At 68.9% G+C, this 56390-nt stretch carries 52 protein-coding genes and 1 rRNA gene (1 of these 53 running past the window's edge); 27 read left to right on the top strand and 26 right to left on the bottom strand.

What is annotated here, in order from left to right:
- Positions 1 to 90, top strand: a 5S ribosomal RNA gene (rrf, locus tag E3T22_RS18650); the annotation flags it as partial.
- Positions 91 to 296: 206 nt separating this feature from the next.
- On the opposite strand, the gene E3T22_RS18655 is transcribed toward rrf, so the two are convergent.
- Positions 297 to 1151, bottom strand: coding sequence for an RDD family protein (locus E3T22_RS18655; RefSeq protein WP_134480889.1), 855 nt, complete (start codon positions 1149 to 1151; stop codon positions 297 to 299).
- A 17-nt stretch (positions 1152 to 1168) separates the two neighbouring features.
- Between E3T22_RS18655 and E3T22_RS18660 the strand changes: the two genes are divergently transcribed.
- Entirely contained in the window at positions 1169 to 2164 is a 996-nt protein-coding gene (locus E3T22_RS18660) for a stage II sporulation protein M (protein ID WP_088455311.1), read from the top strand.
- A gap of 10 nt (positions 2165 to 2174) precedes the next feature.
- Here E3T22_RS18660 and E3T22_RS18665 read toward each other — a convergent pair whose 3' ends face one another.
- From E3T22_RS18665 to E3T22_RS18685, 5 genes are read right to left on the bottom strand one after another with little or no spacing between them, the layout of a single operon-like run.
- Entirely contained in the window at positions 2175 to 3482 is a 1308-nt protein-coding gene (locus E3T22_RS18665; RefSeq protein WP_134480888.1) for a DUF58 domain-containing protein, read from the bottom strand.
- A gap of 17 nt (positions 3483 to 3499) precedes the next feature.
- Positions 3500 to 4501 (bottom strand): MoxR family ATPase, encoded by a 1002-nt coding sequence (locus E3T22_RS18670; protein WP_088455313.1) that lies wholly within the window; start codon positions 4499 to 4501, stop codon positions 3500 to 3502.
- Complete coding sequence (locus E3T22_RS18675; RefSeq protein ID WP_134408138.1) at positions 4498 to 5745, bottom strand: DUF4350 domain-containing protein; 1248 nt, start codon at positions 5743 to 5745, stop codon at positions 4498 to 4500. The genes E3T22_RS18670 and E3T22_RS18675 overlap by 4 nt, the downstream gene beginning before the upstream one ends.
- Positions 5742 to 6359 carry a DUF4129 domain-containing protein gene (locus E3T22_RS18680; protein WP_166789335.1) on the bottom strand — a complete coding sequence of 206 codons (618 nt, stop codon included), beginning with the start codon at positions 6357 to 6359 and terminating at the stop codon, positions 5742 to 5744. The genes E3T22_RS18675 and E3T22_RS18680 overlap by 4 nt, the downstream gene beginning before the upstream one ends.
- Positions 6360 to 6400: 41 nt before the next feature.
- Positions 6401 to 7594, bottom strand: coding sequence for a hypothetical protein (locus tag E3T22_RS18685; RefSeq protein WP_134480887.1), 1194 nt, complete (start codon positions 7592 to 7594; stop codon positions 6401 to 6403).
- A 133-nt stretch (positions 7595 to 7727) separates the two neighbouring features.
- Here E3T22_RS18685 and mtrA point away from each other — a divergent pair, with 133 nt between their 5' ends.
- From mtrA to secA, 6 genes are all read left to right on the top strand, one after another.
- On the top strand, positions 7728 to 8408 hold the full coding sequence (gene mtrA, locus E3T22_RS18690) for an MtrAB system response regulator MtrA (protein ID WP_088455317.1): 681 nt from the start codon (positions 7728 to 7730) through the stop codon (positions 8406 to 8408).
- A 7-nt stretch (positions 8409 to 8415) separates the two neighbouring features.
- The gene (mtrB, locus tag E3T22_RS18695; RefSeq protein ID WP_241983743.1) at positions 8416 to 10077 is read left to right on the top strand and encodes an MtrAB system histidine kinase MtrB; all 1662 of its coding nucleotides are present in this window, start codon (positions 8416 to 8418) and stop codon (positions 10075 to 10077) included.
- Positions 10070 to 11752, top strand: coding sequence for an LpqB family beta-propeller domain-containing protein (locus tag E3T22_RS18700; RefSeq protein WP_165787988.1), 1683 nt, complete (start codon positions 10070 to 10072; stop codon positions 11750 to 11752). Before mtrB ends, E3T22_RS18700 begins: the two co-directional genes overlap by 8 nt.
- A gap of 93 nt (positions 11753 to 11845) precedes the next feature.
- Positions 11846 to 12559 carry a ComF family protein gene (locus E3T22_RS18705; RefSeq protein WP_134480886.1) on the top strand — a complete coding sequence of 238 codons (714 nt, stop codon included), beginning with the start codon at positions 11846 to 11848 and terminating at the stop codon, positions 12557 to 12559.
- Between the two features lie 99 nt (positions 12560 to 12658).
- On the top strand, positions 12659 to 13363 hold the full coding sequence (gene hpf / locus E3T22_RS18710; protein WP_088455321.1) for a ribosome hibernation-promoting factor, HPF/YfiA family: 705 nt from the start codon (positions 12659 to 12661) through the stop codon (positions 13361 to 13363).
- 100 nt (positions 13364 to 13463) lie between these two features.
- Positions 13464 to 16277: a preprotein translocase subunit SecA gene (gene secA, locus E3T22_RS18715; protein WP_088455322.1), complete on the top strand. Its 2814-nt coding sequence runs from the start codon at positions 13464 to 13466 to the stop codon at positions 16275 to 16277.
- A gap of 109 nt (positions 16278 to 16386) precedes the next feature.
- Here the strand turns inward: secA and E3T22_RS18720 are convergent, their stop codons facing one another.
- Positions 16387 to 16893 carry an Rv3235 family protein gene (locus E3T22_RS18720; protein ID WP_174776453.1) on the bottom strand — a complete coding sequence of 169 codons (507 nt, stop codon included), beginning with the start codon at positions 16891 to 16893 and terminating at the stop codon, positions 16387 to 16389.
- A gap of 205 nt (positions 16894 to 17098) precedes the next feature.
- On the opposite strand from E3T22_RS18720, the gene E3T22_RS18725 reads away from it, so the two are divergent.
- Positions 17099 to 17692 (top strand): hypothetical protein, encoded by a 594-nt coding sequence (locus E3T22_RS18725; protein WP_088455323.1) that lies wholly within the window; start codon positions 17099 to 17101, stop codon positions 17690 to 17692.
- A gap of 5 nt (positions 17693 to 17697) precedes the next feature.
- Here the strand turns inward: E3T22_RS18725 and E3T22_RS18730 are convergent, their stop codons facing one another.
- On the bottom strand, positions 17698 to 18021 hold the full coding sequence (locus tag E3T22_RS18730; RefSeq protein ID WP_134480885.1) for a helix-turn-helix domain-containing protein: 324 nt from the start codon (positions 18019 to 18021) through the stop codon (positions 17698 to 17700).
- A gap of 164 nt (positions 18022 to 18185) precedes the next feature.
- On the opposite strand from E3T22_RS18730, the gene E3T22_RS18735 reads away from it, so the two are divergent.
- On the top strand, positions 18186 to 18842 hold the full coding sequence (locus E3T22_RS18735) for an SAF domain-containing protein (RefSeq protein ID WP_088455325.1): 657 nt from the start codon (positions 18186 to 18188) through the stop codon (positions 18840 to 18842).
- Positions 18843 to 18844: 2 nt separating this feature from the next.
- A complete protein-coding gene (locus tag E3T22_RS18740; protein ID WP_134480884.1) occupies positions 18845 to 20323 on the top strand; it encodes a septum formation inhibitor-activating ATPase in 1479 nt (492 codons plus the stop codon).
- Here the strand turns inward: E3T22_RS18740 and E3T22_RS18745 are convergent.
- Together E3T22_RS18745 and E3T22_RS18750 are read right to left on the bottom strand one after the other, a co-directional pair.
- Positions 20311 to 21993 carry a DUF5671 domain-containing protein gene (locus E3T22_RS18745; protein ID WP_166789336.1) on the bottom strand — a complete coding sequence of 561 codons (1683 nt, stop codon included), beginning with the start codon at positions 21991 to 21993 and terminating at the stop codon, positions 20311 to 20313. The genes E3T22_RS18740 and E3T22_RS18745 overlap by 13 nt on opposite strands.
- A 5-nt stretch (positions 21994 to 21998) precedes the next feature.
- Positions 21999 to 22502, bottom strand: a complete 504-nt coding sequence (locus tag E3T22_RS18750) for a hypothetical protein (RefSeq protein ID WP_134480882.1) — start codon at positions 22500 to 22502, stop codon at positions 21999 to 22001.
- A gap of 49 nt (positions 22503 to 22551) precedes the next feature.
- Between E3T22_RS18750 and E3T22_RS18755 the strand changes: the two genes are divergently transcribed.
- A complete protein-coding gene (locus E3T22_RS18755) occupies positions 22552 to 24045 on the top strand; it encodes a sensor histidine kinase (RefSeq protein WP_088455328.1) in 1494 nt (497 codons plus the stop codon).
- 89 nt (positions 24046 to 24134) lie between these two features.
- On the opposite strand, the gene E3T22_RS18760 is transcribed toward E3T22_RS18755, so the two are convergent.
- Complete coding sequence (locus tag E3T22_RS18760) at positions 24135 to 24383, bottom strand: WhiB family transcriptional regulator (RefSeq protein WP_035837005.1); 249 nt, start codon at positions 24381 to 24383, stop codon at positions 24135 to 24137.
- Between the two features lie 182 nt (positions 24384 to 24565).
- Here E3T22_RS18760 and E3T22_RS18765 point away from each other — a divergent pair, with 182 nt between their 5' ends.
- Positions 24566 to 25003 (top strand): hypothetical protein, encoded by a 438-nt coding sequence (locus E3T22_RS18765; RefSeq protein ID WP_240632377.1) that lies wholly within the window; start codon positions 24566 to 24568, stop codon positions 25001 to 25003.
- Here the strand turns inward: E3T22_RS18765 and bcp are convergent, their stop codons facing one another.
- Genes bcp through aroA form a run of 3 tightly spaced genes read right to left on the bottom strand, consistent with a single transcriptional unit; the run spans position 25004 to position 27931 of the window.
- A complete protein-coding gene (gene bcp, locus E3T22_RS18770; RefSeq protein WP_134407779.1) occupies positions 25004 to 25477 on the bottom strand; it encodes a thioredoxin-dependent thiol peroxidase in 474 nt (157 codons plus the stop codon). It lies immediately after the preceding gene.
- A gap of 17 nt (positions 25478 to 25494) precedes the next feature.
- Entirely contained in the window at positions 25495 to 26559 is a 1065-nt protein-coding gene (rsgA, locus tag E3T22_RS18775; protein ID WP_134480881.1) for a ribosome small subunit-dependent GTPase A, read from the bottom strand.
- A 10-nt stretch (positions 26560 to 26569) separates the two neighbouring features.
- Positions 26570 to 27931 (bottom strand): 3-phosphoshikimate 1-carboxyvinyltransferase, encoded by a 1362-nt coding sequence (gene aroA / locus E3T22_RS18780; protein ID WP_134480880.1) that lies wholly within the window; start codon positions 27929 to 27931, stop codon positions 26570 to 26572.
- A gap of 125 nt (positions 27932 to 28056) precedes the next feature.
- Here aroA and E3T22_RS18785 point away from each other — a divergent pair, with 125 nt between their 5' ends.
- Positions 28057 to 28671, top strand: a complete 615-nt coding sequence (locus E3T22_RS18785) for a sigma-70 family RNA polymerase sigma factor (RefSeq protein WP_240632378.1) — start codon at positions 28057 to 28059, stop codon at positions 28669 to 28671.
- A complete protein-coding gene (locus tag E3T22_RS18790; RefSeq protein WP_088455333.1) occupies positions 28668 to 28910 on the top strand; it encodes a zf-HC2 domain-containing protein in 243 nt (80 codons plus the stop codon). The genes E3T22_RS18785 and E3T22_RS18790 overlap by 4 nt, the downstream gene beginning before the upstream one ends.
- A gap of 11 nt (positions 28911 to 28921) precedes the next feature.
- Here the strand turns inward: E3T22_RS18790 and E3T22_RS18795 are convergent, their stop codons facing one another.
- A complete protein-coding gene (locus tag E3T22_RS18795; protein ID WP_088455334.1) occupies positions 28922 to 29251 on the bottom strand; it encodes a hypothetical protein in 330 nt (109 codons plus the stop codon).
- 160 nt (positions 29252 to 29411) lie between these two features.
- Between E3T22_RS18795 and E3T22_RS18800 the strand changes: the two genes are divergently transcribed.
- From E3T22_RS18800 to E3T22_RS18810, 3 genes are all read left to right on the top strand, one after another.
- On the top strand, positions 29412 to 29867 hold the full coding sequence (locus tag E3T22_RS18800) for an Asp23/Gls24 family envelope stress response protein (RefSeq protein WP_134480879.1): 456 nt from the start codon (positions 29412 to 29414) through the stop codon (positions 29865 to 29867).
- A gap of 103 nt (positions 29868 to 29970) precedes the next feature.
- On the top strand, positions 29971 to 30234 hold the full coding sequence (locus E3T22_RS18805; protein WP_088455336.1) for a GlsB/YeaQ/YmgE family stress response membrane protein: 264 nt from the start codon (positions 29971 to 29973) through the stop codon (positions 30232 to 30234).
- Positions 30235 to 30376: 142 nt separating this feature from the next.
- Positions 30377 to 32581 (top strand): MMPL family transporter, encoded by a 2205-nt coding sequence (locus E3T22_RS18810; protein WP_103430716.1) that lies wholly within the window; start codon positions 30377 to 30379, stop codon positions 32579 to 32581.
- Positions 32582 to 32643: 62 nt separating this feature from the next.
- Here E3T22_RS18810 and E3T22_RS18815 read toward each other — a convergent pair whose 3' ends face one another.
- Positions 32644 to 36447 carry a multifunctional oxoglutarate decarboxylase/oxoglutarate dehydrogenase thiamine pyrophosphate-binding subunit/dihydrolipoyllysine-residue succinyltransferase subunit gene (locus E3T22_RS18815; protein ID WP_088455338.1) on the bottom strand — a complete coding sequence of 1268 codons (3804 nt, stop codon included), beginning with the start codon at positions 36445 to 36447 and terminating at the stop codon, positions 32644 to 32646.
- A 134-nt stretch (positions 36448 to 36581) separates the two neighbouring features.
- Between E3T22_RS18815 and E3T22_RS18820 the strand changes: the two genes are divergently transcribed.
- The 3 genes from E3T22_RS18820 to E3T22_RS18830 all read left to right on the top strand — a co-directional run bounded on the left by E3T22_RS18820 (position 36582) and on the right by E3T22_RS18830 (position 40588).
- Entirely contained in the window at positions 36582 to 38021 is a 1440-nt protein-coding gene (locus tag E3T22_RS18820) for a GuaB1 family IMP dehydrogenase-related protein (RefSeq protein ID WP_088455339.1), read from the top strand.
- A gap of 132 nt (positions 38022 to 38153) precedes the next feature.
- Positions 38154 to 39524: a hemolysin family protein gene (locus tag E3T22_RS18825; protein WP_134480891.1), complete on the top strand. Its 1371-nt coding sequence runs from the start codon at positions 38154 to 38156 to the stop codon at positions 39522 to 39524.
- Positions 39521 to 40588 (top strand): hemolysin family protein, encoded by a 1068-nt coding sequence (locus E3T22_RS18830; RefSeq protein WP_103430718.1) that lies wholly within the window; start codon positions 39521 to 39523, stop codon positions 40586 to 40588. The genes E3T22_RS18825 and E3T22_RS18830 overlap by 4 nt, the downstream gene beginning before the upstream one ends.
- A 1-nt stretch (position 40589) precedes the next feature.
- Here the strand turns inward: E3T22_RS18830 and E3T22_RS18835 are convergent, their stop codons facing one another.
- The gene (locus E3T22_RS18835; protein WP_103460854.1) at positions 40590 to 41441 is read right to left on the bottom strand and encodes a Cof-type HAD-IIB family hydrolase; all 852 of its coding nucleotides are present in this window, start codon (positions 41439 to 41441) and stop codon (positions 40590 to 40592) included.
- Between the two features lie 105 nt (positions 41442 to 41546).
- On the opposite strand from E3T22_RS18835, the gene E3T22_RS18840 reads away from it, so the two are divergent.
- Entirely contained in the window at positions 41547 to 41924 is a 378-nt protein-coding gene (locus E3T22_RS18840; protein ID WP_088455342.1) for a VOC family protein, read from the top strand.
- Between the two features lie 4 nt (positions 41925 to 41928).
- Here the strand turns inward: E3T22_RS18840 and E3T22_RS18845 are convergent, their stop codons facing one another.
- Positions 41929 to 43065, bottom strand: a complete 1137-nt coding sequence (locus E3T22_RS18845; protein ID WP_241983744.1) for an NADH:flavin oxidoreductase/NADH oxidase — start codon at positions 43063 to 43065, stop codon at positions 41929 to 41931.
- A gap of 22 nt (positions 43066 to 43087) precedes the next feature.
- On the opposite strand from E3T22_RS18845, the gene E3T22_RS18850 reads away from it, so the two are divergent.
- The 4 genes from E3T22_RS18850 to E3T22_RS18865 are packed head-to-tail and all read left to right on the top strand — an operon-like array spanning position 43088 to position 46874.
- The gene (locus E3T22_RS18850) at positions 43088 to 43930 is read left to right on the top strand and encodes an ADP/ATP-dependent (S)-NAD(P)H-hydrate dehydratase (protein WP_134480878.1); all 843 of its coding nucleotides are present in this window, start codon (positions 43088 to 43090) and stop codon (positions 43928 to 43930) included.
- Between the two features lie 31 nt (positions 43931 to 43961).
- Positions 43962 to 45224 (top strand): glycosyltransferase 87 family protein, encoded by a 1263-nt coding sequence (locus E3T22_RS18855; RefSeq protein WP_134480877.1) that lies wholly within the window; start codon positions 43962 to 43964, stop codon positions 45222 to 45224.
- 2 nt (positions 45225 to 45226) lie between these two features.
- Entirely contained in the window at positions 45227 to 45538 is a 312-nt protein-coding gene (locus E3T22_RS18860) for a thiamine-binding protein (RefSeq protein ID WP_088455345.1), read from the top strand.
- Positions 45539 to 45596: 58 nt separating this feature from the next.
- Positions 45597 to 46874 carry an MFS transporter gene (locus E3T22_RS18865; RefSeq protein WP_088455346.1) on the top strand — a complete coding sequence of 426 codons (1278 nt, stop codon included), beginning with the start codon at positions 45597 to 45599 and terminating at the stop codon, positions 46872 to 46874.
- A gap of 28 nt (positions 46875 to 46902) precedes the next feature.
- Here E3T22_RS18865 and E3T22_RS18870 read toward each other — a convergent pair whose 3' ends face one another.
- From E3T22_RS18870 to E3T22_RS18905, 8 genes are all read right to left on the bottom strand, one after another.
- On the bottom strand, positions 46903 to 47574 hold the full coding sequence (locus tag E3T22_RS18870; protein WP_255416771.1) for a response regulator transcription factor: 672 nt from the start codon (positions 47572 to 47574) through the stop codon (positions 46903 to 46905).
- Positions 47575 to 47629: 55 nt separating this feature from the next.
- The gene (locus E3T22_RS18875) at positions 47630 to 48910 is read right to left on the bottom strand and encodes a hypothetical protein (RefSeq protein WP_088455348.1); all 1281 of its coding nucleotides are present in this window, start codon (positions 48908 to 48910) and stop codon (positions 47630 to 47632) included.
- On the bottom strand, positions 48907 to 50076 hold the full coding sequence (locus tag E3T22_RS18880) for a sensor histidine kinase (protein ID WP_088455349.1): 1170 nt from the start codon (positions 50074 to 50076) through the stop codon (positions 48907 to 48909). Before E3T22_RS18880 ends, E3T22_RS18875 begins: the two co-directional genes overlap by 4 nt.
- 58 nt (positions 50077 to 50134) lie before the next feature.
- Complete coding sequence (locus tag E3T22_RS18885; RefSeq protein ID WP_198415064.1) at positions 50135 to 50809, bottom strand: hypothetical protein; 675 nt, start codon at positions 50807 to 50809, stop codon at positions 50135 to 50137.
- Positions 50796 to 52268, bottom strand: coding sequence for a DUF4389 domain-containing protein (locus E3T22_RS18890; protein ID WP_134407776.1), 1473 nt, complete (start codon positions 52266 to 52268; stop codon positions 50796 to 50798). Before E3T22_RS18890 ends, E3T22_RS18885 begins: the two co-directional genes overlap by 14 nt.
- A 47-nt stretch (positions 52269 to 52315) precedes the next feature.
- Entirely contained in the window at positions 52316 to 53509 is a 1194-nt protein-coding gene (locus E3T22_RS18895; RefSeq protein WP_134480876.1) for a homoserine O-acetyltransferase, read from the bottom strand.
- Between the two features lie 75 nt (positions 53510 to 53584).
- Complete coding sequence (locus E3T22_RS18900; RefSeq protein WP_088455352.1) at positions 53585 to 54913, bottom strand: bifunctional o-acetylhomoserine/o-acetylserine sulfhydrylase; 1329 nt, start codon at positions 54911 to 54913, stop codon at positions 53585 to 53587.
- A gap of 132 nt (positions 54914 to 55045) precedes the next feature.
- Complete coding sequence (locus E3T22_RS18905) at positions 55046 to 56161, bottom strand: acyltransferase family protein (RefSeq protein ID WP_088457879.1); 1116 nt, start codon at positions 56159 to 56161, stop codon at positions 55046 to 55048.
- 29 nt (positions 56162 to 56190) lie between these two features.
- Between E3T22_RS18905 and E3T22_RS18910 the strand changes: the two genes are divergently transcribed.
- Positions 56191 to 56390 carry the 5' portion of an SDR family NAD(P)-dependent oxidoreductase gene (locus E3T22_RS18910; protein WP_134480875.1) on the top strand. It continues 604 nt past the right edge of the window, so 200 of the gene's 804 nt are visible here — the first part of the coding sequence; its start codon is at positions 56191 to 56193; its stop codon lies off the right edge, out of view.

The raw sequence follows: 56390 nt of genomic DNA on the forward strand, positions 1-56390 counted from the left end.
CCCGGTCACATTCCGAACCCGGAAGCTAAGACTCTTTGCGCCGATGGTACTGCAGGGGGGACCCTGTGGGAGAGTAGGACACCGCCGGACTTAACTTAGAAACACACAGGAAAGCCACCCCACCAGGGGTGGCTTTTCTGCGTTTAACCCCACCCTCCCCGGTCGAGCCCCTCACGAGCCCCAGAGCCGGCCTCACCGGGTCTCGACAGGCTCGACCGACGAGGACGGTCACGACCCGCAGGGCGGCTCACCAGGGCTCGACAGCCACAGCTCGCGGGCGAAGGGGAGAGGAGGGGTTAGCGCTCGGGGAAGTCGTGCGGGCGGCCGGTGAGGACCGGAGAGAGCTTCTCAAGCCGGCCGCGCTCGAGCAGATGGCCGTTGTACTCGCGGTTACGCCGTACTTCTGCCACGCCGATGAGAAGGTACTCCGGCGGTACCGCCGGGAGGGGCGACACGAACGGCGCCACCTCCGCGGCGAGGCCCTCCGCCAGCCGCACCCGGGTGTCGGGGGAGAGCTGGTGGGCCTGCCGCAGGAACTGCGCCACCCGGCGAGACAGTCGATCGGGCAGGCGGGCGACGTCCACCGTCGCGGCCCAGGACGCCAGGACCGGCGGCAGCACAAAGGTGGGTTCACTGAACCGCGGCACCCTCTCGTGTTGGCTGTAGGTGCCGGCCAGGAGGTCGCCGAGTCGTTTGGAACGGGAGTTGAGCAGGGCGCAGGTGACCGCGAGTCCGCCGAAGGTGAGGAAGATCTCGATCACGCCCATCAGCGCCCGAATGAAGGAATGCCGCAGCCCGGTGGCGCCGCCGTCATCCCGCACGATGCGCGCGCCGACCGCCCAGCGGCCCAATGACCGTCCGTGCGAGAGGGTCTCGACCAGCATCGGCACGATCAGCAGCGAGAAGACCAGGCCCGAGATGGCCAGCGCCTGGGCCAAAGCCTCGTCGATTCCGTCGCCGAACAAACTCGAAACCACCAGCGCCATGAGCAGGAAGAAGCCGACGTAGGCCACCCAATCGATCATCGTTCCCGCACCTCGCAGGATCACGCTCGCCGGGCGAACATCGAGGGCAACGGCCTCACCGGTCACCAGCTCGTGCTCGATCAGGGAATCTTCACCGTGATCGGCTGCTTTCCAGGGCTCCGCCATGTCTACTATTGAATCAGATGGATCTTGACGCGTATTCAGCGGCGCACCGCGCCGAATGGGACCGCCTGGCCGTACTCGGCCGCCGGCGGCAACTCAGCGGTGCCCAGTCCGACGAACTGATCCAGGCCTATCAGGCCGGCGCCACCCAGCTCTCGGTCATCAAGACCGCCGCCGGTTCGACGATGCAGGGCGACAGGCTCTCGGTGCTCCTGTCCAGGGCCCGGCTGCGCTTCACGGGCGCGGGCACCAATGTGCTCTCGCAGTTGCCGCGGTTCTTCCTCACCCAGCTACCGGCCGCGCTGTACAGGTTGCGCTGGCTCACCCTGGCGGTGGCCGTGGTGACGTTTGTCGTCGCGGGCCTCTACGCGGTCTGGGCCACCAACAATCCCGACGTGCTGGCCAACTTCGGGTCTCCCGCCGAGCTGGAGCAACTCGCGAACCAGAGCTTCGTCTCCTACTACTCTGAGAACCCCGCGGCGTCCTTCGCCGGACGGGTGTGGACCAACAATGCCTGGATCGCGGCGCAGTGTGTCGCGTTCGGCATCCTGGGCGTCTACGTGCCGTACATCGTCCTGCAGAATGCCCAGAACCTCGGCGTCACCGCGGCGGTGATGTTCGCCTACGACGAGGGCGACACGTTCTTCCTCTACATCGCCCCGCACGGCTTGCTGGAACTGACCGCGATCTTCGTGGCGGCAGCAGCGGGCCTTCGCATCTTCTGGGCCTGGATCGCGCCGGGTGCCCGCACCCGCGGTCAGGCCCTGGCCGAGGATGCCCGCGCGCTGTTCACGGTGGCGATCGGACTGGTTTTTGTGCTGCTGGTGTCCGGCATCATCGAGGGCTTTGTGACCCCGGCGCCATGGCCGTGGCCGGTGAAGATCGGCATCGGCGCTGCGGCCCTGCTGGCCTTTCTCGCCTACATGCTGGTGCTCGGCGGGCGCGCCGTGCGCGCGGGCGAGACCGGTGACCTGGCCGAGTTCGAGGCCGGCAGCGCCCGAGTCTTCGCCGGCTGAGCGTCGCCGACTAGAGCCGGCCCGCCGCCTTGAGGGCGATGTAGCGGTCGGCCAGGGCCGGCGGCAGCTCGTCGGGGGCACCGGTGACCACGTCTGCGCCGAGCTGCCGCACAGCCGCGGCCACCCGAGTGGCGTCCAGCAAAGTGCGTTCCGCCGACGCGGCCCTGTACACGTCTTCGCGGGTCCCTCGGCTGCGGGTCAGACCGGCGACCGACGGGTCCGTCACCGATGCCACCAGCACGGTGTGCCGCGAGGTGAGTTGACCGAGCACCGATAGCAGCCCCGTCGACGCGCCGGGGGCATCCATCGGGGTGAGCAACACCACCAGCGCATGCTGGCCGGTGATGCCACGGATCTGGCCGGGAAGGGCCGTCCAGTCCATCTCGATGAGCTCGGGTTCGATCAGCGCCATGCCGTCCACCATGCGGCTGAGCAGTTCGGCTCCCGACGCGCCCTGCACCCGGGCCCGCACCCGGCGGTCCCAGGCCAGGAAGTCCACCCTGTCACCGGCCCTGGACGCCAGTGCGGCCAGAAGCAGCGCCGCCTCGAAGGCGGTGTCCAGCCGTGGTTCGTCGGCGACCCGGGCGGCGGAGGTGCGGCCGGTGTCGATGACGATCACAATGCGTCGGTCACGTTCGGGCCGCCAGGTGCGCACCACGACGTCGTTGCGGCGCGCGGTGGCACGCCAGTCGATGGACCTCACGTCGTCGCCGCGCACGTATTCGCGCAGGGAGTCGAACTCGGTACCCTGGCCGCGCACGAGCACGCTGGTGCGTCCGTCGAGCTCCTTGAGCCGGCTGATCCGGCTCGGCAGGTGTTTGCGGGAGTGGAAGGGCGGCAGCACCCTGATCTGGGCGGGCGCGATGAGGGTGGCCTGCCTGGCCCAGAGGCCCAGCGGGCCCATCGAGCGCACCGTCACGTGGGACGCGGTGCGTTCTCCGCGCCGGGTGGGCACGAGAGTCAGCTCGACGAGGCGTCGTTCCCCGGCCGGCAACGTCACAGCCGTGCGGTTGTTGCCCGCGCCTGCCGACGGCTGCCACCCGTCGCGGACGATGCCGCGAAGCCGGCGGGGACCATCGTTGCGCAGATAGAGCTCGCTGGTCACCTCCTCACCCAGGCGCACCCTGGACGGCAACACCCGGGCCAGGGTCAGCCGCCGCGGCGACGCGGCGAGGGCCAGGTCGATGATCCCGAGTGTCAGGGCGAGCAGCAGCCAGCCGGCCAGGACCGCCAGTGCCCGCGCGGACGTGTCGCCGAGCAGCACGATGGGCACGACGCCGAGGGCGACGAGGAGGACGAAGCGGCCGGTCAGTGTCATCGGATGCGTGTCATCGGCTAGATCGGAACCTGGACCTGCTGCAGCACGCCGTGCAGGATCGTGTCGACGGTGATGCCTTCGAGTTCCGCCTCCGGGCGCAGTTGGATTCGGTGTCGCCAGACTGGCAGCACCATGGCCTGCACGTGATCGGGGGTGATCGACGCGTAACCGCTCAGCCACGCCCAGGCCTTGGCCGCGGCGAGGAGGGCGGTGGTGCCACGGGGGCTCACGCCCAGTTTGGCCGACGGGCTGTTCCGGGTGGCCCTGGCCAGGTCGACGATGTACGCCAGCACGTCGGGGCTCGCACCGACGGCGGCGACGGATGCCTGGGCCGCGGCGAGCTCGGCGGCACCGAGCACCGGGGTGACGCCCGCGGCGGTGAGGTCGCGTGGGCTGAACCCGGTGGCGTGCCGGCGCAACACCTCGAGCTCGACGTCACGCTCGGGGATGTCGAGCACGAGCTTGAGCAGGAACCTGTCCAGCTGGGCCTCGGGGAGCGTGTACGTGCCTTCGTATTCGATCGGGTTCATGGTCGCGGCCACGATGAACGGTTCCGGCAGCGGGAGCGAGAGCCCGTCCACGCTGACCTGGCGCTCCTCCATCGCCTCCAGCAGGGCGGACTGGGTCTTCGGTGGTGTGCGGTTGATCTCGTCGGCGAGCAGGATGTTCGTGAAGACGGGCCCGTTGCGGAACTCGAACTCGCCGGCCTTCGCGTCGTAGATGAGCGAACCGGTCACGTCGCCCGGCATCAGGTCGGGGGTGAACTGCACCCGCTTGGTGTCCAGGCTGAGCGCGTGGCTCAGGGACCGCACCAGCAGGGTCTTGGCCACACCGGGTACGCCTTCCAGCAGCACGTGACCGCGGGAGAGCAGGGCGATGATCAGTCCGGTGACGGCGCCGTCCTGCCCGACGACGGCCTTGCCGACCTCGGTGCGCACCTGCGCGAGGGCGCGGCGCAGGCTGTCGGTCGAGGCGTCGGCTGGGCTGGTCTCGGCGGATGTCGGGGCGTGGCTGGTCATGGTTCCATTCTTCCGGTTGACGGGCGAGCGGTGGGGGAGGGCCCGGCGCCGGGCGGGCGGGCGGCGAGGGCGGTGGCGCGTTCCAGTTCGTCGATGGCGTCCGACAGCGCCATCATGGCGGCGTCGCTGCCCGGCACCTCACCGACGAGCACGGCGTGCACGCGCTCCGGCGGCAGGGCGGTGAGCGCCGCGACAGTGCGGATCACCTGGTCGAGGGGCGCGGTCCGGGGCAATCCCGCGGCCTGGGCCATCCGGGCCACCGCACCGATCCGGATCGCGTCGACCGCCCGCAGCCGGGCGCTGCCGCGGGCGTACAGCCGCGCGCGCCCTTCCATGGTCTCGCTGGCCCGCACGACGACGGGCAGGTTCTCGGCGACCAGGGGGCCGAACCGGCGGCCGCGCCACACCATGGCGGTGACGGCGACGCCCACCAGCAGGAGCAGCACCGGCGTCACCCAGCCGGGCGTGAGCGCGCCGAGCGAGGGCGGGCCGGTGACGGGCACGTCGGCCAGGGTCGGCAGATACCAGACCAGGGTGTCGGTGGCGCCGAGAAGGTTGAGGGCCAGCGCGGCATTGCCGTAGGTGGCGATCTCGTCGTTGGCGAACACCGCGGTGTCGGCAACCAGGGTGACGGTGCGGTCATCCGTGACCCGTTCGATCACCGAGAAGGTGTCGTTCTCGCCGGGGAAGCAGCCCGTATAGCCGGCGGTGCCCGCGGGCAGGCCGAGTGTCTTGCCGCCGGGTGAGATCGTTTCGGCGCGCTCGGCGGCCGGAACCGGGCACTCGGCGTCGAGGGAGTCCGCGCCAGACACGCCGCCGAACCCGACTTCGGGGGCCAAGGCCTGCAGGGCACGGAAGTCGGGGTCAACGACAACGGTGCGGCCGGCCAGATCACCGAGCCGATCGAGCTGGTCGGTGCTGAGGTAGCCGGACTCGTCGGACAGGAACAGGGTGGCATTCCCGGCCGCGGCCGTCGCATCGCCGGCCTCGTCGAGGGTGTCCACCGGCACGACGGTCACCCCCTGCTGGCGGAGCACCTCGACGACGGCCATGCCGCCGGTCGGAGCGGGGTTGTCGGCCCCCAGCCGCGGGCCGGCGGCGCCCCCGGCCCCGGTGAGGATGAAGGCGACGACGGCCACGAGCAGGGCGCCGACCCCCGCGACGACCCAGAACACGGACCTCCGCAGCGCGAGGCGAATCGTGGGCGTGCTCGACACCGGACTCGCGGTGGTGACGGCGCTCACGGAGCCACCGGCGCCGTCGAGCGGGGACGGGCGGCCCGCAGATCGGCGTCGAGGTCGACCAGAGCGGAGTAGCCCTGCTCGGTTCCGGTGCCGCCGAGGTAACGCACGCTCTCGAATACGCTCGCGCCACTGATCAACCGGGCCCGTTCGTCGGGGAAGGCGTCGCCGGCCAGTTCGGCGACGCGGTGCGCCGTCGTTCCCGGTGTCGGCCGCAGGATGGTGCGTTCCGCCAGCCCCTGGGCGATGGCCCGGAAGGCCTCCTCGCTGGCGAGGGTCCAGTCGCCGGCCGATGCGGCGGCGGCGGCCGATTTACGCAGTTGATCCGCGGTGCGGCGATCATCGGCGGCGAACAGTCCCGCGGCCTTCCGGCGGCGCCGTGCCCGCCGGGGCAGCCCGAAAACGAGCACGGCGGCCACCAGCAGGGCGATCCCGATCAGCGTCGCGACCAGCGGGATCCAGCCCCCGCTGCCGTCGCCGACGAAGGACAGCGAAGAGAACCAGTCGAAGATCGCCTGGGAGAGCCTGTCGAACCAGGTGGGCTGGGCCGCCTGGTAGGGAGCCTTGGCGAGCTCATCGCGCAGCCACTGCTGCGCGTCGGGCGCGCCGGGATCCACCGGGATCCCCATCCACGGCAGAACCGGCCCCCACCCCGCGATCATGCCCAGGGCGACCCCGGGTCGGGGCGGGTCGCAGTGTCGGCGGCAGCGGGCGCGGTGCGGGTGAGGTAGGGATCGCTGGCCTTGGCGCCGGGGGCCGCTTCGACGAACCTCTGCAGCTCCAGGTCAAGGCCCTCCTTGCGCATCCGCAGGTCGATGTAGATCAGGGCAACGGCGGCCGACTGCACGACGGCGGTCACGGCGCCCAGGACCAGGGCGATCAGGAGCGTGAGGACGTACAGCACGATGGCGGGAATGTAGGCGTCGAAGGCGGCGTTCGGGTCGATCAGGCTGAGCACCACGCTGAACAACAGCGACAGCGGGGTGGTCACGATCTGCGCGACGACGTTCACGATCACCGTGATCAGCAGCAGAACACCCAGGGTGCGCCAGAAGAAGCCGCCCGTCAACGACCAGGAACGCCGGATCGCCTGCCGGATGCCCAACCGTTCCAGCACGATCAGGCTCGGGACGACGGCGGTCTTGGTGCTCACCCAGGCTCCCAGGGCGAGGAGCCCCAGTCCGCCGAAGACACCGACGATCACGGCCGCTGCGATCCACCCGCCGCCCAGGAGCACGCACACGAAGACCAGTCCGCCGATGAGCAGCACGCCGACCAGCAGCGCCGCGCTGAGCAGCAGGGTCCAGCCGACCAGTGGCCACACCCGCCGACCCACCTGGCGCCACAGCGCGCCCAGGCGCAGCTTCTCACCCAGGGTCGCCCGGGACACCTCGAGCACGATCACGCCCTGCAGAAGAGCCGACGCGACGATGGCCAGGGCGACAGGTATCAGGGCGGACAGCACGATGGTGAGGATCGCGCCGGCCTCGACGGCATCCTGTTCATCGACCGGCGCCGAGGCGACCCGGCTGAGGGCGAAAAAACTCACCAGGCCGACGACGACCAGGGTAATCAGGAGCGTGGCGCCCTGCACGATCAGTGCGCTGCCGAAGGTGGCCTTGGGATTGCGCCGCAGAACCTGGAAGGGAGCGCCGAGCAGGGTACCGAAGCCCAGCGGGCGCAGCGGAATCAGACCGGGCTTGGGCGGCGGGGCCCAGGCCGGCGGCGCACTGGGCCGGTAGCCGCCGGACGGTGCCGCCGGAGGGGTGCCGGGCGCGCCTGTCGGGGCGTATTCGCCGTAGCGAGGTACGCCGGGGGAGGTGGTCGGTGGGTGCCAGTCTGGGTCCGTCACGCCTCCATGCTGGCATACCCGGACTGCACTGTGTGGCCTGCGCGATATCTCGGAGCCGTGTCGACTATTCTTGTGCCAGAGATTGCCCGTGTCGTGCGCGTTATTGCCCGGTGACCGGGCGGAAAACGGATCAATGAACTCACGCATTTTGGTTGTCGACGATGACCCCGCACTCGCTGAGATGATCGGCATCGTCCTGCAGGGCGAGGGCTTCGAGCCGCACTTCTGTGCGGACGGGGCGCAGGCCCTTGACGCGTTTCACAGCGTCGTGCCCGACCTGGTGCTCCTCGACCTCATGCTGCCCGGGCTGGACGGCATCGAGGTGTGCAGCCTGATCCGGGCCGAGTCCGGCACCCCCATCATCATGCTGACGGCGAAGTCGGACACCACCGATGTGGTCAAGGGGCTGGAATCCGGCGCGGACGACTACATGGTCAAACCGTTCAACCCCAAGGAGCTCGTCGCCCGGATTCGTACCCGGCTGCGACCGGTCCCGGTGGAGACGCCCGCCAGTCTGCAGATCGGCGACCTCGTCGTCGACGCCGCCGGCCACGAGGTCAAGCGCGGAGAGCAGAGCATCAACCTGACTCCGCTGGAATTCGACCTGCTGCTGGCGTTGGCCTCCAAACCAGCCCAGGTCTTCACCCGTGAGATGCTCCTCGAACAGGTCTGGGGCTATCACTACAAGGCCGACACCCGGCTGGTCAATGTGCACGTTCAGCGTCTGCGCGCCAAGGTCGAAGACGACCCTGACAACCCGCGCATCGTGATGACCGTGCGCGGAGTCGGCTACCGCGCCGGCGCCGCCAGCTAGGGGCCCGGTGGCTGCGCGGTTGGACGTGTTGAGGCTGGACTGGCGATCGTGGGGATCGTGGCGCCGCCTGGCCCAGCAGTTGCGGCGCAGCTGGCGCTCCTCCCTGCAGTTCCGCACCGTCGCCATCACGGTGCTGGCGTCGGGTGCCGCCATTGGACTGGTCGGCGTGTACATGTCGGTCAGTGTCGGCAACGACCTGTTCCAGTCGCGGCTGACCCAGATTCTGGTGGACTCCAACCGGGCCACCAGCGCCGCCCAGGGAATCCTGGACTCCTCGGATGCCGTCGACCGGGTGCAGGTGCAGACGCTGTTGGAGTCAGCCCGCACGTCGATCTCCGCCGCGTCGTCGAGCCGGTTGGTCGCCGTCTTCAGGGTGCCGGGGCAGGAATCGTCGACCGTGGCACCCCAGGACTCCTCGACGTTCGGATCATCCACCGCGGTCATCTCGCCGGAAATCCGGGAGGCCGTGCAGGACGACGCCGACGGGCAGTTCTGGCAATCGGTGACTCTGGCCTCCGACGACGGTTCGTCGGTGCCCGGAATCGTCGTCGGCTCCCAGATCACGGTCCCCGTCGCCGGGCGCTACGAGCTGTACATCGGGTACAGCCTCGCCGACGCCGAATCGACGCTGCTGTTCGTGCAGCGGACCCTGGGCGGCGCCGGCCTGGCCCTGATGGTGTTGATCGGAGCGGTCACCTGGATCGTGGTGCGCTTCGTGGTCGCCCCGATCCAGGTGGCGGCCCAGACCAGCCAGAAACTCGCCTCCGGTGACCTGGGCGTGCGGATCCCCGAAAAGGGCGAGGACGTGATCGCGACGCTGGCCCGTTCGTTCAACGGCATGGCCGACAGCCTGCAGAGCCAGATCAAGGAACTGGCCGACCTGTCCGAGGTGCAGCAACGTTTTGTGTCCGACGTCTCGCACGAGCTCCGCACCCCTCTCACCACGATCCGCCTGGCCGGAGACCTCCTCTACGACCAGCGGGCCAGCTTCCCGCCGGCCACCGAACGCACCGCGGAGCTGCTGCACACCCAGGTGGAACGCTTCGAGCTGCTCCTGGCGGACCTGCTCGAGATCAGCCGCTATGACGCCGGGTCCGTCGAGCTCGAATCCGAACCCACCAATCTTGTGCATCTGGCGGAGGACGTCATCGACGGCATGCGCTCGCTCGGAGATTCCAAGGGGAGCGAGATCAGGCTGGCCGCGCCCGGCGGGCATCTGGCCGCGGAGATGGACCCACGACGGGTGCGCCGCATCGTCAACAACCTCATCGGCAACGCCATCGAGCACGGCGAGGGCAAACCGATCGTCGTGTCGGTGGACAGCAACGAATCGGCGGTGGCGCTGTCGGTACGGGACTACGGAATGGGCATGACCCAGGCCGAGATCACCCACGTGTTCGACAGGTTCTGGCGGGCTGACCCGTCCCGCAAACGCACGATCGGCGGCACCGGGCTCGGCCTGGCCATCTCCCTCGAGGATGCCGCCGCCCACCGCGGCTGGCTGCAGGTCTGGTCCAGTCCCGGCGCCGGGTCCTGCTTCAGACTGACCCTGCCCCGCACAACCGGCGTCGCGCTGACGGTGTCGCCCAACCCGCTGCCGCCGGCGGATGCCGACACCGCCGGATTCGTGTCGCCCCACGCCGAACCGAGAAGAGACCACCATGCGTAGCCCGGCCAGGCTCGTCGCCGTCGTCACCGCGATGGCCCTCCTGCTCGGCGGCTGCTCGAGCATTCCGCGCACCGGGGCAGTGCAGACCGGCCAGGACGTGGTGGCCGGGGAAAACCCGGCCCCGGTCTTCCTGCCGGACCGGCCACGGGACGGGGCCTCGATGGAGGAGATCCTGACCGGATTCATCGGTGCCGCCACCAGCCCGGACAACAACTACGAGATCGCCAGGGAGTTCCTGACGGCGGATTTCAGCGACACCTGGAAGTCCGACACCGGTGTCACCGTTGAAGACGGGTCTGGGCGCATCGTTGTGCCCGTCGACGACAGCACCATGCTCGTGTCCGTGCGACCGGTGGCCGAGGTCAACGCGATCGGTGAGTACCACGGCGACGCCGCGTCGGCGAACGTGCAACTGCGCTACCAGTTCGCGCAGGTGAACGGCGAGTGGCGGATCAGTGCGGCGCCCAACGGCACCGTTCTCGACCAGAACACCTTCGAGGACGTCTTCAGCGCCCAGTCGCTCTATTTCTTCGACCCGGACTTCCAATTCCTGGTGCCCGACGTGCGGTGGTACCCGCGCGGGACATCCCTGCCGACCAAGATCGTCAACGGCGTGCTCAGCGGACCCAGTGAGTGGCTCGCCGGCGCGGTGACGTCGGCGTTCCCCGAGGGCACCGCCCTCACCGCCGACGCCGTCACCGTGGTGGCCAGGGACGCCAAGGTGGATCTGAACAGCGAGGCGTTGAACGCCGACAGGCTGACCCTGCAGCGGATGAAGAGCCAGCTGGAGAACAGCCTGCCCAGCGGGCTCACGGTCACTGTCACGATCAACCGGAACTCTCAGGACATCGCCGCTCTCGGCGCGAACGAACCCGTGGTGAACCCCCGGGTGGATGCGCGGGCCCTCGTGCTGCGCGATGGCGAGTTCGGGTTCCTTGCCGCGACCGGCAAGACGATCAACCTGTTGCCGGGGCTGTCGGAGTCCGTCGCCGCCCTCGCACCCAGCGCGGTCACGCTGTCGCCGTCGCAGACGGCGGCCGCCGCCCTCACCGCCACCGGGGTCTACGGAGTCAGGGTGGGCGAGGATGCCAGGCTGCTCGATCCGCGGCAGAACCTCATCGCCCCGTCCATCGACGGCTCCGGCTATGTCTGGTCGGTGCCGGGAGACCGGCCCAACGAGCTCTTCGTGTACAACACTCAGGGAGCGGCACAGGCCATTCCGACGCCCTGGCTGGACTCCTCGGCGATCACCGCGCTCAAGGTCTCCCGCGACGGCACCCGGGTGATCGCGCTGCTGAGCGCGGCCGGCGAGCTGCGCCTCGTGGTGGCCGGTGTGCTGCGGGAGAACGGCGCTCCGGTCGGCCTGGGCGACCCCGTGCAGCTGGCCACCGACGCCGGAATCCCGATGGATGCGACCTGGGTCGACCAGGCAACGGTGGCGTACCTGAGCCTGCAGCCAGACGGAGAAAGTCGCGTCGTCTCCCACGAGATCGGCGGCACCAGCGAGCAGCTCGAGTCGTCGACGGGAATCCGCTCGATCACGGGCAGCAACCTGTTGCGCGACCTGCGGGCGCTGTCCGTGGAGGGGTCACTCCTGGTGCAGCGCGGCATCGGCTGGCAGGAACGTATCGACGCGGTCACCCTCGTGGCCACCCAGCAGGGCACCGGCGGCTGAGCCGGCCCTCCTCCCCAGCCGCCGCGGCCGCCGACAGTGCACAGGTGAGCGCGTCAGGTCGCAGGGATCACCCCGACGCGCGAGTCTGACCGGATGACCAGCGACCGAGGGGTGATGCAGACGGTGCGCGCGGCAACCCGTGCCGCCGTCCTCGATGCCTGGGCAGTGCTGATGCCCACCCAGTGCAGCGGCTGCGGCACGCCGGACCGGGCGCTGTGCGCCGCCTGCCTGAGCGCGCTGCGTGCCCAGCCGAGGGCGGTCTACCGGGAGGACCTCACGGTCTGGTCCGCGTTGGAGTACACCGGCGTGGTGGGCAGGGTGCTGGTGGCGTACAAGGACGGCGGTCGAACGGATGCCGCTCCGGCGCTCGCCGTGGCGCTTCGCCTGGCCGTGGGGGCGGCATTGGTCGCCGCAGAGCACACCCAGGTCTCCAGTGGCATCGTGCTGGTCACCGTGCCGTCCTCCCGCCGGGCCTGGCGGGCGCGCGGGTTCCACCCCGTCGACCTGCTCCTCAGCCGGGCCGGCCTCCGCGGGAGCGCGCTCCTGCGGCCGCGTGCCGGCGTCGCGGACCAGGTCGGGTTGGGCCGGCAGCAGCGGATGGACAACCGCAGCGGCACGCTGGTGGCGACCAGGCCGCTTGCCGGCAGCCGGATCCTGCTCGTCGACGACATCGTGACCACAGGCGCCACCCTCCTGGAGGCCCGGCGCGCCCTCCGACAGGCCGGCGGTGAGGTGGTCGGAGCGGCGACCGTCGCGGAAAAACGACGGCACCATCCCGACATTCATCGTTCACGGGAAACTGATTGACAAAAGCTGTGACTTATCCAGCTGGCACGACTACGGTTGTGCCAAAGGCGCGTACCAATCGCCCGGATCAGGGGCGGTTCGCCAGATCTGGAGGTCGTCATGGAAACTAACATCGTTGGACGCAACCTGGGGATCACTGATCGCTTCCGGGAATATGCGACGGAGAAGGCCGAGAAGATCGCCGGCCTCGCCGACAAGGCCCTCGCCCTGGAAATCAAGGTCAGTCGTCACACCGAGAAGAGCGGCGCCGCCGGTAACGACCGCGTCGAACTCACGCTCATCGGCAAGGGGCCCATCGTCCGGGCCGAAGCCGAGGGCAGCGACAAGTACGCGGCCTTCGACATCGCCCTCGGCAGGCTCCTGGAACGGGTGCGTCGAGCCAAGGACCGCCGGAAGGTGCACCGTGGGGGCGCGCACCGGCCCACCTCGCTGCATGAGGCGTCGTCGTCAGGTTTCGCGGTGATCGACATCGTCCCGGCCGACGTTGAGACCCTGGAGCGCGTGCGCACCGGGGCGATCCAGGTCGTCTCCGACGAGGCCGGCGAGACCGAAGAAGCCGAGGAGGTCTACAGCCCGGTGGTCATACGTCGCAAGGTCTTCTCTGCCGCGCCCATGACCGTGGACGACGCCCTGTACTTCATGGAGCTCGTCGGTCACGACTTCTACCTGTTCCAGGATGCCGAATCCAACCGGCCCAGCGTCGTCTACCGGCGCAAGGGCTGGGATTACGGTGTCATCGAACTGGACCCGAACTCCGACGCAGCGAGAGAGCTGGCGTCAGTGTCCAGCGGGTCCAGCTCCTGACCAACTAGCATTGCTATAGTTGCCGGCTAGGTCGGCGCTACGTGCGTCCGACCGGACGACAGGCGTGTTCGCACGCCGTGACGACTAGTGGAGTGCATTCGTGGCCGGAATACTGGAAAAAGTTCTTCGTGTTGGCGAGGGGCGCATTCTGCGTCGACTCGAGAGCTACGCAAAGGCCATCAATGCGCTGGAAGACGACTTCAGCACCCTCAGTGATGAGGAGCTGAAGAACGAGACCGTGCAGTTGCGTGAGCGTTACTCGGGCGGTGAGTCGCTGGACGACTTGCTGCCCGAGGCGTTCGCCGCCGTACGAGAGGCCTCCACCCGCACCCTGGGCCTGCGGCACTTCGACGTCCAGCTCATGGGCGGCGCGGCCCTGCACCTGGGCAACATCGCCGAGATGAAGACCGGTGAGGGCAAGACCCTGGTCGCCACCACGGCGGCCTACCTCAACGCCATCACCAGCCGTGGTGTGCACGTCATCACGGTCAACGACTACCTGGCCAGCTACCAGAGCGAACTGATGGGCCGCGTGTTCCGCGCCCTGGGCATGACCACCGGATGCATCGTCTCCGGACAGACCCCCGCGCAGCGTCGCGAGATGTACGCCTGCGACATCACCTACGGCACCAACAACGAGTTCGGCTTCGACTACCTGCGCGACAACATGGCCTGGCAGGCCAGCGACATGGTGCAGCGCGGTCACTACTTCGCGATCGTCGACGAGGTCGACTCGATCCTCATCGACGAGGCCCGCACCCCGCTGATCATCTCCGGACCCGCATCGGGGGAGGCGAACCGCTGGTTCACCGAGTTCGCCAGCCTCGCCAAGCGCCTCGTCGTCGACGAGGACTTCGAAGTCGACGAGAAGAAGCGCACCGTCGGAGTGCTCGAACCCGGCATCGAAAAGGTCGAGGACTACCTCGGCATCGACAACCTCTACGAATCCGCGAACACCCCGCTGATCTCGTTCCTGAACAACGCCATCAAGGCCAACGCCCTGTTCAAGAAGGACAAGGACTACGTCGTGATGAACGGCGAGGTGCTCATCGTCGACGAGCACACCGGCCGCATCCTGATGGGCCGCCGCTACAACGAGGGCATCCACCAGGCGATCGAGGCCAAGGAAGGCGTCGCGGTCAAGGCCGAGAACCAGACCCTGGCCACCGTGACCCTGCAGAACTACTTCCGCCTGTACTCGAAGATCTCCGGCATGACCGGAACCGCCGAGACCGAGGCCGCCGAATTCATGAGCACCTACAAGCTCGGCGTCGTCGCGATCCCCACCAACAAGCCGATGCAGCGCATCGACCAGTCCGACCTGATCTACAAGAACGAAGAGGCCAAGTTCGGCCAGGTCGTCGAGGACATCGTCGAGCGCCATGCCAACGGACAGCCGGTCCTGGTCGGCACCACGAGCGTCGAGAAGAGCGAATACCTCTCCCGCCTGCTGGCGAAGAAGGGCGTGCGCCACGAGGTCCTCAACGCCAAGAACCACGCTCGCGAGGCCGCGATCGTCGCCCAGGCCGGCCGCCTGGGCTCGGTCACCGTCGCCACCAACATGGCCGGCCGTGGCACCGACGTGATGCTCGGCGGCAACGCCGAATTCCTCGCCGTCGCCGCGATGAACGCGAAGGGCCTGAGCCCGGTCGAGACACCGGACGAATACGAAAAAGAGTGGGACGACGTCTTCGCCGCCGTCAAGGCCGAGGTCTCCGAGGAGGCCGACAAGGTCATCGCCGCCGGCGGACTGTACGTGCTCGGCACCGAACGCCACGAGTCCCGCCGCATCGACAACCAGTTGCGCGGCCGCAGCGGTCGCCAGGGCGACCCGGGCGAGAGCCGGTTCTACCTCTCGCTCACCGACGACCTGATGCGCCTCTTCAACGCCGGCGCCGCCGAAAGCCTGATGGGCCGCCAGGGTGTTCCCGACGACATGGCCATCGAGTCCAAGGTGGTCAGCCGTGCGATCCGCAGCGCCCAGTCGCAGGTCGAGGGCCGCAACGCCGAGATCCGCAAGAACGTCCTCAAGTACGACGACGTGCTCAACCGCCAGCGCGAAGCGATCTACAGCGACCGACGGCACATCCTCGAGGGTGACGACCTGCACGAACGCACCCAGCGGTTCCTCGAAGACGTCATCGACGAGGTGCTCGAGGTCCACACCGGCGAAGGCAACGGCGACGACTGGGACTTCGACGCCCTGTGGACCGAGCTGAAGACCCTCTACCCCGTCGGCCTCACCATCGACGAGGTCATCTCCGAAGCGGGCAACAAGGGCAAGATCAACCGTGACTTCATGCGCCGGGAGATCATCTCCGACGCCAAGGTCGCCTACGCCCGCCGTGAGGAATCGCTCGGTTCACCCGCGATGCGCGAACTCGAACGCCGCGTGGTGCTCTCGGTCATCGACCGGCGCTGGCGCGAGCACCTTTACGAGATGGACTACCTCAAGGACGGCATCGGCCTGCGCGCGATGGCGCAGCGCGACCCGCTGGTCGAGTACCAGCGTGAGGGCTTCGCCATGTTCCAGCAGATGATGGGCCAGATCCGCGAAGAGACCGTCGGGTTCCTGTTCAACCTCGAGGTCGAGGTGTCCCAGCCGGCCGGTGCCGTCGACGCGCCGATCGTCGCCGCCAAGGGCCTGACCCCTCCGGCCGAATCCGGCCAGGAGAAGCTGAGCTACACCGCCCCGAGCGACTCCGGCGGAGTCGAGGTGCGCAACCAGCGCGGCCAGATCCAGCAGGCCGCGACGGACCGTGCCCGCCGCGCCGCCGCGCCCGCCGTCGCCGACGCTGAACCGGCCGTGCCGGCCGGCCCTCCGCAGCGCGGTGCCTTCGGCCAGCGCGCCGAGTCCGACACCCCGGCGGCCAACAACCGCGCCGAGCGTCGCACCCAGGGCAAAAAGAAGTAAGCAGCACGCGGCCAAACAACAGGGCCCGGTGCGGACAATTGCGTCCGGTACACCGGGCACAGTTGTCCGCTCGGGCAACAGTCGGCCGGCCGCAGGGGCGCCCGCAGGGTCAGAGCACGTTGATGGCGCTGGCCCGCCAGCGGTTGTCCAGCCCTTCCAGGCGCACCGCGACGGCGCGCACGCGCACCTTGCTGTGCACGATCACGACGGCCTCGATGATGCCGTCCCTGGGTTCGTTGATGCTCACCCGGCCGATCGTGATGGCGGGGCGTTGCGCGCGCTGCCCCTTGACCGCGCGGGCCCTGGCCGAGAGCACCACCCGCTTGAGCAGGTGCCTGTAGACGTCGTCGCTCACCCAGCGAGCCAATTGGTCGAGCTCCCTGGCGCCGGCCAGGACCTCGATGACGCACCGGGTGAGGTTGATCAGCAGGGGCTCCGGATCGGGGAGCACGGCGCGGGACGTCGGTTGATGGTCGAAGAAATCGTCGGACTGGAATCCCTCGGCGGACTCGCGGGTGACGTCGGGAGCGGCCGCGCCGGGGGGAGTGCCCCGGGGATTGGGGCCGTTCGCAGACGGCGAAAGCAGGGGGTCGGGCTCGGCAAGTGGATCGCTCATGGGTTGCTCCAGATGCATGGATCCGTGGTGTCGACGAGGAGAGCGGGCTGTTGTGGCTGTCTAACGGGTGGAACACCGGATCGACCCCGAGACGGCTGAGGCCTTGGGCGACACTCAACCACCCGAAAACCGGTCTGTCTAGGCTTGTCCGGGCGGCTGTGGATAACGTCAGCGTCGCAGGCGGCCAGCCGACTACCGTCGGGGTGTGCGCTGGGACAATCTGTTCGACGACCTCGAAAGTCAGCTCGAGAACGAGTTGAACGCCGAGGACCTCGAGCTGCGCGCGGAGGAGGAGCGGTTGCGCCTGGGCCGGCTGGCGCTCCGTCAACGGCTGACCGGCGTGGTCAACGGTCCGGCGCCGTCACGGGTGCTCAGGGTGGTGCTTGTCGACGGCCAGGTCCTCACGGTGCGACCGACCACATTCGGCAGGGACTGGCTGGCCGCCGACCTCCTCGAAGCCGGTACCGGCAGCCCGCAGTGCATACTCCCGTTTGCGGGTATCGGCGCAGTCATCCTGCAGCCCGATCAGGTGCCGGACTCGCTGGCGGTCGAGACGGGGGCGCCGGCCCGGCTCGTCGACCGCATCGGCCTCTCGTTCGTTCTGCGAGATCTGTGCCGGCGCCGCAAGAGCCTGCAGATCCAGACCGGGGTGGGGCCGGTGACCGGGACCATCGACAGGGTGGGCCGGGATCATGTGGACCTGGCGGTGCACGCGCCGGGTACCCTTAGGCGGGCCGGTGAGGTGCGGCAGTACCGGATCGTGCCGCTGAACCAGATCCACCTGGTGCGCCTGGACTGAGACGATCAGGGCGGGGTGTCGACGCCCGTTGGGGGATCGGTGAGCTCGTCGGGGCGCAGAATCCGGCCCCCGGACAGCTCGGGGATGTTGCCGAAGTCGGACTGTTCCCAGAGCGACAGCCGGCGGGCCTCCTCGTACTTCGCCTCGATGTATGACTCGAGCACGACCCGCTCCACCCGCCAGGCGCCGGTGGCGCCGATGCGGATGGCGGGCAGCTCACCGGTTCGCACCAGATCATTCGCGGCGGCGAGCGAGAGATTCAGGATCTGGGCGGTGTCGGCGAGCGTCAGGAATCGGCCCACCGATGCGGAGGATACGGGATCGCTCATGAGAACGATTATCCGTCGTGTTCGCCGATCCCGTGGGGTGAGCCGACGACCTGTGGATAACTTCAGCGCGCTGCTCCAGGTCCCGTCACGATGGTAGCCAGCCTGAACCTGGCGAGACAGTGGATAAGCGAGACAGTGGATAAGACAGTGGACGAGGTGCGCGGATGAGGACAGGACAGCCGGCCGGTTCGGGCCGACCGACGACATCGACGAAGACCCGGTTCTGGTTCGATCCACGGTTCGCACTCGGCCTGGTTCTCGTCGTGGCCTCCATCGTCGGGGTCAGTGTCGTCGTGGCCGGCAGCGACCGCACCGTCGCGGTGTATGCGGCCAGGGTGCCGCTGGCCGTCGGCGATCGTCTGGACGCGGCCGACCTGGTCGAGACCGAAGTGCGGATCGGGGCGGCTGTGGAGCTGTACCTCACCCCCTCCCTGGTCCCCGCCGACGGCCTGGTCGTAACGCGCACCGTCACCGCCGGCGAACTCGTCCCGGCGGCCGCCGTGGGAACCCGGGCGGGCGAGGCCGTCACGAGCCTGGTCCTCGACCTGCGCGGGAGGCTGTCGACGAGCCTGGCGGCCGGGTCCGTCGTGGATGTGTGGTCAGCCGGCGAGGTCGAGAGCGGCCTGTTCGGCCCTCCGGCCGTCCTCGTCGGTCGTGCGGCCATCGTGCGCATCCTGGAGCCGTCCGGACTGATCCAGTCCGGTGACGGCCGAGCCGTGGAGGTGCTGGTGCCCAAGGACAAGGTCGCGGCGGTGCTGGAGGCGATTGCCAACGACGAGGCGCTGTCCCTCGTGGCCGTGAACGCCCCGATCGGAGGCTGACGATGACGCTGCTAGCCCTGGCCCTGGACCGGGAGACCGAGGACCGGCTGCTCGCCGACATCATCGAGCACGGGCACGTGATCGTCGCCCGGCCGGCGAACGTGCGCGAACTGCTCGCCGCGATCGACCGGCACGACCCAGAGGCGCTGATAGTGGGAGCAACGGCCGGCACCCTGACCATCGAGGTACTCGCGGCCAGCGACGCGAACGGCATCCGCGTCGTCGCCCTCGCCGCGACGGAAGTGGAGCGCCGCTACGCCGCCGAGCTCGGGCTGCACGAGGTCGTCGACGCCGAGGCCGCCTGGGCCGAAATCGAACGCGTGCTGACGGAGGGCGGCGATATCCCGCTGCGCATCGACGATGACCCACCGCCCGACGCCGTCCCTCCCGTACTGCCCCGACGGTCCGGCTCCGGACGACGGGCGAAAGAGGGCCGGCGAGCCGATCGGCCGGAGGCGCGTCGGGCCCGCCGCCGACCCAGGGCCGAGACCCCCACCGCCGACTCCGCGGCCGGCGACCCGTACGCATCCGACCCGTACGCATCCGACGCATTCGAGTCGGACCCGCACGCGTTCACCGACGACGTCACCGCGGGACTCACCGGATCGGGCACCGTGATCGCAGTGTGGGGTCCGGCCGGGGCTCCCGGCCGCACCACCCTGGCCATCAACATCGCGGCCGAGATCGCGGCCGCGGGTCACACCGTGGTGCTGGCGGACGTCGACACCTACAGCGGTTCGATAGCGCCGAGCCTGGGCCTCCTCGATGAGGCGCCTGGATTCGCGGCGGCCTGCCGGCTGTCCGGTTCCGACACCCTCACGCCGGTCGAACTGGAACGCATCGCCCACCGCTACAACTCGCCACGGGGCGCCTTCTGGGTGTTGACCGGGATCGGACGACCGTCCAGGTGGCCCGAGTTGTCGGCGGAACGGGTCAGCGGCACGATCTCGGCGTTGCGGCGCTGGGCCGACTACGTGGTGCTCGACACGGGGTTCAGTCTGGAGAGCGACGAGGAGATCTCGAGCGACCTGTTCGCGCCCCGCCGCAACGCGGCGACACTGGCCGCCCTGGGGATCGCCGACCGGGTGGTGGCCTGCGGTCTGGCCGACCCTGTGGGCATGGCCAGGTTCCTGCGCGCCTGGAGCGATCTCACCGACGTGATCAGCACCCATCGGGTGTACGTCGTGATGAACAGGGTGCGCTCCAGCGCCGTCGGCCCGGCTCCCGCCGCCCAGGTGAGCAGTGCGCTGCGGCGGTTCGGCGGCATCGACGCGGCCGTTCTGGTGCCGCATGACCAGGCCGGGGTTGATGCCGCTGTGCTGTCCGGGCGCACCCTGCGGGACGCGGCGCCGCGGTCACCGGCCCGGTTGGGCATCCTCGCCCTCGTCCGCGACGAACTGCTGCCGGCCCCGGATGCCCACCCCGCCCGGCGGCCGTGGCGCCGGGTCTTCGCCTGGCGGCGAACGGCTCAGGCCACCTGAGCCGCCGCCACCGGGATCACCGTGAGTGTGCCGTCGACGCCGACTATCAGCAGGACCCTGTCGCCGCTGACGCCGTGCAGGGCCTGCTCGACGTGCGCCGGATTCGGCAACACCGCGGTCCCGCCGGCCCGCTGCCAATAGACCACAGGTGCGCCGGTGAGTCGGCGCAGATGCGTCACGACGGGCTCCGCGCCGGGACCCATGACCAGCACCAGCTCGCCGACCACCCCGGCCGGCGGGGCGGCCGGGGCGCTGGCAGGCGGAGCCGGGGGAGCGGTCGCGGCGGTCGCGGCTCGGTCCTGGCGCCAGACCGTGAAGTGATATCCCGCCACCAGAGCGGTGGCCGCGAGCAATCCGAGGGGCGCTCGGATACGGTCCAGGAGTCCGGGGTCGCCGGCCAGAACGGTGTCAAAGAGCCGGAAGCCGATGACCAGGAGTGTGATCAGGGCGACGATAGCGCTGATGCCGAATACCACCACGAGATAGACGCTGCGGCCGGCGGAACGGCGAGGGTCGGCCGCCGGCCCGGTGGCCGGCCGCCAGGTGAGCCACCACACCGGCCCGCCGACCAGCAGCGAGCTGATGCCGCCGAGCAGCAGGGTGCGGGGGTCCGACCCGGACAGCGGAGTGGTCGCGGTGGCCAGGAGCGCGTTCACGATGACTCCGAGCCCGGTCGCGGCGGCGACCAGCGAGATTCCGCTGGTCACGAGGGTGCTCGCCTGGCGCACAGCGGCGGTCCGCCGACGCACCACCCCGCGGTGATAGACCCAGATCAGGCCGCCGACGAGGGCTGCAGCAATCGCCGGCCCCAGCGGCTCACACACCACCGCAACGGCGTCGGTGCGGTCGACGGCCAGCCGTAGCAGCACGAACACGACGGTGCCGGTACCGGCCAGGGTCAGCAGGGCAGCACCCAGGATGCCGACGCCGACCAGGGCCACCCCGGCCAGGGCGGTCCCGGCGGTGCGGCCACCGTCGCGGCGCCAGTGCCACCACCAGACCAGAGCGCCGCCGGCCGCCCAGACCAGGGCCTGCACGGCACCGGTCCACCAGGGCGACCCCACTGACCCGGCCGCACCATCCGTGCCCAGCCCGACGGCGAGGGCCTCGTCCACGAGCATCGTGAGCGCAGTCACCGCGCCGCCGGCCCCGATCACCAGCCCGAACGTGCCGCCGAGCACCGCGGCGGTGCCGGGCAGCCGAGTGGGCCGCCGGTCGGTTCGGCGCAGCACAAACCCGTGCCCGGCCCACACGCCCGCCCAGACCAGACCCGTCGCCGTCTCGGCTGTGACGGCCTCAGCGGTCATGGCGGCGGCGACGGCGCTCAGCAGCGCCGTGGCTGAAACGACCAGGGCGAGGGTGCCCATGCCCACCAGGTACAACGCCCAGGCCAGCGACGCCCGCTCCGGCGGATCGGCCAGGCGGCGCCAGGCGAACCAGCCCAGAACCGCCGCCAACGGTCCAGCGATCAGGGTGAAGGTCAGCGACACCGCGAGGCCGACGGTGTCGGTGCCGGCGAGCTGCTCACCGGTGACCTCGTCGAACAGCCGGCCCAACAGGTCGCTCACACCGCTCGCCGTGAGCACCACCAGCACGAAGAGGATTGTGTACACCACGACCCTGCGCACGATCGGTGCGGCACCTGGACGCGGCGAGGTCGCCGCCGTCATCGCGGTCACGGGGTGTCTCCCTGGCTGCGGGGCGGGCACACGGTGAGTCGCCACGGCGCCTCGTCGATGAGCCAGTCTTCGTCGACCCGCACCAGCTCGAAGGCCTCCTCTGCTTCATACTCCGACGACCCGAACGGGCCGCTGCCGTACGAGGTGACGATCAGCACCCGCACGTCGGCGGTCGAGCCTCGTTCGGTGGTGTCGACGAGGTTGATCCGGATGTCGTCGGTGGCCGACGAGTCCGCCGCGGTCTCCCCGCTGTCGCAGTCCGCCAGTGCGGCAGCGCTCAGGTAGCGGGCCGCGCTCGTCTCATCGCCGTCCAACACCGCCGTCGAATATCGCTGCACCACCCCGCCGGGCGTGCCGGCGTCGAGGAGGGCGGGCTCGCTCCGGGTGAACACCACGACGAGAGCCACCGCGACGAGAAGGATGATCAGGCCCAGGACCACCCAGAGCGCCGGGTCTCGCCGGGCGGGCGATGCGGGAGTCGGAGGAACAGCAGAGGTCATATCGAGAGCATGGCGTATCCGCCGCTGCGGCACCACATAGGCTGGTCACGTGTCGACGCTCAGTGATCTCGTACTTGCCCAAGGCCGCAACAGCGCGGAGGACGTCGACTGGCTGCACATGCTGGTCTCCGACGGCCAGCTGCTGGCCGACCTCGCCTTCGCCGACATCGTCGTGTGGGTGCCGACGCTCGGTGGCAGCTTCGTCGCCGTCGCCCACGCCCGGCCGTCCAGCGCCGCCACCCTGTTCTACCGGGACTTCGTGGGCCAGGAGATCAAGGCCGAATGGCGCAAGCAGGTGACCGAGGCCTTCGACACCGCGAAGATCATCGACACCACGGCGCCGGACTGGTACGAGGAGACCCCCACCAGGGTGAGGGCCATCCCGGTGCGCCGCCGCATCAGTTCCAGCGGCGCCGAGATCACTCCGGAGCCCATCGCCGTACTCACCCGGCACACCAACCTCAGCGAGACGCGCACCCCCGGCCGTCAGGAGCTGACTTTCAACGACTGCGCGAACGACCTGTTCGCCATGATCGCTTCCGGCGACTTCCCCGACCTGGGTGCCCCGACCGGTCCTCGGCGCGGCGCCCCCCGGGCGTCGGATGGCCTGATCCGGCTGGATCTGGACGGCGTCACCACTTTCGCCAGCCCCAACGCGCTCTCCGCGTTCAACCGGATGGGCTTCGCCGACGAACTCGAGGGCGAGTCGCTGGCCGAGGTGACGACGAGCCTGCTCTCCGGCAAGGCCGTGGTCGACGAGTCCCTGCCTCTGGTTGTGACCGGCCGGGCCCCGTGGCGCACCGACATCGAGGCCCGAGGGGTGACGGTGTCGCTGCGCGCCATCCCGATCCGCAACCGGGGCGAACGGATCGGCGCCATCGTGCTCTCCCGCGATGTGACCGAGCTGCGGCACCAGGAGCGCGAGCTGATCACCAAGGATGCCACCATCCGGGAGATCCACCACCGGGTCAAGAACAACCTGCAGACCGTGGCGTCGCTGCTGCGCATCCAGGCGCGGCGCACACACTCCGACACCGCCCGCGAGGCCCTCAACCAGGCCATGCGCCGGGTGGCGGCCATCGCCGTCGTGCACGACACCCTGTCCTCGGGCCTGAGCCAGAACGTGGACTTCGACGCCGTGTTCGACAGGGTACTGCTGCTGATCGCCGAAGTGGCCTCCGCGCACAACACCACGGCGCACCCGAAGTCGTCCGGCAGCTTCGGCATCCTGCCCAGCGCCTACGCCACCCCGCTGGCCCTGGCACTGACCGAGCTCGTCACCAACGCCGTCGAGCACGGACTCGCCGGCCGGGAGGGCGAGGTCGCCATCGAGGCCGAGCGCAACGAGGAGACCCTCACCGTGCGCGTCCGTGACAACGGTTCGGGGATGCCGGAGGGCAAGGTCGGATCCGGGCTCGGCACCCAGATCGTCCGCACGCTCATTCAGGGTGAGCTCAGCGGCACGATCGACTGGCACACCATGATGGACAGCGGCACAGAAGTCACCATCGAGATCCCGCTGCGCTTCATGGAATTCGACTGATCGAATCAACCGGCGGCACCGCGTCGCGATACAACAAAACGGGCGAGCAGCCGAAGCTGCTCGCCCGTTCAGAAGCTAGAGGAGAGGCTCTAAGAGGCGCGGCGTGCGCGGGCGGCGCGGCGCTTGAGGGCGCGGCGCTCGTCTTCGCTGAGGCCGCCCCAGACGCCGGAATCCTGCCCGGTCTCGAGAGCGTACTGAAGGCAAACCTCCGTGACGTTGCAGCGGGCACAAACGGATTTGGCCTTCTCGATCTGGTCGACTGCGGGACCAGTGTTACCGACCGGGAAGAAAAGTTCCGGGTCAGCGGTAAGGCAGGCTGCTTTATCGCGCCAATCCATAGGGGTGCTCCTTTATTGCGGGGGGATGCCTGGCCGATCGGCCGAAGATGCGGGGATGCCCAGGTTGCAGGAAGGTCAGATCTGCGAAGAGATCTGCTCACCACCCTGTGAGCGTCAACCGGGCCTTAAATATGGTCCCATAATAGGGATGTCAAATCAATAGTTTTGTATGGGATATCGCTGTGAGACAACCGTTCGACCCCAGCCAGGACGGCCTGGACGCGCCCAGGCCGGCCCGTCGGTCCCGCGCGCTCATCGCGCTGGTGCTGCTCCTGGCCGCCGAAGCCGCCCTGCTCTGGGCGGCCGTGCTGTGGCTGATCCTGGAGCTGCTGACCGATCAGCCCGCCTCCTTCGCCAGCGCACTGGCGATTCTGGTGCTCACCATCGTCGCGGCGGTCTGGGTGTCGGCCATCACCGTCGGCGCGCTCCGCGGGCGTTCCTGGATCCGGGCGGCGGCCGTGACCTGGCAGTTGGTTCAGGTCTTCGTCGCCATCGGCTGTTTTCAGGGCCTGTACGCCAGGCCGGACCTCGGCTGGGCGCTGCTCATCCCGTCGGTGCTCGTGATCGTGCTGCTGTTGACCCGCAGCGTGGTCGAGGCCACGAGCCGCCGCGAGCCCTAGTTAGATCCCGAGCTTCTTGCGCAGGCTGGCAACGTGGCCGGTGGCCTTCACGTTGTAGAGGGCCAGTGTCACCAGACCGGCTTCATCGATCACGAAGGTCGAGCGCAGCACGCCCGTGACGATTTTGCCGTAGAGGTTCTTCTCTCCCCAGGCGCCGTAGGCGCGGTGAACGGCGAGGTCCTCGTCGCTGAGCAGCGGGAAGGTGAGGTGATCCTTTTCGGCGAAGGTCGCCAGCTTCGCCATGGTGTCCTTGGACAGGCCGAGCACCTGGTAGCCGGCTGCGGCGAGCGAGCCCAGGCTGTCGCGGAAGTCGCAGGCCTGGGTGGTGCAGCCCGGGGTCATGGCGGCCGGGTAGAAGTACACCACGACCTTCTGGCCGCGGTAGGAGGCCAGGCTGACGGAGGCGCCGTCCTGGTCGGTGAGGGTGAAGTCTGGGGCCGTGTCGCCGGCTGCGAGCCGCGTGGAATCCGTCATGGAACCCACGCTACCGGTCAGTTCTCACCCGGGCGGTGCGCCGGCGCGGCCGCGAAGGTGGCCAGGAGGCGCTGGAGCGAGTCCAGGCGGGCCTTCCCGGTGGCGCCCAGGGTCCCGGCAGCCACGGCCTCGTTGATGGCGCAGTCCGGCGAGCTGGGCAGGTGCGTGCAGCCGCGCGGGCACTTCTCGGCGATGGTGGCCAGGTCGGTGAAGGCGCGCAGGATGTTGTCGGTGTTGATGTGGCCCAGGCCGAAGGAGCGTACGCCGGGGGTGTCGATGACCCAGCCGCGTCCGGCCTCCGTTTCGAGCCGCAGCGAGATCGTCGACGAGGAGGTGTGCCGGCCGCGGCCGGTGACGGTGTTGACCACGCCGACGGCGCGGTGCGCGTCGGGCACGAGGGCGTTCACCAGGGTGGACTTGCCCACGCCGGAGTGGCCCACGAAGACGGTGTCGTGGCCGACCAGCGTCGCGGAGATTTCCTCGAGGGGCATGGCGTCGTCGCGGCTCTGGAATACGGGCAGGTCCAGGCCGGCGAAGTTGTTCAGGAACTCGGCGGGGTCGGCGAGGTCGGTCTTGGTGATGCAGAGGATGGGGGAGACCCCGGCGTCGTAGGCGGCGACGAGGTAGCGGTCGACGAGACGGATGCGCGGTTCCGGGTTGGCCGCGGCCACCACGATGAGCATTTGGTCGGCGTTGGCCACGATCACGCGCTCCACGGCGTCGGTGTCGTCGGCGCTCCGGCGCAACAGGGTCTCGCGGGCCACGATGCGCACGATGCGGGACAGGCTGCCCTCGGCGCCGGTGGTGTCGCCGACGATGTCGACGCGGTCGCCGGTGACGACGGCGTGCTTGCGCAACTCGCTGGCGCGCGCGGCGGTGACCCGGCGTTCGGTGGGTTCGTTCTCGTCGAGCATCACCGTGTAACGGCCGCGGTCGACCGAGAGGATTCGTCCGGTCAGGGCGTCGCCGTGCTCCGGCCGGGTCTTGGTGCGCGGTTTGGTGCCCTTACGGCCCGGGCGAATCCGCACGCTCGATTCGTCGAACTCCGGCTCATCGTCATCCGGGCTCGACCACCAGGTCATTCTGTGCCCGTCACGAAGCGACCGGCCCGGACACCAGGCCGTGCCACAGCTCGGCGAACTGCGGGAGGGTCTTCGCCGTCGTGCCGATGTTCTCCACCTCGACACCCGCGACGACCAGCCCGAGCAGCGCTCCGGTGGTGGCCATCCGGTGGTCGTCGTAGCTGTGCCAGGTGCCGCCGTGCAACGGCCGCGGCTCGATGGCGAGTCCGTCCGGCAGTTCGGTGACGTGGCCGCCGAGATTGTTGATCTCCGTCGCCAGGGCGGCGAGCCTGTCGGTCTCGTGGTGGCGGATGTGGCCGATGCCGGTGATGGTGCTCGGGGAGTCGGCCAGGGCGGCCAGGCCCACCAGGGTGGGGGCCAGCTCGCCGCCGGTGGACAGGTCGAGGTCCACCCCGGTGATCCGGCCGGTGCCGGTGACCGTGAGCCTGTCGCCGTCGACGGTGACGGTGGCGCCGAAGCGCGGCAGCAGTTCGGCCAGGTGGGCGCCCACCTGGGTGGTCGTGGTCGGCCAGCCCGTGATGGTGACGCTGCCGCCGGCGACCAGAGCCGCGGCCAGGAACGGGGCGGCGTTGGAGAGGTCGGGTTCGATGTCGACCTCGGTGCCGCGGATCGGACCCGGTTCGACACACCAGACGCCGACCTCGGGGCTGGTGACGGTGACGCCGCGCTGCGCAAGGGTGTGAATGGTCATCTCGATGTGCGGCAGGCTCGGCAGGCGCTCGCCGGAGTGGCGCAGCCGCAGGCCGTTGGTGAAGCGGGGGGCCGCGAGCAGCAGGCCGGACACGAACTGGCTGGAGGAGGACGCGTCGATGGTCACCTCGCCACCGTCCAGGCCGCCGGTGCCGTGCACCGTGAACGGCAGGGCACCGCGACCGTCGTCGTTGATGTCGGCGCCCAGCGCGCGCAATGAACTGATCGTGGTCTTCATAGGTCGGCGTTTGGCGCCGGCGTCACCGTCGAAGGTGGTCGGGCCCAGCGCGAGCGCGGCGACCGGAGGCAGGAACCGCATCACGGTGCCGGCCAGACCGCAGTCGATCGTGGTGGAACCGAACAGCTCGCCGGGCGTGATGCGCAGGTCGGGGCCATATTCGCCGTCACCGTCGACGGACTCGATGGTTGTGCCGAGCTGCCGCAGCGCGGTAACCATGAGGTCGCTGTCCCGCGAGTGCAGCGGGGCGCGCAGCACCGAGGGCGCGTCGGCCAGGGCAGCCAGGACGAGTTCACGGTTGGTCAGCGACTTGGAGCCGGGCAGCGACAGGGTTGCCGTCAGCGCTCGCGGCGCGACGGGGGCCGCCCACAGGGCATCCGTCTCTTCGGGCGAATTGTCGCCGTATGGATCGAACTCCGGCTTGGAATATCTCGAGATCAACATCGGTTATCAGAATAGTCGGGATTGCCGATACACAGTGAGGCACAGGAGGTCACGTGAGCGCATCCACGCTTATGGAACGCACGGCCGCGACGCCCAGTGGCGTCGACGGCTTAGAATTGCCCGTGATGACAACAGATACAACTGCCACGCGGGACCTGTTCGAAGCACAGGCCATGCCGTTCATCGACCAGCTCTACGCAGCGGCGATGCGGATGACACGGAACCCCTCTGACGCCCAGGACCTCGTGCAGGAAACCTTCGTCAAGGCGTTTGCGTCGTTCAAGCAGTTCGAGCAGGGCACCAACCTCAAGGCGTGGTTGTACCGGATCCTCACGAACACCTTCATCAACACCTATCGCAAGAAGCAGCGTGAGCCCTACCAGGGCACCATCGACGACCTCGAGGACTGGCAGCTGGGCGGCGCGGAATCCACGACGGCGACGTCGAGCCGCTCCGCGGAAGCCGAAGCGATCGACCACCTGCCCGACAGCGCCGTCAAGGACGCCCTCCAATCGATCCCGGAGGACTTCCGCCTGGCGGTGTACTTCGCCGACGTCGAAGGCTTCTCCTACCAGGAGATCGCCGAAATCATGAAGACCCCCATCGGAACGGTGATGAGTCGCCTGCACCGTGGCCGCCGCCTGCTGCGCGAGTTGCTGGCCGGTTACGCCCTCGAGCGCGGACTCGGCACCGGCCAGAGCGCACCGATCAAGAAGACATCCGGGAGCACAGGAAAATGACCGATTGCGGTTGCGAGAAGGCCAAGGCCGAACTCGAAGAGTATCTGCACAACGAACTCCGCAAGGAGGACGCCATCGACATCCGGGAGCACCTGGAGCACTGCCCGGACTGTCGCAGCGAACACCACGTCGGGCGCACCCTCACCGAGGTGATGCAGCGGGCCTGCAAGGAGACCGCTCCCGAGGACCTGCGCGATCAGGTCTTGCTGCGGCTGCGTGCCATCCAGTCAGCGCACTGACGGCAGGCGCACTAGCCGATCCGCGCCACCTTCACTTCGATCGTCGTCACGGCAGGGTCGCCTGACTCGACGAAGTACTCCTCGATGGTGTCGTAGACCCTGCGGCAGACCTCCGTCGCCGCGTCAGCGTCCGCGATGCCGATGGCGACGGATGCCGTGACGCCCTCGTCCGTCTCGGTCAGTGTGACGAATTCCGGAGCCGTCGGCTTCGCCGTGATCGCCCCGACAACCTGGTGCACCACGGTGGCCACGATGGGCGCTGCCGGGTAGAGTTCGTCAACGCCCGGAACCTGTTCGACGGCTGCGGCCAGCTCCTCGGTCGGCTTCGTGGATGTGCTCATGACATCTCCAGTCTCGGGGGAGCGGGTGGTACCAGATCAGTGTAGATCTTCGGCGCTGAAAAAACTTTCCTGCGAATCCGTGACGAATCGAGCGTGGGCCGCGTCGTAACTTAGACGATGCAATTTCTGCCCTCATCGAGGACTACCAAGGAGTTTCCAGATGTTCAGTAGCACCCCCGAGCAGCCGACCTCGGCCACCACCCTGCCGGCCAACGCCGGCGAGGTGACCGACGGTGCTGTCGACAGGGCGGGGCAGGGCGTCACGACCATCAAGGACAGCGTCATCGCCAAGGTGGCCGGTCTGGCCGTGCGCGAGGTACCGGGCGTGCACTCCCTGGGCAGCGTGCCGACCAGGGCCCTCGGTGCGATCCTCGACGCCATCAGCAGTGCCGACGTCAACCCCGGCATCTCCGTCACGGTGAGCGACGACGACGTCGCCGTCGAAATCGTGCTCGTCGCCGACTATCCGGTGCCCCTGACGGCTCTCGCCGATCAGGTCCGCGCCGCGACGACGCGAGCCATCGAAGGTTTGGTGGGAATCGCGGTGTCAACCGTGAACGTGACCATCACAGACATTTACGTGGCCAAGGGACCCGAAGACAATGACGTCGCTTAGGTTCCCGGCCGCGTAATCAAGCCGGCTCGCAAGAGCCCGGTCGGACATGCACAGCACGTCCGAAACACCAGCAGTACCCACACCAACAGAAATGAGACACTCCATGGGGTTTTTCGGATTCCTTCTTCTCGGCCTCCTCGCGGGCGCCATCGCCAAGCTGATCCTCCCGGGCAACCAGGGTGGCGGATGGTTCATCACCCTTCTGCTCGGCGTTGTCGGCGCACTGCTCGGCGGATTCCTCGGTAGCGCCCTCTTCGGCGCACCGCTTGAAGACTTCTTCTCCATCCAGACGTGGCTTCTCGCCATCGGCGGATCCATCATCGTTCTGCTCATCTACGGCTTCGCCGTGGGCCGTCGCAAGGCGTAACAGCAGCGGGGTCTCCCCGGAGTGAAAAGGCGGCACTCGCACCCACAGGGTGCGGGTGCCGCCTTTTTCGATTTCCCGGTCACGATCTTCCAACTTTCGGACGACGCAGCGGTTTGCACGCTCGCCTACGCTCGGGACTGTGATGAAGACGACTGACCCCGCACCGCACTCAGACCCGGAGCGCCGGACCAGACGGACCGGCTCCGGCAGCCGGGTGCCGCTCTGGCTGCGCATCCTGATACCCACGATTTTGATCCTGGTCTGGTTCGTCATGTTCGGTGCCGGCGGGGCGTCATTCGGCCGGATCAGTGACGTGTCCACCAACGACCAGGTGCAGCAGCTGCCGGCCAGCGCCGACGCCACCAAGGTGCAGGCGTTGCAGGCCGAGTTCCGGGGGGATGACGTGCTGCCCGGTGTGCTGATCTACGAACGCTCCGGCGGACTCACCGAGGCCGACCAGGCCGCGATCACCGACCAGATCGCCGACCTGGCCCAGCTGGACGGCGTCGTCACCGAAAGCGTGTCGCCGGCGATCTTCTCCGAGGACGGGGAAGCGGCCGAGGCGATCCTCACCCTCGACACCGCCATCACCCCGGCCGACACCGTCGAGTCGATCCGCGCCTACCTCGCCGAGAACCCCATCGAGGGCGTCGATACCTATGTCACCGGACCGGCGGGCCTGATCGCCGACCTCACCGGTGCGTTCGCCGGCATCGACGGCATCCTGCTGCTCACCGCCCTCGCGGCCGTGCTGGTGATCCTCGTGATCGTCTACAGATCGCCGCTGCTGCCCGTCATCGTGTTGTTCACCAGCCTCGCGGCGCTCTGCGCCTCGGTGCTCGTGGTCGTCGCGCTGGCCAGCGCAGATGTGCTGATCCTGACCGGACAGACGCAGGGCATCCTGTTCATCCTCGTGATCGGGGCAGCGACGGACTATTCGCTGCTCTACGTCGCCAGGTTCCGCGAAGCCCTGCGGGACCACGAGAAGAAGTGGGATGCGACGCTCGTCGCCCTGCGCGGTTCGTTCGAGCCGATCCTGGCCGCCGGCGGCACCGTGATCGTGGGTCTGCTGTGCCTGCTGTTCAGCGACCTGAACTCCAACAAGGCCCTCGGCCCGGTCGCCGCGATCGGTATCGGCTTCGCCCTCCTGGCCGCACTGACCCTGCTGCCGGCGCTGATGCTCTGGGCCGGCCGTGCCGCGTTCTGGCCGGTGCGCCCGAAACTCGGCTCCGCCCACCCCGGCCTCGACGGCGACAACGCGAAGGGGGCCTGGCCGTGGCTGGCCAGGCTGATCAGCCGCCGGGCCCGGCTCATCTGGGTCGCAAGCACGCTCCTTCTCGCCGTCGCCGCCATCGGCGCGTTCCAGTTCAAGGCGGATGGCGTTTCACAGAGCGAATTCGTACTCGGCACCTCAGAGGCCCGGGACGGCCAGGCCGTGGTCGGGGAGCACTTCCCCGGCGGATCCGGCACCCCCGCCGTCATCATCGGCCCGGAGTCGGAGCTGCAGGCGATGACCGATGTGCTGCTCGCCAACGACGGCGTCGATTCCGTCACCGTGCTCTCCGAGGAGTCCGTCAGCGGCACCCTGCCGGTGACCGGCGACGGTGTGCAGGCGTTCGGCCCTCCGGGCACCCCGGTGGGCGAGCCGACGGTGATCGATGGCGACGTGATGCTGCAGGCGACCCTCACCGACGTGGGCGACTCCGCCCCGGCCGAAGCCACGGTTCGCGAGCTCCGGGTGGCCCTGGACGACGTGGCCGGCACCGTGCTGGTCGGCGGCACCACGGCCATCGCCGTGGACACCACCGACACGGCCATCCATGATCGTAACCTGATCATCCCGATCATCCTCGGCGTGATCCTGGTGATCCTGATGCTGTTGCTGCGCTCGATCCTCGCGCCGGTGCTGCTGATAGCCACGGTCGTGCTCTCGTTCGCCGCCGCGCTCGGTGTGGCGTCGTGGGTCTTCGACGGCCTGCTCGGGTTCCCCGGCGCTGACCCGGTTGTTCCGCTGTACGGATTCGTCTTCCTGGTGGCCCTCGGGATCGACTACAACATCTTCCTGATGACCAGGGTGCGAGAAGAGTCCATCCGATTCGGGACCCGGACCGGGATCCTGCGCGGACTCGTCGCCACGGGCGGGGTGATCACGTCGGCCGGTCTGGTGCTCGCCGCCACGTTCGCCGCGCTGGGCGTGCTGCCGATCCTGTTCCTGGCCCAGCTCGCGTTCATCGTCGCGTTCGGGGTGCTGCTGGACACCTTCGTGGTGCGCTCGCTGCTGGTGCCGGCCCTGGCCCACGACATCGGCCCGAAGATCTGGTGGCCGAGCAAGCTCGCCAAGTCCTGACCGCCTCGTACGAAGAAGGGCCGCACCCTGGCGGGTGCGGCCCTTTCTTCGTGTGCGTTGCGTTAGAGGGTGAGTGCGCTCTTGAGCAGCTCGGTCTGTTCCGCGGCGTGACGCTTGGCCGAACCGGCGGCGGGAGACGCGGACGCGGCCCGCGAGAACAGGCGGATCGGGCGCGTGCCGAGCTTGTTCGTCTGCAGGTAGAAGAACGGCCAGGCACCCTGGTTCTCCGGCTCGTCCTGCACCCAGGCCAGTTCGGCGTTCGGGTACTGCTCGGCGACCTGCTTCAGTTCGGCGCCGGGCAGCGGGTAGAACTGCTCCAGGCGCACCAGGGCGATCTCGGGGTTCGGGTTCTTCTCCAGGTCGGCCAGTAGGTCGTAGTACAGCTTGCCGGCCATGAACAGCACCCTCTTGACGGCGGCCTTGTCCTGGATCCGCGCATCGTCGATCACCGGTTCGAACTTGCCGCTGGTGAAGTCGGCGACCGGGCTGGTCGCGCCGCGCAGGCGCAGCATCGACTTCGGTGTGAAGACGATCAGCGGGCGACGCGGACGCATGTACGCCTGGCGGCGCAGCAGGTGGAAGTACGACGCCGGCGTCGACGGGCGGGCGACGGTCATGTTGTTCTCGGCGCACATCTGCAGGTACCGCTCGATCCGGGCGGACGAGTGGTCGGGGCCCTGACCCTCGTAGCCGTGCGGGAGCAGCAGCACAACGCTGGAACGCTGGCCCCACTTCTGCTCGGCCGAGGAGATGAACTCGTCGATGATGGTCTGGGCGCCGTTCGCGAAGTCACCGAACTGGGCCTCCCAGAGCACGAGGGCATCGGCCCGCTCCACGGAGTAACCGTATTCGAAGCCCATCGCCGCGTATTCGCTGAGCAGGGTGTCGTAGATCCAGAACCTGGCCTGGTTCTCGCTGAGATTTGCCAGCGGCAACCACTCCTGGCCGTTCATCCGGTCGTGCAGCACCGCGTGACGCTGCACGAAGGTGCCGCGGCGGGCATCCTGGCCGGCGAACCGCACCGGAGTGCCCTCCAGCAGCACCGACCCGAGCGCGAGCAGTTCGCCGAAGCTCCAGTCGATGTTGCCGTTGCGGCTCATGTCGAGGCGCTTCTGCAGCAGCTGCTGCAGCTTGTTGTGCACGGTGAACCCGGCCGGCTTGTTGTTGAAAGTGTCGCCGATGAGGTGCACGACGCTTTCGGGCACCCCGGTGGTCTCGGGTTCACCGACGGCGTCGTCAGGGGCACCGTGGCCGGCGAGTCCGCGGGCCGCCGCGGCCGCTTCGCCGGGCGTGATGATCGGGATCGACGAGGTCTGGGCGGCGTGCGTTTCCAGGAACGCCCGTTCCAGGCGGTCCTGGAAGTCGGCGTGGGCTGCTTCGAACTCCGCCTGGGTGATGTCGCCGCGTCCGACCAGCGCCTCGGTGTAGAGCTTCCGCACGCTGCGCTTGGCCTCGATGAGGTTGTACATCAACGGCTGCGTCATCGAGGGGTCGTCGCCCTCGTTGTGGCCGCGTCGGCGGTAGCAGACGAGGTCGATCACGACGTCGCGCTTGAATTCCTGCCGGTACGCGAACGCCAGTTCGGCGACCCGCACGACGGCTTCGGGGTCGTCGCCGTTCACGTGGAAGATCGGGGCCTGGATGGTCTTGGCCACGTCGGTGGAGTACACCGAGGTGCGGCCCTCACCGGGAGGCGTGGTGAAGCCGACCTGGTTGTTGACGACGAGGTGGATGGTGCCGCCGGTGCGGTAGCCGCGCAGCTGAGACATCTGCAAGGTCTCGAGCACCACGCCCTGGCCGGCCATGGCGGCGTCGCCGTGCACCAGGACGGGCAGGGTGGAGAACGTGCCGATGGGCTTGCGGTCCTGCTTGGCGCGCACGATGCCCTCGAGCACACCGTCGACGGCCTCGAGGTGGGACGGGTTGGCGGCCAGGTACACGGCCACCTCCTCGCCGTTGGTGCCGCGGAAGGTGCCCTCGGTGCCGAGGTGGTACTTGACGTCGCCGGAGCCCTGCACGCTGCGGGGGTCCTGGGTGCCCTCGAACTCGCGGAAGATCTGGCCGTAGGTCTTGCCGGCGATGTTTGTGAGCACGTTCAAGCGGCCGCGGTGGGCCATGCCGATGCAGACCTCGTCGAGGCCGGCCTCCGCGGAGCCCTGCAGGATCGCGTCGAGCAGCGCGATAGTGGACTCGCCGCCCTCGAGGCTGAAGCGTTTCTGGCCGACGTACTTGGTCTGCAGGAACGTCTCGAATGCCTCGGCCTCGTTGAGCTTGCCGAGAATGCGCATCTGCTCGTCGTGGGTGGGCTTGACGTAGGTCTTCTCCATTTTCTCCTGCACCCACTTGCGCTGGGCCGGGTCCTGGATGTGCATGTACTCGATGCCCGTCGTGCGGCAATACGAGTCCCGCAGCACGCCGAGGATGTCGCGCAGCAGCATCGTGCGCTTGGTGCCGAAACCACCGGTGATGAACTCGCGGTCCAGGTCCCAGAAGGTGAGGCCGTGGCTGGCGATGTCCAGGTCAGGGTGGGTGCGCTGCTGGTACTCGAGCGGGTCGATGTCGGCCATCAGGTGGCCGCGCACGCGGTAGGCGTTGATCAGTTCCTGCACGCGGGCGGTCTTGTCGACGGCGCTGGCCAGGTCGACGCTGATGTCGGGGGCCCAGTGGATGGGGTCGTACGGGATCCGGATCGCGGCGAAGATGTCTTCGTAGAAGTTGTGCTGGCCGATGAGCAGCTCGTGCACGATCTTGAGGAACTCACCCGAGCCGGCACCTTGGATGACCCGGTGGTCGTAGGTGCTGGTGAGGGTGATGGTCTTGGAGATGGCCAGGCTGGTGAGCGTCTTGACGCTCGCGCCCATGAACTCGGCCGGGTAGTCGAGCGCGCCGGCGCCGATGATGCAGCCCTGGCCCTTCATCAACCGCGGCACCGAGTGCACGGTGCCGATGCCGCCGGGGTTGGTCAGTGATACCGTGGCGCCGGAGAAGTCGTCGGCGGTGAGCTTGCCCTTGCGGGCGCGGCCGACCAGGTCTTCGTAGCTGGTCAGGTACTCGCCGAAGGTCATGGTGTCGGCCCGCTTGATGGCCGGGACCATCAGCGAGCGGGTGCCGTCGGGCTTGGGTAGGTCGATTGCGATGCCCAGTCCCACGTGGGCGGGGGCGATCACCGAGGGCTTGCCGTCCTGCTCGTCGTAGTAGACGTTCTGGCTGGGGAACATCTTGAGCGCCCGGATCAGTGCCCACCCGATCAGGTGGGTGAACGACACCTTGCCGCCGCGGGCCCGCTTCATGTGGTTGTTGATCACGATGCGGTTGTCGATGAGGAGCTTCGCCGGGATGGTGCGCACGCTCGTCGCGGTGGGCACGGTGAGGCTGGTGGCCATGTTGGCCGCGAGGCTCTTGGCCATGCCGCGGAGCGGGGTGACGACATCCTGCGGGGGAGTGGGCGCGACGGCGGAGACCACGGGCTGTGGGGTGGTGATCGGGGCGTCGGCGGGAACCGGCTCCGGCTTGGGGGCGATCGACGTGGTGCGGGCCGTGCGCGGGCCGCCGAGAACGGGGATCGGCGCGGTGATCGGGTGCGCTTCGGCCGTTGGCGTCGCGGGTTCCTCTGCCAGCGGGGGAACCTCTGCGGCGGCGGGGGCGATGCTCGAGGCAGCACCCTCGGAGGCCGGGGCGTCCTGCTCTGCCTGCTTCGGCGCCGTTGCACTCTGGTGGTAACTGTCCAGAATCGGCCACCAGGCCCGATCCACCGAGTTCTTGTCGATGAGGTAACGTTCGTAAAATTCGTCTACGAGCCATTCGTTGGCTCCGAATTCAGCAGAGGCCGTTTCTTCGGACCCACCGCCGGTCAACTGGTTCGACACAGCTGATCGCCCACTCTCTTCGTTGATTCTGATTGTCCATGGCGATCACAACCGCCGGGTCAGTGTGTTGATATCAAGACTAATCCCATCGAGGTGCTGCACCGGTACGGCTTGGGAGGACTAGCGTTAAAAACATGCAGTTCTATGGAGCGGTTCCCCGCCACGATTTGACCTATTCCGACGTCTTCCTGGTGCCCAGCCAGTCTGCGATCAGCAGTCGGCTCGACGTGTCCCTCGCGCCGGGAGACGGCACCGCGGCCACGATCCCGATCGTCTCGGCCAATATGAACTCGGTGACCGGTCCCCGGCTGGCGGCATCTCTCGCCCGGCGTGGCGGCCTCGGCGTGTTGCCGCAGGACATGCACCTGCAGGACCTGGATGCGGCCATCCGCTGGGTGAAGTCGCAGCCCGTGCAGTACGACACCCCGTTCGTGTTCGCCCCCGACGCCACCGTGGCCGACGCGCTGCGCCAGGTCCCGCCGGTCACCGGTCAGGGCCTGGTCATCCACGACGGTGACGATACCTACCTGGGCTGCATCGACGCGGCCAGGCTCGCCTCGGCGTTACCGGACGCTCGCCTGGGCGATCTGCTGCACGGCCCGCTCACCTCCCTCGACGCCGAAGACATCGACGGGCCGCGCAGCGCTTTCGACGTGATGACGGCCGCCGACCTCGACTTCGCGCCGGTGTTGCTGCGCGGCAAGCTGATCGGCACGCTCAGCCGCAAGAGCGCCCTGCGCTCCACGCTGTACCAGCCGGCCGTGGATGCGTCCGGCCGGCTCCTCGTCGCCGCCGCCGTCGGGATCAACGGCGACGTCGCCGCCAAGGCCCGCGCGCTCGCCGCCGCCGGCGTCGACGTGCTCGTGCTCGACACCGCGCACGGCCACCAGGCCGGCATGATCCGCGCGCTGCGCACGGTTTCGGAGCTCAAGCTCGGCATCCCTATCGTGGCCGGCAATGTGGTCACCGCCGACGCCGTCGAGCACCTCGTCGGCGCCGGGGCGAACATCATCAAGGTGGGCGTCGGGCCCGGCGCCATGTGCACCACCCGGATGATGACGGCCGTGGGGCGCCCGCAGTTCTCCGCCGTGATCGAGACCGCCGAAGCCGCCGGCAAGCTCGGCGCACACGTCTGGGCGGATGGCGGGGTGCGCTACCCGCGCGACGTGGCGCTCGCGCTCGCTGCCGGGGCCGCGTCGGTGATGATCGGGTCCTGGTTCGCGGGCACCATCGAAGCGCCGGGCACCCTGGACACGGACGCATCCGGCGCCCTCTACAAGGAGAGCTGGGGCATGGCATCGACCAAGGCCGTGCAGCAGCGCTTCGACAGGCTCGACGCCTACGAACTGGCCCGCAAAACCCTGTTCGCCGAGGGTATCTCGTCCTCGAAGATCTACCTGGACCCGTTGCGTCCCTCGCTCGAAGACCTGCTCGACATGATCACCTCCGGGGTGCGCAGCTCGTTCACCTACGCGGGGGCGGCCAGCGTGGCCGAATTCCACGACCGGGCGAAGGTCGGAATCCAGTCCGCAGCCGGCTACGAAGAGGGCAAGGCGCTCGTGGTTTCCTGGTAACGCAGGCGTGTTACCGCGCAGGCAGCCCCGGTATAGTTGACCCTCTAATGGACGACCCCCCTTCTGCGAATTCACCCGACCATAAACCCTCGCCCGTGACCCGCGGCGGTGCTGCCCGTGTATGAGTGGATCATGCTCGGGATCGGCCTGATCCTGACCCTGGGCACGGGCCTGTTCGTGGCCAGCGAATTCGCGCTGGTCAACCTCGACCGATCCGACCTCGAGGCACGCCGCGACCGCGGGGAAACCCGCCTGGCGATGACCATCGCCGCGCTCAAGATCACCTCGACGCACCTCTCCAGCGCCCAGCTGGGTATCACCCTGACGACCCTGCTCACCGGGTATGCGCTGGAGCCCGCGATCAGTTCCCTGCTCGCGGGACCGCTGGGCCTCGTCGGCATCCCCGAGCCCGCGGTGCCGGTGGTGGGATCGGCCGTCGCCATCGTGCTCGCGACCCTGGTCTCGATGATCGTCGGTGAGCTCGTGCCCAAGAACTTCGCCCTGGCGCTGCCGATCCAGACCGCCAAGGTCGTCATCCCGTTCCAGACCGTGTTCACCACGGTGTTCAAGCCCGCGGTGACCGTGCTGAATGAAAGCGCCAACGGCCTCCTCCGGATGGTCGGCATCGAACCCAAGGAAGAGATCTCCGGGGCCCGCACTGCCGAGGAACTCTCCTCGCTCGTGCGCCGGTCCGCCAGCGCCGGCCTGCTCGAGGCCGACACGGCGACCCTGCTGCACCGCACCCTGCTGTTCTCCGGGCACACCGCATCCGACGTGATGACCCCCCGCCCCCGGCTCGCCAGCATTCAGCGCAACGCCAGCGCGCAGGCCGTCATCGACCTCACCAGGCAGACCGGCTACTCCCGCTTCCCCGTCATCGACGAGAGCGCCGACGACGTCGTCGGCATCGTCCACGTCAAGCAGGCCGTGGCCGTACCGCGCAAACGACGCTCGGACGTGCCGGTGTCGGCCCTGCAGTCTGAAGCGCTGCGCGTGCCGGAGACCATGAAGCTCGACGGGTTACTCGGCGAGCTGCGGGGCCGCGGCTTCCAGATGGCCGTCGTCGTCGACGAATACGGCGGAACCGCCGGCGTCGTCACCCTGGAGGACCTGGTGGAGGAACTCGTCGGCGAGGTCGCCGACGAGCACGACCGCACCAGGGCCGGCATCGTGCGCTCGCAGGGCTCCCTGACCTTCCCCGGCATGCTGCGGCCGGACGAGCTGCACGAGCGGGCCGGCCTGACCGTGCCAGAGGACGGCCCATACGAGACCGTCGCCGGCTACGTGATGAGCGAACTCGGCCGGCTGCCCGTCGTCGGCGACCTCGTGCGCATCGCCAGCGGTGAACTGCGGGTGGAACGGCTCGACGGCCGTCGCATCGACCGTTTGCGCTACACCCCTGACCCTGTCGAACCCGGCGCGCCCGCGACCGGCGCCGTGCGCACCATCCAGAAGGCACCAGTGACCACTTCATCACAGACCAAGCGGGTGAGCGGCCGATGAACGACTGGGCCGGACTCGGCTGGCTGTTCGTGCTGCTGCTCGGCAACGCGTTCTTCGTCGCCGCCGAATTCGCCGTGATCTCAGCGCGCCGCTCCCAGATCGAACCCCTCGCGGAGGCCGGCAAGCGCAGCGCCAAGACCGCGCTGTGGGCCATGGAGCATGCCACGCTGATGCTGGCGACCTCCCAGCTGGGCATCACGGTGTGCTCGCTGCTGATCCTGAACGTCTCGGAGCCGGCGATCCACCACCTGCTGGAGATCCCGCTGAAGCTCACCGGGCTCCCTGAGGAGGCCATCGGCACTATCGCGTTCATCATGGCGCTGCTCATAGTGTCGTACCTGCACGTCGTCTTCGGCGAGATGGTGCCCAAGAACCTCTCATTCTCGATCCCCGACCAGGCCGTCCTGATCCTGGCCCCGCCGCTGGTGTTCTTCGGCCGCCTCGTCAAGCCCGTCATCGTGGCCCTGAACTCCACCGCCAACGGCGTGCTGCGCCTGTTCGGTGTTGCACCCAAGAACGAGGCTACGAGCACTTACACCCTCGACGAGGTGGCAACCATCGTCACGCAGTCCACCAGGGAGGGCGTGCTCAGCGACGACTCCGGCGCGCTGTCGGCGGCGTTCGAGTTCACCACCAAGACGGCCAAGGACATCGCCGTGCCGCTGGACCAGCTGGTCACCCTGCCGGAATCGGCCACCCCCGCCGACGTGGAGAAGGCCGTCACCCGGCACGGATTCTCGCGCTACGTGCTCGACTACGAATCCGGCGAGCCCAGCGGTTACATTCACCTCAAGGACGTGCTCGGCCTGGACGTCGACCCGGTCGACCCCGTCGACACCGGCAGGACCGGCTACACCGACCCGATCCCGGCCAAGCTGATCCGCCAACTGGTGTCGATCTTCGAGGACACCGACCTCGAGGATGCCCTGGCCACCATGCGCCGCTCCGGCGCACACCTGGCCCGCACCTTCACCGTCACCGGTGACGCCACCGGAGTGCTGTTCCTGGAGGACATCATCGAGGAGCTCGTCGGCGAAGTGCAGGACGCCACCCGCCGGCTCTAGGTCAGGCCGTTGCCAGCGCCGGCAACGCCGCGAGGATGCTCGTGATGACGCCCTCATCCAGGTTCGACGGAGCCTGGTGCCTGGCCCGCGCGCGGATGCTCGGGTGGCCGTTGGCGACGGCATAGGAGTGCCCGGCGGCGTCGAGCATCTCGGCGTCGTTCAGGTAATCGCCGAAGGCCATGGTCTGCTCCCGGCTGATGCCCAGGTGCTGCTGCAGACGGATGAGCGCCGTGCCCTTGTTGGCTCCCGGCCGCATGATGTCGACCCAGTTGGCGCCGGAGACGACAACATCGGCGGCCAGGTCGAGGGCGCGAACGGCCGGTCCGGTGCGGGTCTCGGCGCGGCCGGCGTCGAAGATCGCCAGTTTGAGCACGTCATCGTCCGCGGCGGCCACCGTGACATCGGCGACCGTTGCCAGGGCCGCGTAGTACGGACGCACCTGCGCGACGAAAGCCTCATCGGTCCGTTCGATGTACGCGGACCTGGCCCCGCACACCACGATGCCCAGGTCGGCGCCGGCGGCGGCCTGGGCCCGCACCCACTCGACGACCGGGGCGATGATCGATCCGACGACGGGTTCGATGGCGATGCTGACGCCGTCCCGCACAATGTTGGTGCCGTTCTCGGCGATGTAGACCAGCCCGTCCCGGTCGCCGAAGACGGCCTGCAGCGTCTGGTACTGACGCCCGCTTGCCGGGGAGAACAGGATCCCGGCCGCCAGGATGCTCTCCAGCAGCGGCCAGAAGCGCTCGGGGACCGCTCCGTCGGCGTCGAGCAGGGTGCCGTCCATGTCGCTGGCGATCAGGCGGATGTCGGTCGGCCGGCTGGTGGCGGTCTCACTCGGGTGGGTCATTCGGTCCAGCCTAGTTCTTCTCGCCCGGCGACGACCGGGCCCCCTCGTGGGCCTGGGGCACCCGGCGTACCCTGACAGGCATAGCTGGAAAGCGAGGACACACTCATGTTGAGTCAACTGGAAACCGTGGCGGTCCTGCCCGCCAGGGACATCAAGCGGGCCCGGTCCTTTTACACCGACAAGCTCGGCCTGGAGCCCACCGACGTCCGCGAGGGCGAGATGCGCTTCCGCACCCCCTCCGGCGGGTCGGTGCTGGTGTACGAAACCGAGAACGCGGGCACGGCCAAGAACACGGCCCTGATCTGGATGGCCGACGACGTCGACGCCGAGGTCGCCCGGCTGAGGGAGGCGGGGGTGGTGTTCGAGGAGTACGACCTGCCCGGCCTGAAAACCGAGAACGGCATTGCCACCACCGACCAGGAACGTGCCGCCTGGTTCAAGGACTCGGAGGGCAACATCCTCTGCGTCGCCCAGGAGGTATAGGTCGCTAGACCGCCGGCCAGGCTGCCCTGGCGTACTGGCCGGGCCAGTAGTCCAGTGGCACGCCCAGCTCGGCGGCGGCGCGGAGGGCGAAGTGCGGGTCGCGAAGGAACTCGCGGCCGAGCATGACGGCATCCGCCGCGCCGGAGGCAACGATCTCGTTAGCGTGTGCGGCTGTCGTGATGAGCCCGACGGCGTTGACCGGTACGGCGGCAGTGTCCTTGACGAATTGCGCCAGGGGAACCTGGTACCCGGGGGTCAGGGGAATCTGCACGCCGGTGACGTTGCCGCCGGAGGACACGTCGAAGAAGTCGGCCCCGGCCTGGGCGGCCCACCCGGCGACGACGGCGGTCTCCTCCACACTCCAACCGTCGACTGTGTAGTCGGTTGCGGAGAACCGCACCAGTAGCGGAACACTCTCGCCGACCTCGGCCCGGACGGCCTTCACCACGCGCAGGAGCAGGCGGGCCCGGTTCTCCAGTGAGCCGCCGAACTCGTCGGTGCGCTGATTGCTCAGCGGGGACAGGAACTGGTGCAAGAGGTAGCCGTGGGCGGCGTGCAGTTCCAGGACGTCGAAGCCGGCGACGATGGCGCGTCGAGCGGCCGTGACGAAGTCGGCGACGACGGTATCGATGCCCGCGTGGTCGAGTGCCATCGGTGCCGCGTAGCCGGGGAAGGCGATGGCGGAGGGCCCCAGCGTCGGCCAGCCGCCCTGGTCGGCGGGCACGCTGCCGTGCAGGCTGGTGCCCCAGGCCGGCCAGGTGGACGCCTTCCGGCCGGCGTGGGCGAGCTGGATGCCGGCGGTGGCGCCCTGCCCGTGCAGATAGTCGACGATGTGCGCCCAGGCGGACGCCTGGGTGTCGTTCCAGATCCCGGTGTCCCGGTCGGTGATGCGGCCCTCCGGGCTGACGGCGGTGGCCTCGGTGACGATCAGCCCGGCGCCGCCCGCGGCCATCGAGCCCAGGTGCACCAGGTGCCAGTCGGTCGGCACGCCGTCCCGCTCGATGACGGAGTACTGGCACATCGGCGCGACCCAGAGCCTGTTGCGAATGACAACCTCGCGCAGGCTGATCGGGTCGAACAGGGAGACCGCCGCGGCGGAATCGGCTGCGGCGGGGGCGAGGACGGTGCTGATATCGGACACCGAAACAACCTATCGTGAGTGCATGGCGAAACCTCGACGATGGCTGGAATGGGAGGCCGCCCAGGCCCGCGACTGGATCGCGGTGCCGCAGGCGACCGATGACAAGTACAGCCGCGGCGTGCTGGGCGTGCGCACGGGTTCCACCGAGTACCCGGGCGCGGCGGTGCTCGGTGTGGAAGCCGCGAGCCGCACCGGGGTGGGCATGCTGCGCTACCTCGGTCCCCGCCGGGTCGGGACCCTCGTGATGCAGAGCCGTCCGGAGGTGGTGACGGTCGACGGCCGGGTGCAGGCCTGGCTGCTCGGCTCGGGCATGGACGCCGGCAGCCGCAGCCCGGAGACCACCAAACAGCTGCAGAAGGCGCTCCGTCAGGGTCTGCCGACGGTGCTCGACGCCGGCGCGCTCGATTTGGTCGGTGCCGGCACCGGCCCCCGGCTGATCACCCCGCACTACCGGGAACTGGCCGCTCTGCTGGGCCGGTCCGGCGAGAATGTCACCGTCGACGACATCGCCGGTGAGCCGGGGGAGTGGGCGATCCGCGCCGCCGTCCTGCTCGATGTCACGGTGCTGGTGAAGGGCAGCGTCACCCACCTGGCCTCACCGTCCGGTATCCGCCTGACGGTATCCGGCGCCCCCGCCTGGCTGGCGACGGCCGGTTCCGGTGACGTGCTGGCCGGCATCCTCGGTGCCCTGCTGGCCACGAACAGCGCGCGTATCCAGGCGGATGCCGACGCGCTCGCCGCGCTCGCCGCCACGGCCGCATTCGTGCACGCGGCGGCGGCGCACCGGGCGTCCGGCGGTGGCCCGATCGTGGCGCTCGACGTTGCCCAGGCCGTTCCGCCGACGATCGCGGCGCTGCTGGCCTGACCCGCCGCAGTGGAGTGTGCCACAGTGGAGCGTGCCTGAATTCCTGCGCCGCCCCGCCCTGCTGTGGTGCGGCTTCGCGATCGTGCACGCGGTGCTCATCGCTCTGAACCTCAGCGGCATCGGCTGGCCACTCGGCGACGTGGAACGGGTATACCTGGGTTGGGCCGAGGCCACGACATCCGGCGCCGTCAGCCTGGGCATCAACACCGACTTCGTCTACCCGATCCTGGCCCTCGCCCCGATTCTCGCATCGCTGGTCTTCGGCGCCGGGCCGTACGCGCTCACCTGGCTCGGCCTGGTGACCGTGCTCAACGGGGTCGCCTTCGCCGCGCTCACCGGTCGCCGGCCGGGTCCGGCGGCAGCCCTGGCCGCCTGGTGGTGGCTGCTGTTCCTGCTGCTGCTGGGCCCCATCGCGTTGGCCAGGATCGACTCCGTGACCGTACCGCTGGCGATTCTGGGCCTGCTCTGGCTGCGCCGCCGGCCGTTCTGGGGAGCGGTGCTCCTGGCCGTCGCCACCTGGGTCAAGGTCTGGCCGGTCGCGGCGATCATCGCGCTGGTGGTGGCCTCGAGGCGGCGCTGGCAGGTGCTGGCCGCCTTCGCCGGCACCTCCGCGCTGATCATCGGAGCGGCCCTCGCCGCCGGCAGCGGGGTCACGATCCTCAGCTTCGTGACCGAGCAGACCAACCGGGGGATCCAGATCGAGGCGCCGGTGGCGTCCTGGTGGTTGTGGCAGTCGGCCCTGGGCATCCCCGGCGCCGTCGTGTACTACGACCAGCAGATCCTGACCTACCAGGTGATCGGTGCGGGCACCGACCTGGCGGCGGCGGTGCTGACCCCGCTTCTGGCACTCTGCGTCGGCGTGGTGCTGCTATTGGGCTGGCGCGCCCAACGCGCCGGTGCATCGGCCGACCTGCTGTTCCCGCCGCTGCTGCTGGCCCTGGTGCTCACCCTGATCGCGGTCAACAAGGTGGGCTCGCCGCAGTTCATCACCTGGCTGGCCGCCCCGCTGATCCTCGGCCTGGTCTCGTCCTGGCGAGCCTGGCGGGGCCCGGCGCTCACGGCCCTCGCGATGGCGGCGCTCACCCAGATCGTCTACCCGTACTTCTACAACGACCTGCTGGCCACCACCCCGGCCATGGTGCTGATCCTGTCGGTGCGCAACCTCCTGGAGCTGGTGCTGCTGGGCTGGATGCTCGTTCGCATCTGGCGGCTCGGCGCCGCCTCCGCAACACTGTCAGAGAGCACCGCCGCCAGTCCCGGTGCCACAGCGCATCGCCCTATCCTCAAGGAGTAGTCATGCTCGTCGCATTCTCGGTCGCCCCCTCCGGCGGCCCCACCGATTCGGTGCACGATGCCGTCGCCGCTGCGGTGAAAGTCGTCCGCGAATCGGGCCTGCCCAACCACACCGATTCGATGTTCACCACCATCGAAGGCGATTGGGACGAGGTCTTCGCCGTCGTCAAGGCGGCGACGGATGCCGTCGGCGCGTTCGGCTCCCGGGTGTCGCTGGTGCTCAAGGCCGACATCCGCCCCGGCTATTCCGGTGAGCTCACCGCCAAGCTGGACCGCCTCGAGGCGGCTATGGACGAGGCCGGCGGAGCATCCTGACACCGGCCTGGCGCCGCCGCGTCACCGTCCAGACACGACCGCCCCGTAGTCTGGATTGATGCCCTCACTCTCTGACGGGTCGACGCGCCTGTCGCCGACCCGCGTTCGCCTCGCCCTCCTGGCTCTCGCCCTCGGCGGCTTCGCGATCGGCGCCACCGAGTTCGTCGCCATGGGGCTGCTGCCCAATCTGGCCGCCGACCTGCTGCCCGGCCTCTACGCGTCGTCGCCGGATGCCGCCAACGCCCAGGTCGGCTGGCTCATCTCCGCATACGCTCTCGGTGTCGTCGTCGGGGCGCCCACGATCGCCGCGGCCGCGGCCCGGTGGCCACGCAAACAGCTGCTGCTCGTTCTGCTGGCCTGCTTCACCCTGGCCACCATCGCTTCCGCGCTGCTGCCGACCTTCGGCCTGGTGCTGGTGGCCCGATTCGTCGCCGCCCTGCCGCACGGCGCCTATTTCGGCATCGCGTCGCTGGTCGCCGCCGAGCTGATGGGCCCGGGCAAGCGGGCACGCGGTGTCGCGATCGTGCTCTCCGGCCTCACCATCGCCAACGTCATCGGCGTGCCCTCGATCACCTGGCTCGGCCAGGTTGCGGGCTGGCGGGTCGCCTACATAGCCGTGGCTGCCCTCTTCGCGGTGACCTTCGTCGCCGTGATCGTGGCCGTGCCGTTCCAGGCCGGGAACCCCGGCGCCACCATGCGCAACGAGCTGCGCGCCTTCGGGCGCCTGCAGGTCTGGTTCGCGCTCCTGATCGGCGCCGTCGGGTTCGGCGGTCTGTTCGCCGTCTACACCTACGTGGCCCCGCTGGTGATCGAGGTCACCGGGCTGCCCGCTCTCGCGGTGCCGCTGGTGCTCGTCGTGGTGGGCCTGGGAATGACCGTGGGCAACTTCGCCGGCGGCGTGTTCGCCGACCGCAGTGTGCGGCGCAGCATGTACGCCTTCTTCGCCATCATGCTCGCGGCCCTGCTGCTGCTTGCCTTCTCCGCGCAGCACCTGGCCGGGCTGCTGACCGGGGTGTTCCTGGTCGGCGCGTCGGCGGCGGCGCTGTCGCCGACCATTCAGACCCGGCTGATGGATGTCGCACACGACAGCCAGTCGATCGCCGCGGCCCTCAACCACTCGGCGCTCAACCTCGGCAACGCGCTCGGCGCGTTTCTGGGCGGCATCGTCATCGCGGGCGGGCTGGGCTATCTCGCCCCGATCTGGGTCGGGTTCGGCCTGAGCGTGGTGGGGTTGGCGCTGGCCGTGGTCACCTTCGCGATCGACAGGGTCCGTCGCAAGCGGGGTCAGCACGTACCGTACGGCACCGCACTGATCACGGTGGTCGGCACGGACTGAGCGCCGCGCCGACCCGGCCAGTGGCGTTCTAGTCGGACTGCAGCAGGATGCCGTCGTGGATGGCGCGCTTCCGTAGGGCTACCTTGGTTCCGACATCAAAACCGGCAAGACGGTACTTCTCGCGGATCCGCTTGAGGTACGACTTCGCCGTCTCCTCGGAGATGCCCAGCTGGTGGGCGACCGCCTTGACCGGCTCACCGGCTCCGTACAACGCCATCACCCGGCGTTCCTGGGCGCTCAGCCGCGGCGAGCTGCCGGCGGCTCCGGCGTGCAGGGCGAGGTCGAGTTCGGCGGAGATGTAGGATTCTCCGACGTTCGCGGCGTGGATGGCTTCAACGATGGTGCTGGCCTCCTCGGTCTTGACGAGGTAGCCGAGAGCGCCGGCGGCGAGGGCCTCGCGCACGAGAGCCGGTTCGGAGTAGGTGCTCATCAGCACGGTCTTCACCCCGGCCGTCTTGAGGGTGGAGATCTTCAGCGAGACCGGGATGTTGTCCTTGAGGTCCAGGTCGAGCAGCACCACATCGACCGGGAACTCCGGGTGGGTGAGAAGCTCGGGCCAGGTGGTCACGGCGGCCACCATGTTGATGTCGTCCGCGGCGCCTCTGATCCACTCCGTCAGCGCTCCCAGGAGCATCCGGTGGTCGTCGACCAGGGCCAACCGGATGGGATTGTCGATGAGCGTCGCTGCTGTGTTCGTCACTGCTACCTCCTGTTGCATTTTTCCCTGTCGGAGCATCCCGGGCCAACCGGCCCGGTCACGCGTCCGCAGGATTGTCAATACTGCATTCGATGTCGACGTGGAGATGTCCACTGCGCACCGAATCGATATGAGGGCCCACTACTCGGATAGCTTGCCATGTCTCCGGGTCCACCCGTCGACGAGGCACCCCCTCGATGATCATTTTGATCGGAAACCGAAGCATTTCACCGATAATATGGCCGTTGGTACGGCCAAAAGGTCCGAAAACCAGCGAAACCGTCGGTTCGGCACCGTCGGTGTCGCTGATCAGGAGCCAGATGGCCAGCAACAGCGCATCGCGCTGAGTCGGCGAGAGCTGACCGGCCAACCCTGACGGGTCATCGAGATTGACGGCGGGGCCGAGGAACTCGGATTCGGTGAGGGCGTGGTGTAGCCAGGTCTCCCGGCGGCCCTCGATGAGGTGCAGTCGTAGCTGGGTGGCGAGCATCGCCGCCGCCGCCGACTTCGTCGAACTGAGCGGCAGGGCGGTGCGTCCGGTGGCGACGTCGTCGAGCAGGGTTTCGGCGTCGAGGTCGATGCGGGCCAGCTCCTCGGATGCGAGCATGCCCACGGCGGAGGACGGCTGGCTGATGGTGCTCTGCACGAGCACCAGGTCCAACTCACGCTGCACGATGCGGCGGAAACCTCGCACGACCGACGCCCCGATCAGCGGCGGCAACACGCACAGGCCGATGGTCAGGATGGCCGGCGCCATCAGCTCGGGGTCGTAGCGTGCCGCGGTGACCGAGCCCGCCGCGATCACGGCGCCGAGGACCAGCGTCGCGGCAACGATCTCCCGTCCGCGCCGCACCGAGACCAGCACGGCAAGCAGGGCGCCGACAGCGGCGGCGGCGGTGGGATAGGTGCCCGCTGCGGTGCCCTGACCGTACCCGGCCAGGTCGAGCCCGACGACGACCTCGCCCAGGGCGAGCACGGCGAGGAACAACCAGGTCGGCATCCGGTCGGGCAGCCTGTTGACGAGGATCAGCGTCACGACGGCCGCGAGCAGCAGAACGATCCAGGCCGCCAGGGTCGGCAACGGGTTCGGATATCGCTCCCACTGGCTCGCGAACCGCCACAGCAGGAACACGGCGAAGAACCCGCTGCTCAGGGAGATGCCGAAGCCGAGGTGGCGGCTACCGAGCCCGGTGCGGTTGGCCAGGGTGGTTTGAACGGTGCGCTGCGGCCGGCGAAAGGTGCGGCGTCGCTCGTCGCGTTGGTCGTCGAGCAACTGCTTGTGCGCTCGGGCCGACGAGCTGCCGGAGTGCGGCGGTGCCGGGGTCGCCGCCGATGTCACTTGGGCACCTCGAGCACGACGGTGGTGCCAGAGCCCGGGGAGGAGAACAGGCGTGCGCTGCCGCCGACGTCGCGAAGGCGGGCCACGACGGACTCGGCGAACCCGAGCCGTTCGGTGCCGACGGCGCTGAGGTCGAACCCCCGACCGGCATCCGTCACCATGGCGCGCACCGTCGTGTCGTCGTCGGAGATCGTGACGTCGGCCCTGGTGACGCCGGAGTGCCTGCGCACGTTTTCGAGGCACTCGCCGAGGGCGAGAAGGAACGAGTCGAGAACGTCGCTGGGCAGCAGCACCTGGCCGCTGCCGTGCCAGTCGACCTCGAGTCCCATCCGGCCGAAACGCTGCTTCACCGACTCGAGGGTGCTGCCGAGCATCGACGTGTTGGACGGTTCCAGCGTGTAGACCCCGGAACGGCTGGGGGTGGGCAGCGCGCCCAGACGTAGCTGGCGGAGCAGACGGGCGTCATCGCCGGATTGTTGTCGCAGAGCGGCGGGGCTGACGCCCACACCCGAATGCGCCAGGAGGGTGAGGGTGGCCAGCACGGTGTCGTGGAGCAACCTGGCGCCCTGCCGGCGTTGCGCTTCGAGTTCGCTGGCATGACGTTCGGCCTGGTGGGCGCGCCCGATCGCGGCGACCCGCTGCAGCACCCGGGGCACGCTCTGCGCAATCCACCAGCCGCCCAGGGACAGGGCGGCCCAGCCGCACACGGTCAGGACCAGGGGCAGCACCGACCCGCCAGACGAGATGGTGACGAACGCCACCCCGGCCACGGTCATGCCGAACGACCCGAACAGGATGAGCTGGCGTCCGGGGCCGACGACGAGCACCGGCGCGACACAGCTGGCCGCGCCGGCAGCCAGGGTGGCGATCAGGGCCTCCTCGACGGGGTTGAGACCGACATCAATCCTGGTGGCCAGCCCGACGACGAGGATGACGGCGTTGCTCAGCAGCACGATGCACACCGCCCAACGGAGTGCGCCGCTCTGACCGAGGACGTATTGGCACCCGACCATCAACAGGATCAGGGACCCGGCGAACAGGACCACGGGCGTATCGAGCCCGCCCGGCACGGCCAGGTAGGCCAGCGACGTCACCGAAGCGGTCAGCCCGGTTATCCGGGCGGTGCGACGAAGGACGCGATCACGCTCTCTGGCAATACGTGGCATGGCTGCAGTACTCCTCATGAGTGCCCTATCCGTCACCTTATCGGCCCCGGTGGCGGATTTACGGCTGTTGACGTGGACTTTCTTTCCGGCGCAGAAGCAGGTGCAGAACCACGCCGCTGACCAGGGCCATGGCCACCGCCATGAACATCCCGGCGAGAACCCCGATGAGCAGGATGAGCGCGCCGGGCTGGCCCGGCTGCCACAGCGGTGTGGCCACGGCGAAGAACACGGCCAGGCCGGCGCCCCAGGCGGCGGCGCTGCCGAGTATCCACCAGCCGGCACCCCTGAGGTGCCGACGGAGCTCGAACCACTGGGCGAAGCCGAGGGCGCACAGCAGCACAGTGGCGAGCAGGATTCCGGCGGTGAATTGGGCTGCTGCCGGCCAGCGCTGCCAGACCTCGGCCCACTCGGCGGGCAACAGCCCGATGAACCAGGCCGCGGCGCCGGCGATGGCCGTGGCGCCGACCCAGCGGCGGCGGTTCAGTGCCGGCACCCGGCTGCGGAGCACGGTCGCCTGCGTCCAGCCGAGCACGGTGCCTTCGGCAGCGCCGGCGAAGATCAACGCCGGCGCCAGCACGGATGAACCGGCGAAGGTCAGCTGGGCCAGGGCCGGGACGAGGAACCCGACGCTTTCGCCGAGGCTGACCCACAGCAGCCAACTGCGTAGGAACCTGTCGGCACGATCGGGACCGCTGCGGGGCCGGGGGCCGGGGAGCGGCCTATCGACCGTCATGGGAAGCGACGGGGGCGGCCGGTGCGGGTGATCCAGCCACGGCGGAGCCTGGATCGAGCGGGCCCTGATCGAGCCGGAACGGCGGGTACTCGTCGCGCATCAGCGCGGCATAGACGATCACCCTGTACAGCCAGCGGTTCAGTCCGATGATCAGATCGAAAATCCCGCGCCGGTAGCGTCCGCTGAAGAGCAGGATCACGGCGCCGATGAGGACCAGGATGCCCAGCAGCGAGAAACCGGTGCTGGTGGCGGTGGTCCAGCCGTTGTTGCCGCTCGCGGTCCAGCCCCAGCTGCCGCCGGTGAGGATCGCCACGATGAACAGGTGGGGAATCACCAGGAGCCACCACTTGACCAGGACCAGTCCGTGCGAGAGCCGGGCCGGATAGTCCACCTCGAGGTCGGCCGGATAGTCGGTGGCGGCGAGGGTGAACGGCGGGTACCTGTCGGTGCCGAGCGCGGAGTACGAGTAGAAATTCACCCGCCAGTTCCAGCGCAGCACGCCGACGCTGTAGTTGAAGATCGCCCGCGGGTAACGTCCGGTGAACAGGATGGCGAACCCGGCCACGATCGTGCCGATCCAGAGCCCGAACCAGAGGAAGAACAGCACGATGACGTGCGGGATGACCAGGATCCACTTGACCAGCCACAGCGCCCGCGAGACGTCGGGGTCGAGCCATCCGTTCAGCCGTGCGGGATAGTCGGCGCCCGGCCTGTCGGGATCGGCGCCGGGCTGCCCGGTCGCACCGCCCGGTGCTGGCGTGGCGCCGCTGCGGCTGGAGGGCGCCGGACCGTTGCGGCCCAGGCCGATCACACCGAGGATCACCAGGATCAGCCCGATCACCAGGGTGATGATGCCGACCAGCAGCAGGGTGATCGCCGCGGGCGCCAGGAGACCTGAGCGCACACCGGCACTGACCTGCACGGCGACCGGGCTGCTGCCGTCGGCATTCATCACCACGACGGCCCAGGCCCCGGGCTGCACCGGCCAGGTGATCTCCTGGCTGCCGGGCCCGACTGCGCTGACGGTCCAGAAGTCCTGTTCGGCGGGCGGTTCGGGCCGGTCTGAGCCGGGAATGTCTGCATACCGCGCGCGGAGCGGCGTGGATTCGATGCCGCGCACCTCGGTGTGTGCCACGTTCGCCAAGTAGCTGTCGACGTCGGCCTGCGGCGCGATCCCGAGAAACACCGGGTCGTCGTTGGCTCCCGTCGCCACCAACCGGATCCTGGCGATGTCCAGGTTCAGCGGCGGGGTCGTTCCCGTGGTCGTGACGGGACCGAGCGGAGGACTGGTCAGTGCGTAGGAGTTGGTGACGAGGGGCACCGTGCGGGTGGAGAAGTAGCCGTTTTCACCCTGCACGCCGGCGGCGACGGCGGCAACGGTACCGGTGGCGGTCAGTCCGAAGCCGATCAGGGTCAGGATCGTGCCGATCAGCAACATGATGAGCGGGCCGGGTTTCATGGCGCCAGAGTTCTCCCGAACGCACTGCGTGTCAACCCTTCCGCGGTTCAGCCGAGCAGCCACCGGAGCTGGTCGCCGATGGCCTGGTCCTCGATGAGGAATCCGTCGTGACCGTAGCCGGACTCGATCACCACGGGGTCGCCCCCGCTCCCCAGTCCGGCCGCGATGACACGCTGGCCGTCCAGGGGGAAGAGCCTGTCGCTGTCGATGCCGACGACGAGGGTGCGGGCCGTGATGCGGGCCAGTGCGGCGTCGACTCCGCCCCGGCCACGTCCGATGTCGTGGGAGTTCATCGCCTCGACCAGGGTGATGTAGCTGTTCGCGTCGAACCGCCGGGTGAACTTGTTGCCGTGGAAGTCGAGGTAGGACTCCACGGCGAACCGGCCGTGCCCGCCCAGCGGGGTGATGTCGCTCTGCCAGCTGCGCTCGAACCGGGAGTTGAGTTCCGACGGGCTGCGGTAATTGAGCAGCGCCATCCGCCTGGCCAGGGCGAGGCCGCGGCTCGGGCCATCGCCGGGCTCGGCGTCGTAGTAGTCGCCCGCACGAAAGAGCGGGTCGGTGCGGATGGCCTCGATCTGCACCGAATTGAGGGCGATCTGGTCGGCCGTCGTGACCGGCGGGGCGGCCAGGATGCCCAGCCGGGTCACCCGGCCGGGGTGTTCGATGCCCCATTCCAGCACGTGCATGCCGCCCATGGAACCGCCGACGATCCCGGCCCAGCGTTCGACGCCGATCCGGTCGCTGAAGGCCGCCTGCGCCGCCACCTGATCGCGGATGCTCAGGTACGGGAACTGGGGGCCCCACTCGGAGCCGTCCGGCGCGAGGGACGCCGGGCCGGTGCTGCCCTGACAGCCGCCGAGCATGTTCGGCGCCACCACGAACCACCGGTCGGTGTCGATCGCGAGGCCCCGGCCGACGATGCCGCTCCACCAGCCGGCGGTCGGATGCCCGGCCGCCGGCGGGCCGACGACGTGGCTGTCCCCGGTGAGAGCGTGCAGCACCAGAACTGCGTTGTCGCCGGCCGGATTCAGCTCGCCCCAGCTCTCGTAGGCGATCCGCACGCCGGCCAGGTGCCCGCCCGCCTCGAGGTCGAGGGCGCCGATGTCCACGAACCGGCGGCCGCCCACAGGGTCACCGTCACGCCAGGCGCCCGTGACGGGCGGTTTACCCAGCAGCGAGCGCGCCTGCGCGTCGGTGACCAGGCTGGACGGGACGGTGTCCGCGGAGTATTGCCATTCCATACGGCTCCATTGTGGCCATGTTCGGCCGTGGCCGCCGATTGTTACGTCATGCGGGCGGGTGAACGTCGGCGAGCTCTACGCGTTCGCGCGGGATGCCGCGACCACGGCGCGGGCGGCGGCCAGGCCGGCCTCGAGGTCGGCCTGCAGGTCGATGACGTTCTCGATGCCCAGCGACAGGCGCACCAGGCCCGGCGTGACGCCCGCGGTGAGCTGCTGCTCCGGGGTGAGCTGGGCGTGCGTGGTCGACGCCGGGTGGATCACCAGCGAGCGCACATCACCGATGTTGGCCAGGTGGCTGAACAGGCTGAGGTTGTCCACCAACGCGCGCCCGGCATCCACCCCGCCCTTGAGCTCGAACGACAGCACCGCGCCCACGCCCAGCGGGGCGTACTTGTTGGCGGCCGCGTACCAGGGGCTGGACGGCAGTCCCGCGTAGTTGACCGACGCGATGTCGGGGTGGCTCTCGAGGAACTCCGCGATGGTCTGCGCGTTGGACACGTGCCGCTCGATGCGGAGGCTCAGCGTCTCGATGCCCTGGATGAGCTGCCAGGCGCTCGCCGGGGCGATGGCGCTGCCGAGGTCGCGCAGCAACTGCACGCGGGCCTTGATGATGAACGCGAGGGCGTCGCCGACCGCGGTGGTATAGCTGGCGCCGTGGTAGGACGGGTCCGGTTCGGTCAGGCCGGGGAACTTCTCGACGTTGGCCGACCACTCGAACAGGCCGCCGTCGACGACGACGCCGCCGATGATGGTGCCGTGGCCGCCGAGGAACTTGGTGGCCGAATGCACGATGATGTCGGCGCCGTGTTCGAACGGGCGGATCAGGTACGGCGTCGCGATGGTGTTGTCGACGATCAGCGGCACCCCGTTGGTGTGCGCGACCTCGGCGACCAGCGCGATGTCGAGCACGTTGATCTTGGGGTTGCCGATGGTCTCGGCGAAGAACAGCTTGGTATTGGGCCGCACCGCTCTGGCCCACTCCGCGGCGTCGTCCTGGTCTTCGACGAAGGTGGTCTCGATGCCGAGCTTCTTGAGGGTGTACTTGAAGAGGTTGTAGGTGCCCCCGTAAATGGAGCTCGACGACACGATGTGGTCGCCGGCCTGGGCGATGTTGAGCACAGCGAAGGTCGACGCCGCCTGGCCGGAGGCCACCAGCAGGGCGCCGGTGCCGCCTTCGAGGGCGGCGACCCGTTCCTCGACCACGGCCTGGGTCGGGTTCTGGATGCGGGTGTAGATGTTGCCGAACTCTGCCAGCGCGAACAGGTTCTGGGCGTGTTCGGCGTTGTTGAAGACGTAGGAGGTGGTCTGGTAGATCGGCGTGGCCCGCGCGTTGGTCACCGGGTCTGGGCGGGCCCCGGAGTGGACCTGCTTGGTTTCGAACTTCCAGTCTGCGGAATCGCTCATGGGTCGGTCTCCCTGTTCGTGGTCGGGCCGGCAAGCCCGAGGAATCTACAGCGGCGGAACCAGACGCTCCGTTGCTCTGCTGCAACCATAGGCAGGGCTATGCCGCGCGACAACGGTTCGCGAAACACTACGTCATCTGCTGCCGGGCCCGTGCGGCAGTACGATGGTGCCCGTGTGGGTGGACGGCTCCTGCCTGAACAGCCAACGCAGTCGCGGTTCCACCAGCGGCCGGAAGACGCGCCTCACGACGGGCAACGACAGCACCACCGAGATCAGGATGGCCAGCAGGATCACGGCCGGCAGCACCCAGGGCTGCTGCGGACCGTCGAGCACCCCGGTTTCCCGCAGCGGGTAGAGCAGGAAGGTGTGCAGCAGGTAGATGTACATGGTCGCGGCGCCCAGCGGTGTGAACCAGGTCGCCCGGCGCGGCATCAGCATGAGGAAGGCCAGGATGAACAGGAACGACGCCATCATCAGGCCCAGCCGGATGACCCCGGCCCAGAACTGGTCGTAGCCGAACTGCCAGTACGCCTCGTCGTACAGGGTGAAGCTCCGCAGCCGCAGGTCCCGCACGCCGATGATATTGACGGTGACGGCCAGGGCGAGGGCGCCGAAGAGGGCGATCGCGCCGGAACGCCAGCGCCAGACCGCGGCCGGGCGCAGGTGCATCCACCGGGCGGTGAGCGGCCACTGGCGCAGTTTCCAGCCGAACACGAAGAACGGCAGCAGCCCCAGCGTGCGTGACAACGAGAAGGTGCTGTCGATGTCACCGACGTAGCCGGCGCCCACCGAGATGGCGATGCTGATCAGCAGCGGATACCGCATCAGAACCAGGTAGGGCAGCGCCACCCGCCAGATGGCCAGGGCGATCAGGAACCAGAGCGTCCAGGACGGGGTCGAGTAGTCCACCTTGAGGGTGCCGCTGAGCGCCCACTCCACCAGCGTCCAGATGCTTTCGAAGATCAGGTACGGGAAGACGACGTCGGTGATCAACCGGTGCATCTGGCGGGGGCCCGGCGGTCCCGACTTGGCGAAGTAGCCGCTGACGGCCACGAAAACCGGAACGTGGAACGCGTAGATGAACAGGTAGACGCCGTAGGCGGTGTCGGATTCGCCGATCAGCTTGAGGATCGCGTGACCGATCACCATCAGGGTGATGGCGATCCAGCGGGCGTTGTCCCACAGCGGTACGCGGCGCTTCGGCTTGTGCGGGCCGGCGTGGTGCGGGGTCTCTGTCGGCGAACTCATCGGGTCCATTCTCCGGGCAGAATGGGGCAATGGGCAAAAAAAGAGTCGTGGTCACTGGTGCGAGTTCGGGAATCGGAGCGGCGACGGTGCGCCTGTTCCGGGAGCACGACTGGGATGTGGTGGGCGTGGCCCGCCGGGCCGACAGGCTCGAGACGCTGGCCCAGGAGACCGGCGCGGCGGTGTTCGCCGCCGACCTCACCGTGCAGGCCGACGTCGACGCGTTGCGGGA

This window comes from Cryobacterium sp. TMB3-10, assembly GCF_004402305.1.
Classification (GTDB): Bacteria; Actinomycetota; Actinomycetes; order Actinomycetales; family Microbacteriaceae; genus Cryobacterium; species Cryobacterium zongtaii.

Excerpts from the sequence above, each read along its gene's own strand:
- E3T22_RS18655 (WP_134480889.1), bottom strand. The coding sequence starts at position 1,151 with ATGGCGGAGCCCTGGAAAGCAGCCGATCACGGTGAAGATTCCCTGATC.
- E3T22_RS18660 (WP_088455311.1), top strand. The coding sequence starts at position 1,169 with ATGGATCTTGACGCGTATTCAGCGGCGCACCGCGCCGAATGGGACCGC.
- E3T22_RS18665 (WP_134480888.1), bottom strand. The coding sequence starts at position 3,482 with ATGACACTGACCGGCCGCTTCGTCCTCCTCGTCGCCCTCGGCGTCGTG.
- E3T22_RS18670 (WP_088455313.1), bottom strand. The coding sequence starts at position 4,501 with ATGACCAGCCACGCCCCGACATCCGCCGAGACCAGCCCAGCCGACGCC.
- mtrA (WP_088455317.1), top strand. The coding sequence starts at position 7,728 with ATGAACTCACGCATTTTGGTTGTCGACGATGACCCCGCACTCGCTGAG.
- E3T22_RS18700 (WP_165787988.1), top strand. The coding sequence starts at position 10,070 with ATGCGTAGCCCGGCCAGGCTCGTCGCCGTCGTCACCGCGATGGCCCTC.
- E3T22_RS18705 (WP_134480886.1), top strand. The coding sequence starts at position 11,846 with ATGACCAGCGACCGAGGGGTGATGCAGACGGTGCGCGCGGCAACCCGT.
- hpf (WP_088455321.1), top strand. The coding sequence starts at position 12,659 with ATGGAAACTAACATCGTTGGACGCAACCTGGGGATCACTGATCGCTTC.
- E3T22_RS18720 (WP_174776453.1), bottom strand. The coding sequence starts at position 16,893 with ATGAGCGATCCACTTGCCGAGCCCGACCCCCTGCTTTCGCCGTCTGCG.
- E3T22_RS18730 (WP_134480885.1), bottom strand. The coding sequence starts at position 18,021 with ATGAGCGATCCCGTATCCTCCGCATCGGTGGGCCGATTCCTGACGCTC.
- E3T22_RS18735 (WP_088455325.1), top strand. The coding sequence starts at position 18,186 with ATGAGGACAGGACAGCCGGCCGGTTCGGGCCGACCGACGACATCGACG.
- E3T22_RS18740 (WP_134480884.1), top strand. The coding sequence starts at position 18,845 with ATGACGCTGCTAGCCCTGGCCCTGGACCGGGAGACCGAGGACCGGCTG.
- E3T22_RS18745 (WP_166789336.1), bottom strand. The coding sequence starts at position 21,993 with ATGACGGCGGCGACCTCGCCGCGTCCAGGTGCCGCACCGATCGTGCGC.
- E3T22_RS18750 (WP_134480882.1), bottom strand. The coding sequence starts at position 22,502 with ATGACCTCTGCTGTTCCTCCGACTCCCGCATCGCCCGCCCGGCGAGAC.
- E3T22_RS18760 (WP_035837005.1), bottom strand. The coding sequence starts at position 24,383 with ATGGATTGGCGCGATAAAGCAGCCTGCCTTACCGCTGACCCGGAACTT.
- bcp (WP_134407779.1), bottom strand. The coding sequence starts at position 25,477 with ATGACGGATTCCACGCGGCTCGCAGCCGGCGACACGGCCCCAGACTTC.
- rsgA (WP_134480881.1), bottom strand. The coding sequence starts at position 26,559 with ATGACCTGGTGGTCGAGCCCGGATGACGATGAGCCGGAGTTCGACGAA.
- aroA (WP_134480880.1), bottom strand. The coding sequence starts at position 27,931 with ATGTTGATCTCGAGATATTCCAAGCCGGAGTTCGATCCATACGGCGAC.
- E3T22_RS18785 (WP_240632378.1), top strand. The coding sequence starts at position 28,057 with ATGACAACAGATACAACTGCCACGCGGGACCTGTTCGAAGCACAGGCC.
- E3T22_RS18790 (WP_088455333.1), top strand. The coding sequence starts at position 28,668 with ATGACCGATTGCGGTTGCGAGAAGGCCAAGGCCGAACTCGAAGAGTAT.
- E3T22_RS18795 (WP_088455334.1), bottom strand. The coding sequence starts at position 29,251 with ATGAGCACATCCACGAAGCCGACCGAGGAGCTGGCCGCAGCCGTCGAA.
- E3T22_RS18800 (WP_134480879.1), top strand. The coding sequence starts at position 29,412 with ATGTTCAGTAGCACCCCCGAGCAGCCGACCTCGGCCACCACCCTGCCG.
- E3T22_RS18805 (WP_088455336.1), top strand. The coding sequence starts at position 29,971 with ATGGGGTTTTTCGGATTCCTTCTTCTCGGCCTCCTCGCGGGCGCCATC.
- E3T22_RS18810 (WP_103430716.1), top strand. The coding sequence starts at position 30,377 with ATGAAGACGACTGACCCCGCACCGCACTCAGACCCGGAGCGCCGGACC.
- E3T22_RS18820 (WP_088455339.1), top strand. The coding sequence starts at position 36,582 with ATGCAGTTCTATGGAGCGGTTCCCCGCCACGATTTGACCTATTCCGAC.
- E3T22_RS18825 (WP_134480891.1), top strand. The coding sequence starts at position 38,154 with ATGCTCGGGATCGGCCTGATCCTGACCCTGGGCACGGGCCTGTTCGTG.
- E3T22_RS18830 (WP_103430718.1), top strand. The coding sequence starts at position 39,521 with ATGAACGACTGGGCCGGACTCGGCTGGCTGTTCGTGCTGCTGCTCGGC.
- E3T22_RS18835 (WP_103460854.1), bottom strand. The coding sequence starts at position 41,441 with ATGACCCACCCGAGTGAGACCGCCACCAGCCGGCCGACCGACATCCGC.
- E3T22_RS18840 (WP_088455342.1), top strand. The coding sequence starts at position 41,547 with ATGTTGAGTCAACTGGAAACCGTGGCGGTCCTGCCCGCCAGGGACATC.
- E3T22_RS18850 (WP_134480878.1), top strand. The coding sequence starts at position 43,088 with ATGGCGAAACCTCGACGATGGCTGGAATGGGAGGCCGCCCAGGCCCGC.
- E3T22_RS18860 (WP_088455345.1), top strand. The coding sequence starts at position 45,227 with ATGCTCGTCGCATTCTCGGTCGCCCCCTCCGGCGGCCCCACCGATTCG.
- E3T22_RS18865 (WP_088455346.1), top strand. The coding sequence starts at position 45,597 with ATGCCCTCACTCTCTGACGGGTCGACGCGCCTGTCGCCGACCCGCGTT.
- E3T22_RS18880 (WP_088455349.1), bottom strand. The coding sequence starts at position 50,076 with ATGCCACGTATTGCCAGAGAGCGTGATCGCGTCCTTCGTCGCACCGCC.
- E3T22_RS18885 (WP_198415064.1), bottom strand. The coding sequence starts at position 50,809 with ATGACGGTCGATAGGCCGCTCCCCGGCCCCCGGCCCCGCAGCGGTCCC.
- E3T22_RS18890 (WP_134407776.1), bottom strand. The coding sequence starts at position 52,268 with ATGAAACCCGGCCCGCTCATCATGTTGCTGATCGGCACGATCCTGACC.
- E3T22_RS18895 (WP_134480876.1), bottom strand. The coding sequence starts at position 53,509 with ATGGAATGGCAATACTCCGCGGACACCGTCCCGTCCAGCCTGGTCACC.
- E3T22_RS18900 (WP_088455352.1), bottom strand. The coding sequence starts at position 54,913 with ATGAGCGATTCCGCAGACTGGAAGTTCGAAACCAAGCAGGTCCACTCC.
- E3T22_RS18905 (WP_088457879.1), bottom strand. The coding sequence starts at position 56,161 with ATGAGTTCGCCGACAGAGACCCCGCACCACGCCGGCCCGCACAAGCCG.